53 protein-coding genes and 1 tRNA gene (2 of these 54 cut by a window edge) are annotated in these 57517 nt (G+C 64.6%); 26 read left to right on the forward strand and 28 right to left on the reverse strand.

From position 1 onward, the window contains the following. Positions 1 to 467, reverse strand: the beginning of a protein-coding gene (gene mgrA, locus F6X37_RS16590) for an L-glyceraldehyde 3-phosphate reductase (RefSeq protein WP_090802624.1). The gene continues 577 nt to the left of window position 1, outside the view; only the first 467 of its 1044 coding nucleotides appear in the window; its start codon is at positions 465 to 467; the stop codon falls past the left edge of the window. Between the two features lie 228 nt (positions 468 to 695). On the opposite strand from mgrA, the gene F6X37_RS16595 reads away from it, so the two are divergent. After that, positions 696 to 902: a DUF3185 family protein gene (locus F6X37_RS16595; protein WP_018419114.1), complete on the forward strand. Its 207-nt coding sequence runs from the start codon at positions 696 to 698 to the stop codon at positions 900 to 902. Between the two features lie 31 nt (positions 903 to 933). Here F6X37_RS16595 and F6X37_RS16600 read toward each other — a convergent pair whose 3' ends face one another. Both F6X37_RS16600 and F6X37_RS16605 read right to left on the reverse strand, forming a co-directional pair. Next, entirely contained in the window at positions 934 to 1695 is a 762-nt protein-coding gene (locus F6X37_RS16600; RefSeq protein ID WP_187612085.1) for a phytanoyl-CoA dioxygenase family protein, read from the reverse strand. A gap of 19 nt (positions 1696 to 1714) precedes the next feature. Then, complete coding sequence (locus tag F6X37_RS16605; RefSeq protein WP_187612086.1) at positions 1715 to 2176, reverse strand: hypothetical protein; 462 nt, start codon at positions 2174 to 2176, stop codon at positions 1715 to 1717. Positions 2177 to 2267: 91 nt separating this feature from the next. Here F6X37_RS16605 and F6X37_RS16610 point away from each other — a divergent pair, with 91 nt between their 5' ends. Next, the gene (locus tag F6X37_RS16610) at positions 2268 to 2636 is read left to right on the forward strand and encodes a hypothetical protein (RefSeq protein ID WP_187612087.1); all 369 of its coding nucleotides are present in this window, start codon (positions 2268 to 2270) and stop codon (positions 2634 to 2636) included. Between the two features lie 233 nt (positions 2637 to 2869). Here the strand turns inward: F6X37_RS16610 and metK are convergent, their stop codons facing one another. Next, a complete protein-coding gene (metK, locus tag F6X37_RS16615; RefSeq protein ID WP_187612088.1) occupies positions 2870 to 4060 on the reverse strand; it encodes a methionine adenosyltransferase in 1191 nt (396 codons plus the stop codon). 285 nt (positions 4061 to 4345) lie between these two features. Here metK and F6X37_RS16620 point away from each other — a divergent pair, with 285 nt between their 5' ends. From F6X37_RS16620 to hslU, 9 genes are all read left to right on the forward strand, one after another. After that, positions 4346 to 5230 (forward strand): lipid A biosynthesis lauroyl acyltransferase, encoded by an 885-nt coding sequence (locus F6X37_RS16620; protein WP_187612089.1) that lies wholly within the window; start codon positions 4346 to 4348, stop codon positions 5228 to 5230. Between the two features lie 172 nt (positions 5231 to 5402). Next, positions 5403 to 6338: a diaminopimelate epimerase gene (dapF, locus tag F6X37_RS16625; RefSeq protein ID WP_187612132.1), complete on the forward strand. Its 936-nt coding sequence runs from the start codon at positions 5403 to 5405 to the stop codon at positions 6336 to 6338. 57 nt (positions 6339 to 6395) lie between these two features. After that, complete coding sequence (locus F6X37_RS16630) at positions 6396 to 7154, forward strand: DUF484 family protein (protein WP_187612090.1); 759 nt, start codon at positions 6396 to 6398, stop codon at positions 7152 to 7154. A 28-nt stretch (positions 7155 to 7182) separates the two neighbouring features. Next, the gene (gene xerC / locus F6X37_RS16635; RefSeq protein WP_187612091.1) at positions 7183 to 8106 is read left to right on the forward strand and encodes a tyrosine recombinase XerC; all 924 of its coding nucleotides are present in this window, start codon (positions 7183 to 7185) and stop codon (positions 8104 to 8106) included. 61 nt (positions 8107 to 8167) lie between these two features. Continuing rightward, on the forward strand, positions 8168 to 9370 hold the full coding sequence (locus F6X37_RS16640) for a class I SAM-dependent rRNA methyltransferase (protein ID WP_090802199.1): 1203 nt from the start codon (positions 8168 to 8170) through the stop codon (positions 9368 to 9370). Between the two features lie 230 nt (positions 9371 to 9600). Continuing rightward, positions 9601 to 10701 carry a CobW family GTP-binding protein gene (locus F6X37_RS16645; RefSeq protein WP_187612092.1) on the forward strand — a complete coding sequence of 367 codons (1101 nt, stop codon included), beginning with the start codon at positions 9601 to 9603 and terminating at the stop codon, positions 10699 to 10701. Between the two features lie 682 nt (positions 10702 to 11383). Next, positions 11384 to 11803, forward strand: coding sequence for an RNA polymerase-binding protein DksA (gene dksA / locus F6X37_RS16650; RefSeq protein ID WP_090802202.1), 420 nt, complete (start codon positions 11384 to 11386; stop codon positions 11801 to 11803). Between the two features lie 335 nt (positions 11804 to 12138). Then, entirely contained in the window at positions 12139 to 12675 is a 537-nt protein-coding gene (hslV, locus tag F6X37_RS16655) for an ATP-dependent protease subunit HslV (protein WP_027199403.1), read from the forward strand. 10 nt (positions 12676 to 12685) lie between these two features. After that, positions 12686 to 14032: an ATP-dependent protease ATPase subunit HslU gene (gene hslU / locus F6X37_RS16660; RefSeq protein WP_090802203.1), complete on the forward strand. Its 1347-nt coding sequence runs from the start codon at positions 12686 to 12688 to the stop codon at positions 14030 to 14032. A 133-nt stretch (positions 14033 to 14165) separates the two neighbouring features. Here hslU and F6X37_RS16665 read toward each other — a convergent pair whose 3' ends face one another. The 3 genes from F6X37_RS16665 to F6X37_RS16675 form a co-directional block, all read right to left on the reverse strand. Next, positions 14166 to 14708: a response regulator transcription factor gene (locus F6X37_RS16665; RefSeq protein ID WP_090802205.1), complete on the reverse strand. Its 543-nt coding sequence runs from the start codon at positions 14706 to 14708 to the stop codon at positions 14166 to 14168. Next, on the reverse strand, positions 14705 to 16015 hold the full coding sequence (locus F6X37_RS16670; RefSeq protein ID WP_090802206.1) for an ATP-binding protein: 1311 nt from the start codon (positions 16013 to 16015) through the stop codon (positions 14705 to 14707). Before F6X37_RS16670 ends, F6X37_RS16665 begins: the two co-directional genes overlap by 4 nt. Before the next feature lie 335 nt (positions 16016 to 16350). Beyond that, positions 16351 to 16575, reverse strand: coding sequence for a cysteine-rich CWC family protein (locus tag F6X37_RS16675; protein WP_090802208.1), 225 nt, complete (start codon positions 16573 to 16575; stop codon positions 16351 to 16353). A 265-nt stretch (positions 16576 to 16840) separates the two neighbouring features. Between F6X37_RS16675 and argB the strand changes: the two genes are divergently transcribed. The 7 genes from argB to F6X37_RS36930 all read left to right on the forward strand — a co-directional run bounded on the left by argB (position 16841) and on the right by F6X37_RS36930 (position 24196). Further along, positions 16841 to 17740 (forward strand): acetylglutamate kinase, encoded by a 900-nt coding sequence (argB, locus tag F6X37_RS16680; RefSeq protein ID WP_018419098.1) that lies wholly within the window; start codon positions 16841 to 16843, stop codon positions 17738 to 17740. A 157-nt stretch (positions 17741 to 17897) separates the two neighbouring features. Continuing rightward, positions 17898 to 18665 (forward strand): pyrimidine 5'-nucleotidase, encoded by a 768-nt coding sequence (locus F6X37_RS16685; RefSeq protein WP_187612093.1) that lies wholly within the window; start codon positions 17898 to 17900, stop codon positions 18663 to 18665. Between the two features lie 41 nt (positions 18666 to 18706). After that, a complete protein-coding gene (gene slmA, locus F6X37_RS16690) occupies positions 18707 to 19417 on the forward strand; it encodes a nucleoid occlusion factor SlmA (RefSeq protein ID WP_187612094.1) in 711 nt (236 codons plus the stop codon). A gap of 321 nt (positions 19418 to 19738) precedes the next feature. Then, entirely contained in the window at positions 19739 to 20884 is a 1146-nt protein-coding gene (locus F6X37_RS16695) for a homoserine O-succinyltransferase MetX (RefSeq protein WP_184060895.1), read from the forward strand. Next, positions 20881 to 21489 carry a methionine biosynthesis protein MetW gene (metW, locus tag F6X37_RS16700; protein WP_090802214.1) on the forward strand — a complete coding sequence of 203 codons (609 nt, stop codon included), beginning with the start codon at positions 20881 to 20883 and terminating at the stop codon, positions 21487 to 21489. Before F6X37_RS16695 ends, metW begins: the two co-directional genes overlap by 4 nt. Before the next feature lie 14 nt (positions 21490 to 21503). Further along, positions 21504 to 22898, forward strand: a complete 1395-nt coding sequence (locus F6X37_RS16705; protein ID WP_187612095.1) for an AmpG family muropeptide MFS transporter — start codon at positions 21504 to 21506, stop codon at positions 22896 to 22898. After that, positions 22880 to 24196 (forward strand): M48 family metallopeptidase, encoded by a 1317-nt coding sequence (locus F6X37_RS36930; RefSeq protein ID WP_187612096.1) that lies wholly within the window; start codon positions 22880 to 22882, stop codon positions 24194 to 24196. The genes F6X37_RS16705 and F6X37_RS36930 overlap by 19 nt, the downstream gene beginning before the upstream one ends. A 59-nt stretch (positions 24197 to 24255) precedes the next feature. On the opposite strand, the gene F6X37_RS16715 is transcribed toward F6X37_RS36930, so the two are convergent. From F6X37_RS16715 to gatC, 5 genes are all read right to left on the reverse strand, one after another. Continuing rightward, entirely contained in the window at positions 24256 to 25035 is a 780-nt protein-coding gene (locus F6X37_RS16715) for an exodeoxyribonuclease III (protein ID WP_090802219.1), read from the reverse strand. Positions 25036 to 25087: 52 nt separating this feature from the next. Further along, positions 25088 to 25927: a PPK2 family polyphosphate kinase gene (locus F6X37_RS16720; RefSeq protein WP_090802221.1), complete on the reverse strand. Its 840-nt coding sequence runs from the start codon at positions 25925 to 25927 to the stop codon at positions 25088 to 25090. Between the two features lie 143 nt (positions 25928 to 26070). After that, complete coding sequence (gene gatB, locus F6X37_RS16725) at positions 26071 to 27546, reverse strand: Asp-tRNA(Asn)/Glu-tRNA(Gln) amidotransferase subunit GatB (protein WP_187612097.1); 1476 nt, start codon at positions 27544 to 27546, stop codon at positions 26071 to 26073. A gap of 5 nt (positions 27547 to 27551) precedes the next feature. Then, positions 27552 to 29039, reverse strand: coding sequence for an Asp-tRNA(Asn)/Glu-tRNA(Gln) amidotransferase subunit GatA (gatA, locus tag F6X37_RS16730; protein ID WP_187612098.1), 1488 nt, complete (start codon positions 29037 to 29039; stop codon positions 27552 to 27554). 158 nt (positions 29040 to 29197) lie between these two features. Then, the gene (gatC, locus tag F6X37_RS16735; protein WP_018419087.1) at positions 29198 to 29497 is read right to left on the reverse strand and encodes an Asp-tRNA(Asn)/Glu-tRNA(Gln) amidotransferase subunit GatC; all 300 of its coding nucleotides are present in this window, start codon (positions 29495 to 29497) and stop codon (positions 29198 to 29200) included. Between the two features lie 372 nt (positions 29498 to 29869). On the opposite strand from gatC, the gene F6X37_RS16740 reads away from it, so the two are divergent. From F6X37_RS16740 to rodA, 5 genes are all read left to right on the forward strand, one after another. Then, positions 29870 to 30913 carry a rod shape-determining protein gene (locus F6X37_RS16740; protein WP_004189550.1) on the forward strand — a complete coding sequence of 348 codons (1044 nt, stop codon included), beginning with the start codon at positions 29870 to 29872 and terminating at the stop codon, positions 30911 to 30913. A gap of 154 nt (positions 30914 to 31067) precedes the next feature. After that, positions 31068 to 32204, forward strand: a complete 1137-nt coding sequence (gene mreC / locus F6X37_RS16745) for a rod shape-determining protein MreC (RefSeq protein WP_187612099.1) — start codon at positions 31068 to 31070, stop codon at positions 32202 to 32204. Then, positions 32201 to 32713: a rod shape-determining protein MreD gene (gene mreD, locus F6X37_RS16750; RefSeq protein WP_090802227.1), complete on the forward strand. Its 513-nt coding sequence runs from the start codon at positions 32201 to 32203 to the stop codon at positions 32711 to 32713. The genes mreC and mreD overlap by 4 nt, the downstream gene beginning before the upstream one ends. Before the next feature lie 79 nt (positions 32714 to 32792). Next, positions 32793 to 35144, forward strand: coding sequence for a penicillin-binding protein 2 (gene mrdA, locus F6X37_RS16755; protein ID WP_187612100.1), 2352 nt, complete (start codon positions 32793 to 32795; stop codon positions 35142 to 35144). A 10-nt stretch (positions 35145 to 35154) separates the two neighbouring features. Next, on the forward strand, positions 35155 to 36303 hold the full coding sequence (gene rodA, locus F6X37_RS16760; protein ID WP_187612101.1) for a rod shape-determining protein RodA: 1149 nt from the start codon (positions 35155 to 35157) through the stop codon (positions 36301 to 36303). A gap of 84 nt (positions 36304 to 36387) precedes the next feature. Here the strand turns inward: rodA and F6X37_RS16765 are convergent, their stop codons facing one another. From F6X37_RS16765 to def, 14 genes are all read right to left on the reverse strand, one after another. Continuing rightward, the gene (locus F6X37_RS16765) at positions 36388 to 37122 is read right to left on the reverse strand and encodes a tetratricopeptide repeat protein (protein ID WP_187612102.1); all 735 of its coding nucleotides are present in this window, start codon (positions 37120 to 37122) and stop codon (positions 36388 to 36390) included. Further along, positions 37119 to 37901, reverse strand: a complete 783-nt coding sequence (locus tag F6X37_RS16770) for an HpcH/HpaI aldolase family protein (protein ID WP_187612103.1) — start codon at positions 37899 to 37901, stop codon at positions 37119 to 37121. Before F6X37_RS16770 ends, F6X37_RS16765 begins: the two co-directional genes overlap by 4 nt. A gap of 192 nt (positions 37902 to 38093) precedes the next feature. Further along, entirely contained in the window at positions 38094 to 38549 is a 456-nt protein-coding gene (queD, locus tag F6X37_RS16775; RefSeq protein ID WP_090805502.1) for a 6-carboxytetrahydropterin synthase QueD, read from the reverse strand. Between the two features lie 9 nt (positions 38550 to 38558). Further along, entirely contained in the window at positions 38559 to 39191 is a 633-nt protein-coding gene (queE, locus tag F6X37_RS16780; protein WP_187612104.1) for a 7-carboxy-7-deazaguanine synthase, read from the reverse strand. Positions 39192 to 39255: 64 nt separating this feature from the next. Next, entirely contained in the window at positions 39256 to 39987 is a 732-nt protein-coding gene (gene queC / locus F6X37_RS16785) for a 7-cyano-7-deazaguanine synthase QueC (protein WP_090802235.1), read from the reverse strand. A 395-nt stretch (positions 39988 to 40382) separates the two neighbouring features. After that, positions 40383 to 40458 (reverse strand) — tRNA-Phe (locus F6X37_RS16790). A gap of 93 nt (positions 40459 to 40551) precedes the next feature. Further along, a complete protein-coding gene (gene esaR, locus F6X37_RS16795; RefSeq protein ID WP_184051110.1) occupies positions 40552 to 41241 on the reverse strand; it encodes a response regulator transcription factor EsaR in 690 nt (229 codons plus the stop codon). Then, positions 41242 to 43668: a sensor histidine kinase gene (locus tag F6X37_RS16800; protein ID WP_187612105.1), complete on the reverse strand. Its 2427-nt coding sequence runs from the start codon at positions 43666 to 43668 to the stop codon at positions 41242 to 41244. Further along, the gene (locus F6X37_RS16805; protein ID WP_090802240.1) at positions 43658 to 44257 is read right to left on the reverse strand and encodes a DUF4390 domain-containing protein; all 600 of its coding nucleotides are present in this window, start codon (positions 44255 to 44257) and stop codon (positions 43658 to 43660) included. The genes F6X37_RS16800 and F6X37_RS16805 overlap by 11 nt, the downstream gene beginning before the upstream one ends. Further along, positions 44254 to 45693, reverse strand: a complete 1440-nt coding sequence (gene rsmB / locus F6X37_RS16810) for a 16S rRNA (cytosine(967)-C(5))-methyltransferase RsmB (protein WP_187612106.1) — start codon at positions 45691 to 45693, stop codon at positions 44254 to 44256. Before rsmB ends, F6X37_RS16805 begins: the two co-directional genes overlap by 4 nt. A 199-nt stretch (positions 45694 to 45892) precedes the next feature. After that, positions 45893 to 46750 carry a zinc metalloprotease HtpX gene (gene htpX, locus F6X37_RS16815; RefSeq protein WP_187612107.1) on the reverse strand — a complete coding sequence of 286 codons (858 nt, stop codon included), beginning with the start codon at positions 46748 to 46750 and terminating at the stop codon, positions 45893 to 45895. A 105-nt stretch (positions 46751 to 46855) separates the two neighbouring features. Continuing rightward, complete coding sequence (locus F6X37_RS16820; RefSeq protein ID WP_090802243.1) at positions 46856 to 47497, reverse strand: LysE family translocator; 642 nt, start codon at positions 47495 to 47497, stop codon at positions 46856 to 46858. Between the two features lie 116 nt (positions 47498 to 47613). Then, the gene (gene fmt / locus F6X37_RS16825) at positions 47614 to 48609 is read right to left on the reverse strand and encodes a methionyl-tRNA formyltransferase (RefSeq protein WP_187612108.1); all 996 of its coding nucleotides are present in this window, start codon (positions 48607 to 48609) and stop codon (positions 47614 to 47616) included. A gap of 30 nt (positions 48610 to 48639) precedes the next feature. Next, positions 48640 to 49143: a peptide deformylase gene (gene def, locus F6X37_RS16830; RefSeq protein ID WP_090805503.1), complete on the reverse strand. Its 504-nt coding sequence runs from the start codon at positions 49141 to 49143 to the stop codon at positions 48640 to 48642. A 276-nt stretch (positions 49144 to 49419) separates the two neighbouring features. Between def and dprA the strand changes: the two genes are divergently transcribed. From dprA to F6X37_RS16845, 3 genes are all read left to right on the forward strand, one after another. Further along, positions 49420 to 50649 carry a DNA-processing protein DprA gene (gene dprA / locus F6X37_RS16835; RefSeq protein ID WP_187612109.1) on the forward strand — a complete coding sequence of 410 codons (1230 nt, stop codon included), beginning with the start codon at positions 49420 to 49422 and terminating at the stop codon, positions 50647 to 50649. A 101-nt stretch (positions 50650 to 50750) separates the two neighbouring features. Further along, positions 50751 to 51128, forward strand: coding sequence for a thioredoxin family protein (locus F6X37_RS16840; protein WP_018418960.1), 378 nt, complete (start codon positions 50751 to 50753; stop codon positions 51126 to 51128). Between the two features lie 308 nt (positions 51129 to 51436). Next, positions 51437 to 54103, forward strand: a complete 2667-nt coding sequence (locus tag F6X37_RS16845; RefSeq protein ID WP_187612110.1) for a DNA topoisomerase III — start codon at positions 51437 to 51439, stop codon at positions 54101 to 54103. A gap of 188 nt (positions 54104 to 54291) precedes the next feature. Here the strand turns inward: F6X37_RS16845 and F6X37_RS16850 are convergent, their stop codons facing one another. Further along, the gene (locus tag F6X37_RS16850; protein WP_090802249.1) at positions 54292 to 55398 is read right to left on the reverse strand and encodes a LysR family transcriptional regulator; all 1107 of its coding nucleotides are present in this window, start codon (positions 55396 to 55398) and stop codon (positions 54292 to 54294) included. A 344-nt stretch (positions 55399 to 55742) separates the two neighbouring features. After that, positions 55743 to 57517: the 3' portion of a phosphoenolpyruvate carboxykinase (GTP) gene (locus F6X37_RS16855; protein ID WP_187612111.1), read on the reverse strand. It continues 82 nt past the right edge of the window; the window shows 1775 of its 1857 coding nt (coding positions 83–1857); its start codon lies beyond the right edge, outside the window; the stop codon is at positions 55743 to 55745.

Here is a 57517-nt window from a genome sequence, read left to right on the forward strand (position 1 = left end):
CTCGCGAGCGCGCCCGCGGTTTCCTCGAGCGGCGTGTGCGCGTCGAAGCGATGCGAATAGAAGATGTCGACGTAATCGAGGCCCATGCGCTTCAGGCTCTGATCGAGACTCGCGAGCACATATTTGCGCGAGCCGCCGCCCTGGCCGTACGGACCGGGCCACATATCCCAACCGGCCTTCGACGAAATCAGCAACTCGTCGCGATACGGTTTGAAATCGTCCTTGAACAGACGGCCGAAGTTGGTTTCCGCGCTGCCGTACGGCGGGCCGTAGTTGTTCGCCAGATCGAAGTGCGTGATGCCGAGGTCGAAGGCCGTGCGCAGGATGTCACGCTGCGTCGAGATCGGCGTGGTGTCGCCGAAGTTGTGCCACAGGCCGAGCGACAGCGCCGGCAGTTTGAGACCCGACTTGCCGCAGACGCGGTATTGCATGTCCGAATAGCGTTCTGAAGCTGCTTCGTAAGCCATTGCTAGTGTCCTTGTCGATGAGATCGCCCGAGGATGGCGGGCGTGAGGATTCGCGCGTTGCGGGAGGCGTGCTGCTGGGGAGATTTGTTGTCGTGGTGTCGCCGCGGTGCGGCCAGACCGCTATGTTAGCCAATCGACGCGGCGCTTGCAGCGCAACCAGTATGCGGGATGGACGAGCACGCACGCCTCACCTACACTCTCGCCGGTTCAGGTTGATGGGAGGTGCAGATGACGAAAGCGATTTCGATCGCGCTGATTGTCGGCGGTATCGTGCTGCTGTATTTCGGCGGGCAGGCGTTCAATTCGGTGAGCAGCGACGTGTCGCGCTTCTTTACCGGCTCGCCGAGCAACAAGGCGATCGTGCTGATCGTCGCGGGCGTGGTGGCGACGCTCGCCGGGCTGACGGGAATCGCGATGTCGGGGCGCAAGCGCTGAGCGTCGGCGCGAGGCCCGCGACCACAATAATCTAGAACGCGATTTCGGGCTTCGCGGCCGAGCGCGTGCCGGGCAGGGGCACATTGCTTGCGCCGTGATAGGTGAACACCAGCGAGAACTTCACCTGGTCGCTCAGATTCTTGCCGGCCGAGTGCAGCGTGTTGCAGTGAAAGAACACCACGTCGCCAGTCTTCAGCTCGGGCGACACCGCCGTGCGGATCGCGGCGTCGTTCTCGGCGAGATCCGTGCGGAAAAACTTCGCTTCGTCGAAACGGTCCGATGTGAACGCGGCGCCGTGCGATTGCGGCACGAACCACAGCGCGCCGTTATCGACTGTTTCCGGGCCGACCGCGAGCCACACCGACATCAGGTCGTCGCGCTCGAACGACCAGTAGCGCACGTCGCGATGCCAGCCGGTCAGGCTGCCGTACGCGGGGTGCTTGGTCATCATGCAGTTGTGATGCGCGCGCGACAGACGCGGCTCCTCGCCAAAATACAGCTCCATCCAGCCACGGATTTCGGACGCGGTCGCCCATTGCGCGAACGCGGGGTGACGACCGTACGCGTCGAGCAGGCGCCGCACCGTATGTCCGCCCGGAGCATCCTTCGATGACGGCGCGCCCGGATACTGCAAATCCGCTTCGAATTCGATCGGCGCCGCCGCTTCCTGCAGTTGCCGCTGCGCGATCCGCTTCAGCTCGTCGCAACGCTCGGGCGACACGAGTCCTGGCACGACGACAAAACCCTGCTCCCGCAACGTTTGAATCTGCTCTTTCTTCGAATGGAGTGACATGGCGTTCCGTTACCGTCGACTAACTGATGTTCGATTGTAAAACGGGCGCGATCGGGATGCGTTGGTTCACCGCGAGAGGCTCCTGCGTCCCGCTGATCTTTTGCGCCGGTCGCCTTCGCTTTTCGCGGCGCGCCAATGCACCGGTTTCAGGCGCGCGGCGCGCCCGCACCGCACATTCGCTGGGCAAACGCGCACGCAAATCGCCCGTAAGGGGTGACAGCAAACTGGCATCCGCGACGATTCGATCCACGGAGAAATCTGGTTCGCGCAGGGTATTAACCGACTTTCTAACGTCACGATTCCCATGTAGCCTGCTCGCATGTCGATCGCCGCTTACGCAGTTTTCTGTTGTGCGCAGGCCGTCAGGGCCCGTGCCGTCGGTTTCTCCGCGTTGTACCTTCGCTGCGCTGTGCGCCGTGTTTCGCGTCGCAATCTCCTGCGCCACGACCCGCACCGAATTTCCCGCTTTCAGGCCGTTCATCGCAACCCCGTCATTGGCACATATGGTGCTGTTTGTCCGTGCACATCCGGTGCACGCGCCGACGTGCGGTTCATTGCCTAAATGTGAAGCCATGCATACTCTTTTGAGCACCCGTCTTACCCGCGCCGCGCTGAAAGCGGCGCGTCCCGCGCGCCGCCATATGATGCGGGCGCTGCGCCATCATGCCGCGCGCACCCGCGCGCTCGGCGAGCAGTGGCGCGACGCGAAGGCCGTCGACGGCTTTCGCACCTGGTTCCATACGTTCTTCTCGGCGCTACGCCAGCAGAGCGGCACGCGCCGTCTGTCGCTGCGCACGCTGCTGCGCAAACCGACACCGTTGCGCCTCGCGGTCGCGAAACGCGCACCGGCGGTGCGCACGCCTGCGAGCCGCCGACCGCGTCGCCTGTCGGCGAGCAGCGGCGGGTGGTTCGCGTTTGCGTTTGCGTTTGCGAGCCGGTGAGATTGCTGGGCCGGTGAGTTGCAGTTGCGCGTTGAGTGGCTAGACCGCTGATCTGCCGACCGGCTGGCCGTTCACCGCTGGGCTGACTTCGAGAGCACCGCAAGACTTCGAGCGCGCCGCCTCGACGACGTGCTTCGCGCGGCAGCATCGCTACGCCATCGATAGACAAAAACAAACCCCGCCGGCTCACGCCGGCGGGGTTTGTTTGCTTTCAAGCGGCGATCGGCTCGCCCTTATTCGGCAAGCGCCGCGACCGGCTCAGTGCCTGCCGCTTCGGCGAGTGCGAGCGCCTTGTCGGTGGCTTCCCACGTGAATTCCGGCTCTTCGCGGCCGAAATGACCATACGCCGCGCTCTTCTCGTAGATCGGGCGCAGCAGGTCGAGCATCTGGATGATGCCCTTCGGACGCAGGTCGAAATGCTGACGCACGAGTTCCGTGATCGTCGCATCCGACACGCGGCCGCTGCCGAACGTGTTGACCATCACCGAGGTCGGCTGGGCGACGCCGATCGCGTACGACACCTGGATCAGGCAGCGCGATGCGAGGCCCGCGGCCACGATGTTCTTGGCGACGTAACGGCCGGCGTACGCTGCCGAGCGGTCCACCTTCGACGGATCCTTGCCCGAGAACGCGCCGCCGCCGTGCGGCGCCGCGCCGCCGTACGTATCGACGATGATCTTGCGGCCCGTCAGACCGCAATCGCCCTGCGGACCGCCGATCACGAAACGACCGGTCGGGTTCACGAGGAACTTGATGTCACCCTTGATCAGCTCGGCCGGCAGCGTCGGCTTGATCACTTCCTCGATCACCGCTTCGCGCAGCGTGTCGAGCGCGATGTCCGGCGAATGCTGGGTGGACAGTACGACGGTGTCGATCGAATGCGGCTTGCCGTCGACGTAGCGCACGGTAACCTGCGACTTGGCATCCGGACGCAGCCAGGGCAGACGGCCGTCGCGGCGCAGATTGGCCTGACGCTCGACGAGGCGGTGCGACAGGTGGATCGGCAGCGGCATCAGTTCCGGCGTTTCCTCGCACGCGTAACCGAACATCAGGCCCTGGTCGCCCGCGCCTTGATCGAGGTTGTTGTCGTGCGCGCGGTCCACGCCCTGGGCGATGTCCGGCGACTGCTTGTCGTAGGCGACGAGCACCGCGCAGCCGCGGTAGTCGATGCCGTAGTCGGTGTTGTCGTAGCCGATGCGCTTGATCGTGTTGCGCGCGATCTGGATGTAGTCGACGTTCGCGGTGGTGGTGATTTCACCGGCCAGCACGACGAGACCCGTGTTGCACAGCGTTTCGGCCGCGACACGCGAGTACTTGTCTTGAGCGAGGATGGCGTCGAGGATCGCGTCCGAGATCTGGTCCGCGACTTTGTCGGGATGGCCTTCGGAAACGGATTCGGAAGTGAAGAGATAGTCGTTTGCCACGTTGCAGACTCCTGTTAGTGGTTACGGTTGCGTTCCACGTAGCCGACTTCGGGAGTCTGAAGCGGCGACGCTTTAGCGGATTACCTGACCGATGGACGCATAACCCATGAAAACCCATGGACCGCACCCGCCGGCTTCGCCCCGCAAGTTGTCTATTAACTCGGCGAAGCCTTTATTATAGCGACTTCCTTTGAATGTCACAGAGTCGAAACGAGTGCGGTATCACGTCAATTTTTCCGCTTTCCACAATTTCGCCCCCTGCGGCGCCGCGCGCCTGGAGGCTGCATGCTGAGCCGCTACGGCGCGAAGCTCGCGATCGGGCTGCTCAAACTCCTTGCGCTGTTGCCTTACGGATTGGTCGCTCGTCTCGGTGACGGGCTCGGCTGGCTGCTCTACCAGATCCCGAGCCGTCGCAGGCGCATCGTTCATATCAATCTGAAGCTGTGCTTCCCCGACTGGAGCGACGAGCGCCGCGAGGACGTCGCGCAAAAGCACTTCCGTCATGCGATCCGCAGCTATCTCGAGCGCAGCGTGCAGTGGTTCGGCTCGGCGAAGAAGCTCGACAAGCTGATCCAGCTCGACAGCGCGATCGACCTGACGGATCCGAACCTGCCGCCCACATTGTTTCTCGGCTTTCATTTTGTCGGCATCGAGGCCGGTTCGATCTTTCTGAACTACTCGCTGAAGCGCCAGTGCGGCTCGCTCTATCAGCCGATGTCGAATCAGGAGTTCGAGGAAGCCGCCAAAGCAGCGCGCGCGCGTTTCGGCGCGGACATGGCGAGCCGCGCGGACAGCGCGCGCGTCGTGCTGCGCTGGCTGCGCGAACGCAAACCGGTGATGCTCGGCGCGGACATGGACTACGGCGCGCGCAATTCGACGTTCGTGCCGTTCTTCGGCGTGCCGACCTGCACGCTGACCGCAGTCGGCCGTCTCGCCAAGGTCGGGCACGCGCAGGTCGTACCGTTCATCGGCGAGGTGCTGTCGAACTACAAGGGCTACCGGCTCAAGGTCTTCAAACCTTGGGACGACTATCCGACCGGCGACGATGACGCTGATGCGCGACGCATGAACGAGTTTCTCGAAGAGCAGATTCCGCTGATGCCCGAGCAGTATTACTGGGTGCACAAGCGGTTCAAGACACGCCCGCCGGGGGTGCCGGGGGTGTATTGAAGGTGGGGCTGGGCTCCTTGCATGCCGTACCGTTTCCGATGTGCCAACGTGTATCATCTGCTATTGGCCGAGCACGGCTCCAATGGGTGATTCACGCAACGGCGGTGAGGCCGGGATTTTCGGCTCCGCCAGCACGCGCGAAGCCCTACGCAGCAACGGATACACGGAAAACGTGAAGCTCAAATTCACCAAAATGCACGGCGCGGGCAACGACTTCGTCGTACTCGACGGCTATACCCGACCGGTTGATCTAACCACGGCGCAGGTGCGCGCGTTGGCGAACCGCCATTTCGGCGTCGGCGCCGACCAGTTGCTGCTGGTCGAAAAGCCGACCGTCGAAGGCGTCGATTTCAGATATCGCATCTTCAATTGCGACGGCGGCGAGGTCGAACACTGCGGCAACGGCGCGCGCTGCTTCGTCAAGTTCGTGCGCGAGCGCGGTCTCACCGACCAACGCAGCGTGCGCGTGCAGGTCCAGAAAGGCACGATCACGCTGACGATGCAGGACAACGGCGAAGTGATCGTCGACATGGGCACGCCCGTGTTCGATCCCGAACTCGTGCCGTTCGCGACCAAGGGTCTGCAAGGCCGCCGCGAAGGCGAGGATACGCTCTGGCCGCTCGACGTGAACGGCGCGACGCGCTGGATGTCGGTGGTGTCGATGGGCAATCCGCACGCCGTGCAGGTCGTCGACGATACCGAGGTGTTCCCGGTGCTCGCCGAAGGTCCGGCCATCGAGCGGCACACGCGCTTCCCGCAGCGGGTCAACGCGGGCTTCATGCAGATCGTCAACCGCAACGAGATCAGGCTGCGCGTCTACGAACGCGGCGCGGGCGAAACGCTGGCGTGCGGCACCGGCGCGTGCGCGGCGGTCGCGGCCGGCATCCGGCGCGGGCTGCTGGATTCGCCGGTGCTCGTACATACGCACGGCGGCGATCTGACCATCACTTGGGACAGCGCGCACCCAGGCGCGCCGCTGCTGATGGCCGGCCCCACAGCCACCGTCTTCGAAGGGGAGATCGAGCTGGCCGAAGAGGCGTCGAGCGCCTCGTCGGACTCGACGCAGCACAATCCGTCCAGCCCGGCCGACATGGCGCCCTCCGTCTAACTCATTGACCGACGCGCCGCCGTGAGGCGGCCGTCCCGTAGTCCTCTAGCCGAAACCATGAACGATCGCGAAGTCGCCGAATACCTGCTCGCCAATCCCGAATTCTTCGTCGAACACGCGGAAACGCTCGCGACGATCCGGCTCGCGAACCCGCACGGCAAAGCCGCGGTGTCGCTGCAGGAGCGGCAGATGGAGATGCTGCGCGACAAGAACAAGCATCTGGAGCGGCGTCTTGCCGAACTGCTGCGCTACGGTCACGAGAACGACAGCATCGCGTCGAAATTCAACCGCTGGACCATCCGTGTGATGGCCGAGCGCGATCCCTACGCGCTGCCGCGCACGATCGCCGGCGGTCTGCGCGACATCTTCGACGTGCCGCAAGCGGCTCTGCGCGTGTGGGACGTCGCCGAGCCGTATGCGCAAGCGGACTTCGCGCGCCACGTCAGCGAGGAAGTGCGCATTTTCGCGGGCAGCCTGAGCACGCCGTACTGCGGCGCAAACACCGGCTTCGAGGCCGCGCAATGGCTCGCGCAAGCTGCGGTCGCGTCCCACGGGACGACCAACCCGGCGGCAAGCGCGACAACGAGCGCGACCGACGAGCTCGGCGTCGCGTCGAACGGGACGGCGCAGAGCACCGAATCGATCGCGCTGCTCGCGCTGCGCGACCCCGAAGGTGTCGAAGACGCGCCGACGTTCGGCCTGCTCGTGATGGGCTCATCCGACCCGCGGCGCTTCCACGAAGGCATGGCCACCGATTTCCTCACGCAGATCGGCGCGCTCGCGAGCGCCGCGCTGAGCCGGCTGCTGCCGCGCTGAGCCGCGCCACGCAACGTCACCGCGTACCGTGACCGCCGCCGACCCGATCGCCGCCTACCTGTCGCATCTCGAGCACGAGCGGCGGCTGTCGGCGCACACGCTGCGCGGCTACACGCATGAACTCGCGGAACTGAAGCAGCTCGCCAAAGGCCGAGCGCTCGAAAGCCTCACCGCCGTAGACATCCGCGGCGCCGTCGCGCGCGCGCATGCGGGCGGTCTCACCGCGCGGTCGATCGGCCATCGGCTGTCGGCATGGCGGGCGTTTTATCGCTGGCTCGCGGGCCACGTCGAGTTGCCGGCCAATCCGGTCGCCGCGGTGCGCGCGCCGAAGCAGGCGAAAACGCTGCCGAAGGCGCTTTCCGTCGACGACACCGCGCGCCTGATGGACAGCCCGCCCGCCGACTCGCCCGAAGGCCTGCGCGATCACGCGATGCTCGAGCTGTTCTACTCGTCGGGCCTGCGCCTCGCCGAACTGGTCGGCCTCGACGCGCGTTTCGCCGACGTCGACGGCTATCGCTCGGCCGGCTGGCTGAAACTCGATTCCGGCGAAGTCGAAGTGCTCGGCAAAGGCAACCGGCGGCGCGTCGTGCCGGTGGGCAGCAAGGCGGTCGCGGCGCTGAACGCATGGCTCGCGGTGCGCGAACCGATGGTCCGCCACGATCCGCATCCGCTGTTCCTGTCGGCGCGCGGCAACCGGCTGTCGCCGAACGTCGTGCGCGAGCGCGTGAAGCGCGCGGCGCTCGCCGCCGGCATTCCGGCCAACGTGCATCCGCACGTGCTGCGCCATTCGTTCGCGACGCACGTGCTGCAGTCGAGCGGCGACCTGCGCGCCGTGCAGGAGCTGCTCGGCCACGCGAGCATCACCGCGACGCAGGTTTATACGGGCCTCGATTTCCAGCACCTCGCCCACGTCTACGACATCGCGCATCCTCGCGCAAAGAAACGCAACTGATCACGCGACTGACGCCGCGCGCCACGACGCGCCGCCTTCGCTTGCACTTTACCTACACCTGATGAATACCGTTACGCTCAAACCGTCGAAAGAAAAATCGCTGCTGCGCCGCCATCCGTGGGTTTATGCCAATGCGATCGAGCACGTCGACGGCCGCCCCGCGCCCGGCGCGACCGTGCTCGTGCGCGCGCACGATGGCCGCTTTCTCGCCCGCGCCGCCTACAGCCCGCACTCGCAGATCCGCGCGCGCGTCTGGAGCTTCGACGAAGCCGAGCCGATCGATCACGCGTTCTTCAAGCGCCGCGTGCAGCGCGCGTTCGCGCATCGTCAGGCGATGGTGCGCGACACCGGCGCCGTGCGGCTGATCTTCGGCGAGGCGGACGGTCTGCCGGGCCTGATCGTCGATTACTACGTCGCCGAGGACGCGGATCAGCGCAGCCAGATCGTCTGTCAGTTCATGGCGGCCGGCGTCGAAGCGTGGAAGGACGCGATCGTCGCGGCGCTGGTCGGCGCGACCGGCTGCCCGAACGTCTACGAGCGCTCGGACGTGTCGATCCGTCAGAAGGAAGGGCTCGAGCAGATCACCGGCGTGCTCGCGGGCGAGCCGCCTTCCGAGAAGCTGATCGCGAGCGAAAACGGCGTGCGCTATCACGTCGACGTGCGCAACGGCCACAAGACCGGCTTCTATGTCGACCAGCGCGATAACCGCCTGCTCGTGCAGCAGTTCGCGAAAGATCGCGACGTGCTGAACTGCTTCTGCTACACCGGCGGCTTTTCGCTCGCGGCGCTCAGGGGTGGCGCAAAGCGCGTGGTGTCGGTCGATTCGTCGGGTGAAGCGCTCGCGCTCGCGCAGCAGAACGTCGCGGCCAACGGCTTCGACGCCGACCGCGCGACCTGGCTCGACGCCGACGCGTTCAAGACATTGCGGCGCCTCTACGACGAAGGCGAACGCTTCGACCTGATCGTGCTCGATCCGCCGAAATTCGCGCCATCGCGCGAGCACGTGGACCGCGCCTCGCGCGCGTACAAGGACATCAATCTGACGGGCCTGAAGCTGCTGCGCCCGGGCGGTTTGCTGTTCACGTACTCGTGCTCGGGCGCGATCGATCCCGAGCTGTTCCAGAAGATCGTGTCGGGCGCGGCCGCCGACGCACGCGTCGACGCACGCATCCTGAAGCGCCTTGGCGCGGGCGTCGATCATCCGCTGCTCACTGCGTTCCCCGAAGGCGAGTATCTGAAGGGGCTGCTGTTGCAAATCGCCTGATCGCCCTCATCTTCCCGGTGATTGCGCGTGGTGGCGGCGGCCCGCCTCCGCGCAGGGCGGCCATCAGCCGGCCGCAGCGCGGCCGCCCCTGCACCCGCCAGGCAAATATGTTTCAATGACCGGCTGGACGGGGCTCGCGCCATCTGGCTGCGGCGGCCCGCCTAACGCATCTGGCTAGCCTTGCGCTAGCGTCCGATCACGCACCGTTTCACGACTTACAGGCGACCCACATGATTCCAGTCACCATCCTGACCGGCTTTCTCGGCAGCGGCAAAACCACCCTGCTCAAGCGCATCCTGAACGAAAAGCACGGCATGAAGATCGCCGTCATCGAGAACGAGTTCGGCGAAGAGAACATCGACAACGAGATCCTCGTGCAGGACACGAGCGAGCAGATCATCCAGATGAGCAACGGCTGCATCTGCTGCACGATTCGCGGCGACCTGTCGCGCGTGCTCAACGATCTGGCCGCGAAGAAGCAGGCGGGCGAAGTGGACTTCGACCGCGTCGTGATCGAAACCACCGGCCTCGCGAATCCGGGCCCGGTCGCGCAAACCTTCTTCATGGACGACCAGATCGCGAGCGAATTCCTGCTCGACGCGATCATCACGCTGGTCGACGCGAAGCATGCGAACCATCAGCTCGACGAGCACGAAGTGGTGCAGCGCCAGGTCGGTTTCGCGGACCGGCTGTTCATCACGAAGGCCGATCTCGTCGACGAGCGGCACGTGGGCGATCTGCGCCACCGTCTGCTGCACATGAACCCGAAGGCGGCGATCAAGGTCGTCAATTTCGGCGAGGCGGACATCAAGGAAATTTTCGATCTGCGCGGCTTCAACCTGAACTCGAAGCTCGAAATCGATCCGGACTTCCTGAGCGAAGACGAACACGCGCATAGCCACGCGCACGCGCACGACGAGCACGGCCACACGCAAGGCGACCATGACCACGATCACGCCAATTGCGATCACGACCATGGCCATTGCGATCACGAAGGCCATGGTCACGGACATCACCACCATGCGCATCACGACGACAAGATCAAGTCGTTCGTGTACCGCAGCGATCGTCCGTTCGATCCGAACAAGCTCGAAGACTTCCTCGGCGGCATCCTGCAGATCTATGGCGAGCACCTGCTGCGCTACAAGGGCGTGCTGTACATGAAGGGCGTCGATCGCAAGGTCGTGTTCCAGGGCGTGCATCAAATGATGGGCAGCGACCTCGCCGCGAAATGGCAACCGGCCGAGAAGAAGACCAACAAAATGGTGTTCATCGGCATCGAACTGCCGCGCGATCTGATCACCGACGGTCTCGACGCCTGCCTCGCCTGAGCGGGCGCAGCGCCGTCGCGCAAGCAAGCCTCGGAGCAAGCCCACGACACGCCGCGCGCAGCGCGGCATGCGCCGTGCTACTTCTAGTGCGGTGAGACGCCCGCCGCCGACTGCGCGGGCGTGAATCCTCTGCTGAAACTGCGACGCCGCGGCGCCGAGGCCTTTCGAATCCAGGCCATATGAAAAACGCGTGAAAACCCTGCTGTATTAAAGCGCGCACGACCATCGCTTTTTGGCTTTCTGCGCGTTATATTTTCGGGATATCGCAGCGCCGCAGGCCGGCTTTCAGCAGTTGCGGTGCCGTATTGTGATTCAGTTACAATACGTGCCCACTGGAGAATGACAACGAATTGCCCGGTCGCGCGTATCCCGCGACGGGCCTGAAACGGCGCCGGAAAATCTTGTCCGGAGACACGCCGAAAACGCCGGCGGGCATGGCCTGAAAGGGCACGCGCTCGTCGGCGAGCGATGCCTCAGGAGCATGTGTGAATCGGTTTCCAGAGGAGTTCGGCCCCGCAGCGGCGTAGCTAGCAACGCCCGGTGTGTGGGCGCCAGGCGCTTCGGCGTCACGACAGTCCAACGTTCGTGGCCACCCTGCGCTGCGCGTCCGCGCGACGCGTTTGTGGGCAATACGAAAGTGCGGGCCCTATGAGTTTTGCCTCACATTGAAGAAGTAAGCCAGATGACGACGAAACGACTCTTGACCGAAGCCGAAATCCTGAAGATGAGCGACAAGGATTACATGAATGCGGATCAGCTCGCCTTCTTCAAGAACAGGCTCGAACAGTTGCAGGCGGACATTCTCCGCAACGCCGGCCAGACGACCGAGAACCTGCGCGAAACGGTCATCGTGCCGGACCCGGCCGATCGCGCCACCATCGAGGAAGAGCATGCGCTCGAACTGCGCACGCGCGACCGCGAACGCAAGCTGCTGAAGAAGGTGCAGCAATCGATCGCGCGAATCGAGGCGGGCGACTATGGCTGGTGCGAGGAAACCGGCGAGCCGATCGGCATTCCGCGTCTGCTCGCACGGCCCACGGCTACGCTGTCGCTCGAAGCCCAGGAGCGCCGCGAACTGCGCCAGAAGCTGTTCGGCGACTGATTATCTGCGGCGCGGCTTCGGCTTGGCGCCCTGAAAACGCTGCTTCGTCGAGAGGCGCACGGTGAATCGTGCGCCTTTTCTTTTTGCGCGACATCCGCGCATGCTCCGCCATCCGTCCCGCCCCGCCGTCCCTTCCCGCCTCGTTTCTCAGGCTAAGCGGATTTTCAGTTTTTCGTCCTATGCCTTCCGGCGGATCTTGATATGACCGCGCGCGCCCTAAAATAGATCGGACATGCGCTCACGAGCGCGCCGCCCGGCGCGCCGTCCGCTGACTGGATTCATGCGGTAGCGCACAGCGCTGCCGCGTTCTACCCGTTTTGCAAAGAGGAACGCATATGGAGCAATTTCACGGCACGACGATCGTTTCCGTGCGCCGCGGCAACAAGGTGGCGCTCGGCGGCGACGGCCAGGTCACGCTCGGCAACATCGTCATGAAAGGCGGCGCGAAGAAGGTCCGGCGCATCTACAACGGCAAGGTGCTGGTCGGCTTCGCCGGCGGCACGGCGGATGCCTTCTCGCTGCTCGACCGCTTCGAGGCGAAGCTGGAAAAACATCAGGGCAATCTGACGCGCGCGGCCGTGGAGCTCGCGAAAGACTGGCGCACCGACCGCATGCTGCGTCGTCTCGAGGCGATGCTGATCGCCGCGGACGCGAGCACCACGCTCGTCATCACCGGCAACGGCGACGTGCTCGATCCCGAAGGCGGCATCTGTGCGATCGGCTCGGGCGGTGCGTACGCGCAGGCGGCCGCGAAGGCGCTTGCCGACAACACCGAGCTGTCGCCGCGCGACATCGTGGAGAAGTCGCTGGAAATCGCCGGCGACATGTGCATTTACACGAACCATAACCGCGTCATTGAGACGATCGAGTAAGGACCCATCGATGAGCACCATGACCCCCGCCGAGATCGTCTCCGAACTCGACAAACACATCATCGGCCAAGGCCGCGCGAAGAAGGCCGTGGCGGTCGCGCTGCGCAACCGCTGGCGCCGTCAGCAGGTCGACGAACCGCTGCGCCAGGAAATCACGCCGAAGAACATCCTGATGATCGGACCGACCGGCGTCGGCAAGACCGAAATCGCGCGGCGTCTCGCGAAGCTCGCGGACGCGCCGTTCATCAAGATCGAAGCGACCAAATTCACCGAAGTCGGCTACGTGGGCCGCGACGTCGACAGTATCGTGCGCGACCTGATCGAAATTTCGGTCAAGCAGACCCGCGAAACCGAAATGCGCAAAGTGCGGACCAAGGCCGGCGATCTGGCCGAAGACCGCATCCTCGACATCCTGCTGCCAACCGCACGGCCGGTCGGCTTCGGTTCGAGCTCGAGCTCGACCGACACCGCCGATGAAGGCAGCACGACGCGTCAAACGTTCCGCAAGCGCCTGCGCGAAGGCCAGCTCGACGACAAGGAAATCGAGCTCGACGTCGAGCAGCCGCAGGTCGGCATGGACATCATGGGGCCGCCGGGCATGGAAGACATGACCGAGCAGATCCGCTCGATGTTCGCCAATATCGGCGGCGGCAAGAAGATGCGCCGCAAGATGAAGGTCAAGGAAGCGCTGAAGGTGCTCACCGACGAAGAAGCCGGCAAGATGCTGAACGACGAAGAGGTGAAGAGCAAGGCGGTGCAGAACGTCGAGCAGAACGGCATCGTGTTCCTCGACGAAATCGACAAGATCGCGTCGCGCAACGAAGCGGGCGGCGGTGAAGTGTCCCGTCAGGGCGTGCAGCGCGATCTGCTGCCGCTCGTCGAAGGCACGACGATCAACACCAAGTACGGCATGGTGAAGACCGATCACATCCTGTTCATCGCGAGCGGCGCGTTTCATCTCGCGAAGCCGAGCGATCTGATTCCCGAGCTGCAGGGACGCTTCCCGATTCGCGTCGAGCTCGATTCGCTGTCGGTCAACGACTTCGAATCGATCCTCGTGTCGACGGATGCGAGCCTCGTCAAGCAATACCAGGCCCTGCTCGCGACCGAAGACGTGCACCTCGAATTCGCCGACGACGGCATCCGCCGTCTCGCCGAGATCGCGTACTCGGTCAACGAGAAGACCGAGAACATCGGCGCGCGGCGTCTTTATACGGTGATTGAAAAACTGCTCGAAGAAGTGTCGTTCTCGGCCGGCAATCATTCGGGCCATGCAGTGCAGATCGACGCGGCGTATGTCGATAGCGCGTTGAACGAAATCGCCGAAGACGAGGATCTGTCGCGCTACGTGCTTTGACATGCGCGGTGACAGCGCGAAGCGCTGATGCATGAAAAACGGGCTGCCTTCGCATAGGCAGCCCGTTTTGTTTGGTGCCGCCCTTCCCGCGACGGCGCCTCGAACAGCCAACGCCGCGCCAGAAGATCGCCGCCTACTGCTTCACCGGCCGCTTCGCCAACTTGCGCTGCAACGTGCGCCGATGCATGTTCAACGCGCGCGCGGTCGCCGAGATATTGCCGTTGTGTTCTGCGAGCACACGCTGGATATGCTCCCATTCGAGCCGCGCCACCGACAGCGGCTGCGGATGCTCGATCGCCGCCTCGGCCTGCAACGCGCTCGCCTCGCTTTGCAGCGCCGACAGGATCGTCTCGACGTTGGCGGGCTTTGCGAGATAGTTGTCGGCGCCGTCCTTGACCGCCTGCACCGCGGTGGCGATGCTCGCGTAGCCGGTCAGCACGAGCATGCGCGCATCGGGCTGCAGATCGCGTAACGGCGCGACGAGCGTCAGGCCGGAGTCGTTGCCGAGATGCAGGTCCACGGTGATCTCGCTGAACTTCTGCTGATTCGCGAGCCGGATCGCCTCGTCCGCGTTGTGTGCTTCGGTCACCGTGTAGCCGCGCCGCGTCAAGCCCCGCGCGAGGATGCCGGAGAACACTTCGTCGTCGTCGATCACCAGAAAATTCTTCTCGCTCATGCCTGTTTCTCCGTGTTGGATGGCGCGGCGCCATGTGGGCTCGCTCCGGAAATCTTGCGCGCGGCGAGCGGTAGTCGCAGCACCGCACGCGTGCCGCGCGGCCGTCCGCCGTTGACGTCGGTCAGCTCGATCGATCCCTTCAGACGCGCCGCCGCCGAAAACGCCAGATACAGGCCGACGCCGTGACCGCCCTGCGTGCTCTCCACCGGCATCGCGCCGAGCGAGCCGCGCAGCGCGGCCGGAATGCCCGGACCGTGGTCGCACACTTCGAACACGATCTGGTCGCCGCGTGGCGCGAGCACGCAGCACAGTGTCACGTGATCGCGGCTCGCGCGCGCGGCGTTGTCGAGCAGGATCGTCAGTATCTGGCTGACGGCCGCCGTGTCGTTGAGACTGACATCGGCGGGCGGTGTGCCAAGCCGCTCGAACTTCACGTGAGGATGGCGCAGGCGCCATTGCCCGGCAAATGATTCGAGCCATTCGTCGACCGGCTGGCGGTTCGTCGTGGTCGTTGCGCGGCTGCGCAACCGCGCGAGCGCCGACGTGCACAGCATCATCTGCTGCTCGAGCAGCTCGAGATCGGCGCGGTAGGGGGCGAGTCCCGCGTCGGTCCGCGCCGCGTCGCGCAATTCTTCGGACAACATCGCGATTGTAGACAGAGGGGTGCCGATTTCGTGGGCCACGGTGGCCGCCTGCACGCCGAGCGCGACCGCCCGTTCGTCGTGGAGCAAGCGCTGCTGCGCTTCTCCAAGCGCTGCGTCACGTAGCCGCAGCGCTCGGGACATGCGCGCGACGAACCACGCAATCAGCCCCACGCTGACCATGAAGTTGACCCACATGCCCGCGCGGTAGTAGTCGAACAGGTTGGCGGGATTCTCGAGATTGAGCGGCACGGAATCGAAACTGAGCATCGCGTAGCAGGCGACCGCGAACGCCGCGAGCCAGGCCATCAGATACCACGGCAGCACGGCCGCCGCGATCGCAAGCGATGGCAGGTACAGCGACACGAACGGGTTGGTGGTGCCGCCGGACAGGAACAGCAGCGCCGACAACGCCCCGAGATCGACCCAGATCTGCCCGAACAGCTCGAGGTTGGACTCGGGACGCTGCTGCGACACGCGCCACCACGTGAGCGCGTTGAACAGCACTTCGAGCCCGATCACCAGCAGCATCGCGGGCAACGGCAGATTGGCGCCGATGAAGATCTGCACGAACGCGATCGTCAGCAGCTGACCGATAATCGCGAGGCTGCGCAGCCAGAACAGATGACCGAGATTGACGCGGCCGGTGTTGGTTATACGGTGCATGACCCTAGTCTACCCGTTACGCCGCCGCGGCCCGAGCCAGTGGCGCTGCGGCAGATGAAGCCCGTTGCTTCGCCGCCGCGGCCAAACTGCACCCGCTCGACGACGCCCGCCATTATTGCCCCACTCGACCCGGGAAACGCCGTCGCACAATTCCGCGCCGGCGACACGCTGCGGATGGCCAGCCGGCACGCCGACGCGATCGCCCCGGATCGGCAGCCGCGGTTCGGCGAATGGGAGCCGGCGCCGGAAGCGATTGTGCGCGATCTGCGGGCGCGGGTGGCGCAGCATCGCCGCGCGTCGGCGGTTTCTGATCGGCCCCGGGGCGAATCCGACCATCACGGCCGCTCATGCTCACTCGCCTCGTGTGTCGCCTGTGCAATCTCCGCGGCCAGACACTCCGGGCACAGACACCGGCCGCCTGGCTTTAACCGCTCGACCGGTAGCGGCGGCAGCGCGCGGCACCAGCAGTTGGACGGCTCAGTCTGCATGCCGCAGTCGAAAGCATTGCCGCAGCGCGGACAGCGTGCGCTGCGTTCGGAGCGGGGGGAAGACGATTTCATCGCAGATCGGCGCTCAGGGCCGGGGACATTGATCAAGCCATGATGCCATGACTGACACGCTCAGGTGCAGTCGTCCGTTCGGCCAATGCACAGCCGTCACGCAAGTGCGTTACGCTTGCTGTTCGACACCCCCGCGGCCCGTCATGGTGCGGTACGCCAAGCCTGCACCGCCCGTCGCTCGCGCCGCGGCCGAAAACCCTGTTGCAGCGCGCCAGTCCTGTACAATTCGCGCTGTTTCAACTGTTCCGTGCCCGAGCCTGCCGCCATGTCCGAGCTTCCCGACCTCTCGCAGATTGCGCCCACCCTGAAAGCCGAAATTCTGGCCGAGGCGCTGCCTTACATCCGTCAGTATCACGGTAAGACCGTGGTCATCAAATACGGCGGCAACGCCATGACCGAAGAGCGTCTGAAGCAGGGCTTCGCGCGCGACGTGATTCTGCTGAAGCTGGTCGGCATCAACCCGGTCATCGTGCACGGCGGCGGTCCGCAAATCGACCAGGCGCTTAAGAAAATCGGCAAACAGGGCACGTTCATCCAGGGCATGCGCGTCACCGACGAAGAGACGATGGAAGTCGTCGAATGGGTGCTCGGGGGCGAGGTGCAGCAGGACATCGTGATGCTGATCAACCACTTCGGCGGCCACGCGGTCGGCCTGACCGGCAAGGATGGCGGCCTGATCCACGCGCGCAAGATGCTGATGCCCGATCGCGAAACTCCGGGCCAGTACGTCGACATCGGCCAGGTCGGCGAAGTCGAGTCGATCAACCCGGCGGTCGTGAAGGCGTTGCAGGACGACGCGTTCATTCCGGTCATCTCGCCGATCGGCTTCGGCGAAGACGGCCTGTCGTACAACATCAACGCGGATCTCGTCGCGGGCAAGCTGGCGGTCGTGCTGAACGCCGAAAAGCTCGTCATGATGACCAACATCCCCGGCGTGATGGACAAGGAAGGCAATCTGCTGACCGACCTGTCGGCGCGCGAAATCGACGGTCTGTTCGAAGACGGCACGATCTCCGGCGGCATGCTGCCGAAGATCTCGTCTGCGCTCGATGCGGCGAAGAGCGGCGTGCGCTCGGTGCACATCATCGACGGCCGCATCGAGCACTCGGTGCTGCTCGAAATTCTGACCGAACAGCCGTTCGGCACGATGATCCGCTCGCATTGATCGTTGCGGCATCCCCGGCACAGGGGTTGCGTCCGAGCGGCGCGACGCCTGTGCCCCACCTCGCGGCCGGCAGTCCATGCGCGCCCCCGAGCGTTGATGCGGCAATCTCTGCGCATCCGCAGCATGAAACGCCCGTCAGCGGCTGAAGAAGTTCACCATGCGCAACCCCACTTCGCGGCGCCGCCGTCCTGACCTCGCAGGCGGCAAGCCCGTCTGGCTGTTCGATCTCGACAACACGCTGCACCGCGCGTCACATGCCATTTTCCCCGCGATCAATCGCGGCATGACCCAGTACATCATCGACGCGCTGCAAGTCGACATCGACGAAGCCAACCGTCTGCGCACCGGCTACACGCTGCGCTACGGCGCAGCACTGCTCGGTCTCACGCGCCACCATCCGCTCGACGCGCACGACTTCCTGAAGGTCGTGCACACGTTCCCCGACCTCTGCTCGATGATCCGCCACGAGCGCGGCGTCGCGCGTCTGATCGCGGCGCTGCCGGGCCGCAAGATCGTGCTGACCAACGCGCCCGAAACCTACGCGCGCGCGGTGCTCGCCGAGTTGCGCATCGAGCGGCTATTCGAGCGCGTGATCGCGATCGAGCACATGCGCGATCGCCGCCGATGGCGCGCGAAGCCCGATCACGCGATGCTGCGCCGCGCGATGCGCGACGCGCACGTGTCGCTGAAAGACGCGATCCTCGTCGAGGACACGCGTTCGCACCTGAAAAACTATCGACGGCTCGGCATCCGCACCGTGTGGATCACCGGGCACCTGCCGCGCAAGCCGCACGCGGACGGTGTAGCGACGCGCCTGCCGGGCACCGGCCGGCCGCATTATGTCGACCGCAGCATTCGTTCGCTAAAATCGCTACGACTGGGCACGCGCTCGGTTCGATGGAAGGGACGCAAGCCGGGACAGTAGGGACGAAAGCCGCCAACGATATCAGCCGGGGGACCACAGCCATGCAGCCGATCGACAAGCCTGACGAAACCTCAGCCGCAACCTCCCCCGCGGCGCCGGCCGCCACACGCTCGCCGCGTCCGAAGCCGGGCGAGCGTCGCGTGCACATCCTGCAGACGCTTGCCAGCATGCTCGAGGCGCCGAAGCGCGAGAAGGTCACCACGGCCGCGCTCGCCGCCCGGCTCGGTGTGTCGGAAGCCGCGCTGTATCGCCATTTCGCCAGCAAGGCGCAGATGTTCGAAGGGCTGATCGAGTTCATCGAGCAGACGCTGTTCGGCCTCATCAACCAGATCACCAATCACGAAAACAACGGCGTGCTGCAGGCGCGCGCGATCGCGCTGATGCTGCTCAACTTTCCCGCGAAAAATCCCGGCATGACGCGCGTGCTGACCTGCGAGGCGCTGATCGGCGAGCACGAGCGACTCACCGAGCGCGTGAACCGGATGCTCGAACGGATCGAGGCATCGCTGAAGCAGTGCTTGCGGCTCGCGCAGTCCGAAGCGCTTGCCCGTGCGGATAACGACGTCACAGGCAACGCCGGCCCGCAGACCGCACCGCAATCCACTGCGTTGCCTGCCGACTACGATCCCGCCATTCGCGCGAGCCTGGTGGTGAGCTACGTGATCGGCCGCTGGCATCGCTATGTGCGCAGCGGTTTCGCGCGGCCGCCCGCCGAACACGCGGACGAGCAACTGCTGCTGATTCTTCAGTAGTCCGCGAGGACTCGCCCCCTTCGCGCGGCATCGCCCGTGCCGCTGCCGCGCGGAATTTTCCGCTATACTTTGCGCCTGATGTTGCCGCGGCCTTCCGATGCATAACGGACCGCGCCAAGGCATCCCGATACACGTTGCACCCGGTTTCACACCCTTTCACGCGCCGATTTGCTGACTCGATTGCGGGCGCGCGAACCCTTGGCCCCAGGCCCGCGGTTCACTATAAATGCGGCTAAAGAGGTCGTCAGCTGCGCACACCGTCCTTCTCTTCGTGCTTCGCCGACGCCGTTTAGCCGCCCTGTTGACTCAATGGCGGAATGAATGGAATCCATCGGCATCGTCGCTCCCCAAAAAATGCATTTCACCGAGCCGCTGCCATTGCGCAACGGCAGCTCGCTCGCAGGCTACGACCTGATGGTCGAGACCTACGGCACGCTCAATGCCGCGCGCAGCAATGCGGTGCTCGTGTGCCACGCGCTGAACGCATCGCATCACGTGGCGGGCGTGTACGCCGACGATCCGAAGGACATCGGCTGGTGGGACAACATGGTCGGCCCGGGCAAGCCGCTCGATACCGACAGGTTTTTCGTGATCGGCGTGAACAACCTCGGCTCGTGCTTCGGCTCGACCGGGCCGATGAGCATCGACCCCGCGACCGGCAAGCCGTATGGCGCGACCTTTCCGGTCGTCACCGTCGAAGACTGGGTCAACGCTCAGGCGCGCGTCGCCGACGCCTTGGCCATCACGCGCTTCGCCGCCGTGATGGGCGGCAGTCTCGGCGGCATGCAGGCGCTCGCGTGGAGCATGATGTATCCGGAGCGGGTCGCGCATTGCATCGTGGTCGCATCGACGCCGAAACTGTCCGCGCAGAACATCGCGTTCAACGAGGTCGCACGCTCGGCGATCCTGTCAGACCCCGACTTCCACGGCGGCAACTACTACGCGCACGGCGTGAAACCGAAGCGCGGCCTGCGCGTCGCGCGAATGATCGGCCACATCACGTATCTGTCGGACGACGACATGGCCGAAAAATTCGGCCGCTCGCTGCGTCGCGCGGAAGGCGCGCTCGATGACTACAACTTCAGCTTCGACGTCGAATTCGAAGTGGAATCGTATCTGCGCTATCAGGGCGACAAGTTCGCCGACTACTTCGACGCGAACACCTACCTGCTGATCACGCGCGCGCTCGACTACTTCGATCCGGCCAAGGCCTTCGACGGCGATCTGACCGCCGCGCTAGCGCACACCACCGCGAAGTATCTGATCGCGAGCTTCTCGACCGACTGGCGTTTCGCGCCGGCACGCTCGCGCGAACTGGTGAAGGCGCTGCTCGACCACAAGCGCACGGTCACCTATGCGGAGATCGACGCGCCGCACGGCCACGATGCCTTCCTGCTCGACGATGCGCGCTATCACAACCTGCTGCGCGCCTACTACGAACGCATTGCAAACGAGGTCAACGCATGAACCAGCGAGCACTTGATTACCTGGCATTGCGCCCGGACTTCCGCGCGATCGCCCGCTGGGTCGAACCGCGCGCGACCGTGCTCGATCTCGGCTGCGCGGACGGCTCGTTGCTGTCGCTGCTGAACGAAGAACTGGACGTGCAGGGCTACGGCATCGAGATCAACGACGCCGGCGTGCTCGCCGCGACGCAGAAGGGCGTCAACGTGATCCAGCAGAATCTCGAAGACGGCCTGCGCCTGTTCGAAGACGGCAGCTTCGATTTCGCGGTGCTGTCGCAGACGCTGCAGACGATTCATCAGACCGCGGCGATCCTGCGCGAGACGGTGCGCGTCGGCAAGCAATGCATCGTGTCGTTTCCGAATTTCGGCTATTGGGCGCATCGGCTGTCGGTGTTGCAGGGGCGTATGCCGGTGTCGAAGTCGCTGCCTTATCAATGGCACAACACGCCGAACGTGCGTGTGCTGACGATCAAGGACTTCGAAGCGCTCGCGCCCGAAGTCGGCATCGAGATTCTCGATCGCGTCGTGCTGCATGACGGACAGGTGGTGCGTTGGGGCGTGAACTGGCGTGGTAGTCTTGCGGTCTATCGCGTCAAGAAAAGCTAACGTCACTTATCCACATGTCGAACCCGCCGCACGAGGCGCCCGCACTTACCGCTCACGAAGAACATCCCGGCTGGCGCGCGTTTTTGAATACGCGCATGCTGATTTGCGTCTTTCTCGGCTTCACGTCGGGATTGCCGCTGTTTACGCTCGTCTACCTCGTGCAGGCGTGGCTGCGCTCGGAAGGCGTCAATCTGAAGGAAATCGGCCTCTTCGCGCTGATCCAGTTTCCGTACACCTGGAAATTCGTCTGGGCACCGCTGATGGACCGCTACGTACCGCGCGTGCCCGGTTGGCGGCCCGGCAGACGGCGCGGCTGGATGCTCGTCACGCAATTGCTCGTGGCCGGCGCGATGGCGACGCTCGGTTTCGTGTCGCCACGCGAATCGATCTGGACCGTCGCCGCGCTGACCGCCCTGGTCGCGTTCTTCGGCGCGAGCTCCGACATCGTGATCGACGCGTACCGGCGTGAATTGCTCAGCGACACGCAGCAGGGCCTCGGCAACGCGGTGCACGTGAACGCGTACAAGATCGCGGCGCTCGTGCCCGGTTCGCTCGCGCTGATTTTGTCCGATCATCTGCCGTGGAGCACCGTCTTCATCGTGACGGCCGCGTTCATGCTGCCGGGCGTTCTGATGACGCTGGTGGTGCGCGAGCCCGAGGTGCACGGCGAGCCGCCGAAGAATCTCCGCGAGGCGATCGTCGAGCCGTTCAGGGAATTCATTCAGCGCGACGGCTGGCGCACTGCCCTTTTCGTGCTCGGCTTCATCTTCCTGTACAAGCTCGGCGATACGATGGCGACCACGCTGTCCACGTCGTTCTTCCTCGACATCGGCTTTTCGCGCACGCAGATCGGCGTGATCGCCAAGACCACGGCGTTCGGCGCGAGTCTCGCGGGCGGCATCGTCGGCGGGATCTGGCTGATGAAGATCGGCATCGGCCGCGGCTTGTGGATCTTCGGTTTGCTGCAGATGGTGTCGACGCTCGGCTTCGCGTGGCTCGCGCATCTCGGCCCGGACTCGCCCGGACTTGCCGCGATTTACAACATTGCCGTCGCACTGAGCCAGGGGACGACGAAGCTGCTGTCGTTCGTCGGCATCGACTGGAGCGTGCAGCTCGATCCACGCTCGGTCGCGCTCGCGCTCGTGTACGGCTTCGAGACCTTCGCCACCGGTCTCACGATGGCCGCGTTCACCGCGTATATCGCGAGCACCACCGATCCGCGCTACACCGCGACGCAGTTCGCGCTGTTCACGAGCCTCGCGTCGGTGCCGCGCACGCTCGCGTCGGCGGCGAGCGGCTATGTGGTCGCGCGGATGGGCTGGTTCGACTACTTCATCCTCTGCACCGCGCTCGCGGTGCCCGGCATGCTGCTGCTGGTGCGCATCGCGCCGTGGAGGGACCGGTCGTGAAGGTATCGATTCCGACCCGCGCGCGCCGCACCACACTCAGCGCCGTAAGCGTCCTCGGTTGCGCCAGCGTCGCGCTGGCGATGCCGGCGGGCGCCTATGCGGCCGGCACGCCGGCGATTGGCGCCAGCCCGATGAGCGGCACGCAAGCGCCCGCGCCGGCCGCCGCCGCCGCGACCACCAGCGGTGCGACGCCCAACCCAGCCCCGATGCCTGCGGCCAGGTCCGCGACCAGCGGCACCAGCGCCGCGGAAAACGCGACTTCGGCTGCAGCCGGCAACAGCGGCAACAACAGCGCCGGCGGTGCCAAACCTGGCGCGGATAACAGCACCGGTGCCAACGCCGGTGCCCCGGGCACGCCCAGCGCTAGCGGTAGCGCTCCGGGTGCCGCTACTTCCGGCTCCGCGCCGCAGCCCGCGCACGCCCCCGCCACCGCCAAAGCGCCCGCCGCGGCATCGGCCCCCGCGGCCGTCCCGCCGCCCTACTACGTGAGCCCGCAACTGCGCTACGGTGGCTACATGGTGTTCCGCAACCTGATCCCGTCGTCGATGCTCGAGGCGCAGGCCGCCGAGGAGTTCAACCAGATCGTCTACGGCGCCAGCCACGCGAACCGCCTGTACGGCGAGACGGACGCGCGCGTGACACGCGTGCGCTCGATCATCGACCGGATGATTCCGTACTCGTTGAAATGGAACGAGCGAGCCAAGCTCTGGAAGTGGGAAGTCGCGGTGGTGCGCTCGAACGACATCCGCATGTACTGCCTGCCGGGCGGCAAGATCGTCGTCTATAGCGGGATTCTCGATCGCGTCCGCCTGAACGACGACGAGGTCGGCATGCTGATCGGCCATGAGATCGCGCACGCGTTGCGCGAGCACGCGCGCATGCGGCTCGGTCAGTTGCAGGCGAGCCAGCTCGATTCGTCCGGCACGATTCCGCAACTGTTCGGCCTCGCCGATCTGGGCATGGCGCCGCTCGGCATCGGTTCGCGTCTGCTGGAAATGAAGTACGAGAGCACCGACGAAACCGAAGCCGACGTGATTGGCAGCGATATCGCGTCGCGCGCCGGCTTCGATCCGCGCGCGGCGGTCACGCTGTGGGATAAGCTCGCGAAGGCGACGCGCGGCAGTCGCAAGCAGGGCTTCATCTACGTGCACCCGTACACGCCGGCGCGCCGCGACGACATCATCAAGCGGCTGCCGGACATGCTGCCGCTGTACGCGAAGGCAATCGGCAAGAGCGTCGACGAGTTGCCCGATTATGCAGGCATCGGTCGGCCGACCCGCAAGCCTGCGCGCGATTGATACCCCGGTTCTACGACTGCCGGCGGGCCACGGCGCTGCACGCGTCGCGGCCGGTGGGCTTACTTTTTGACCTTATGGTCGTAGTCGACGGTCAGCGGCGCATGATCGCTGAACTTGATGTCGCGGAACACGTCGGTGCGCTTCGCCTTGCTTGCGATGCCCGGCGTCGCGATCTGGTAATCGATCCGCCACCCGACGTTCTTCGCATACGCCTGACCGCGATTGCTCCACCACGTGTACTGCTCGGGCCGCTGGTCGAGCGTGCGGAACACGTCCACATAACCGACTTCGTCGAACAGTTTGTCGAGCCATGCGCGCTCTTCGGGCAGGCAGCCCGAATTCTTCTGGTTGCTCTTCCAGTTCTTGATGTCGATTTCCTTGTGCACGATGTTCACGTCGCCGCACACGATCACCTCGCGCTCCTTCGCCAGCTCGGCGAGATGCGGCATGAACTCGTCCATGAAACGGAACTTGGCCTGCTGGCGCTCGTCGCCGCTCGACCCCGACGGCACATACACCGAGACCACCGACAGCTTGCCGAAACGCAACTCGACATAGCGCCCTTCCGGGTCGAACTCCTCGCTGCCGAAGCCGATGACCACTTCGTCCGGCTCATGACGCGTATAGACGCCCGCGCCGCTATAGCCTTTTTTCACCGCATGCTGGAAATAGCCGGTGAAATCGTGCGGCGCCATGAACTCCGGCGTCATGTCGTCCTGCGAGCATTTGATTTCCTGCACGCAAAGCACGTCGGCGCCCTGTTCGCCGAACCAGTCGAAAAAGCCCTTCTTCGCCGCCGAGCGGATGCCGTTGAGGTTGGCGGTAATCACACGCAACATGTCTTTCCTCTTTTGTTCGATTCGTTTCTGAAGCCAAGGGGCAAGGCCGCGTTCACTCGACCTTGACGCCCTTCAGCGATTCCTTGGCCGGCGGATATTCGAGCTTCAGCGCGTCGAGCGTGCGCAGCAGCAGTTCGGCGACCATCACGTTGCGATGCGTCTTCGACTCGGCCGGAATCACGTACCACGGCGCATATTCCGTCGACGTCGCGGCCAGTGTGTCGCGATACGCGGACTGATACGCGTCCCACTGCTTGCGCGCTTCGAGATCCGACACGTCGAATTTCCAGTGCTTCAGCGGATCGTCGATGCGCTCCTGCAAACGCACACGCTGCTCGTCCCTTGAAATGTGCAGCATGCACTTGAGAATCGTCGCGCCGCTGTCGGCGAGCATCTCCTCGAACTGACGGATGTGGCGGCACCGCTGCTGGAACGCCGCGGCGTCGAGCGCGCCCAGCACGGTCGGCACGAGCAGGTCTTCGTAGTGACTGCGGTTGAAGATCGTCAGCTCGCCGGCCGCGGGTGCCTGCGAATGCACGCGCCACAGGAAGTCGTGCGCGAGTTCGACGGGCGTCGGCGCCTTGAACGGCACGATGCGCAAGCCGAGCGGGTCGACTTCGTGAAATACCGCGCGGATCGTGCCGTCCTTGCCGCTCGTGTCCATGCCTTGCAGCACTAGCAGAACGCGGCGCTTGCGCTGCGCGTGCAGCCGCTCCTGCAGGTTGTCGAGCAGCAGGCCTACTTCCGACAGACGCGCGCGGTCCGCGTCTTTCGAGCCGCTCGAAAACGGCTTCGCCTTCGGATCGAAATGGTCGAGCGAGAAGTGGTTTTTCTTCTTGCCGTCGTCGAAATACGGCACGCGGAAATCGTCGAGATCGGGTTGCTTTGTCATGCATACACTCCAAGGTCTACGCTTACCTATGCTTAACCGGCTGAAGCGAGTCCGCAAAATAAAACGGGCCGTTGCCCTGCTTCGATCCGGCAACGGCCCGTGGTGACACGGGCGCGATCACGCCCGGCCCGCGGCACTTCAACTCAGGACAACTTCTTCTTGAGCAATTCATTGACCTGAGCAGGGTTGGCCTTACCCTTGGTTGCTTTCATCGCCTGGCCGATCAGCGCGTTGAACGCCTTTTCCTTGCCGGCGCGATATTCGTCGACCGACTTCTGGTTCGCGGCGAGCACTTCGTCGATGATCGCTTCGAGCGCGCCGGTGTCCGAAATCTGCTTCAACCCTTTCGCCTCGATGATGCGATCGGCGGCGGCTTCGTCGGTGGCCTTCTCTTCCCAGATCGCGAGGAAGATTTCCTTCGCGATCTTGTTCGAGATCGTACCGTCGGCAATACGTTGCAGAACCAGCGCCAGCTGCGCGGCCGAGACCGGGCACGCGGCAATGTCGAGGCCTTCGCGGTTGAGTTGCGACGACACTTCACCCATCACCCAGTTCGCCGCGACCTTCGCGTTGGCCGCACCGAACTTGGCGACCACCGCTTCGTAGTAAGCGGCCGTCGCCTTGCTCGATGTCAGCACGTTCGCGTCGTACGGCGTGAGTCCGTACTGCGACACGAAGCGCCGCTGGATCGCTTCCGGCAGTTCCGGCATCTCGCTCTTCACGCGCTCGACCCACGCGGCGTCGATCATGAGCGGCATCAGGTCGGGGTCGGGGAAATAGCGGTAGTCATGCGCGTCTTCCTTGCTGCGCATCGAACGCGTCTCGCGCTTGTCCGGATCGTAAAGACGCGTTTCCTGCACCACCGTGCCGCCGTCTTCGATCAGTTCGATCTGGCGACGCACTTCGTACTGGATCGCTTCTTCGAGGAAGCGGAACGAGTTCAGGTTCTTGGTCTCGGTGCGCGTGCCGAATTCCTTCTGGCCGACCGGACGCACCGACACGTTCGCGTCGCAGCGGAACGAGCCTTCCTGCATGTTGCCGTCGCAGATGCCGAGCCACACGACGAGCGTGTGCAGCGACTTCGCGTAGGCAACGGCCTCGGCCGCGCTGCGCATTTCCGGCTCGGTGACGATTTCGAGCAGCGGCGTGCCGGCGCGATTCAGGTCGATGCCGGTCATGCCCGCGAAGTCTTCGTGCAGCGACTTGCCCGCGTCTTCCTCGAGGTGGGCGCGCGTCAGGTTGACGGTTTTCTCGTACGCTTCCTTGCCCGCCTTTTCATTGGCCGGTACCTGGATCGTCACCTGACCGCCCTGCACGACGGGAATTTCGTACTGGCTGATCTGGTAGCCCTTCGGCAGGTCGGGGTAGAAATAATTCTTGCGCGCGAAGATGCTGCGCGGCGCCACCGTTGCGCCGATCGCGAGGCCGAACTGAATGGCGCGTTCGACCGCGCCGCGGTTCATCACCGGCAGCGTGCCCGGCAGGGCCAGATCGACGGGGCTGGCCTGCGTGTTCGGCGCGGCGCCGAATTGGGTCGCGGTGCCCGAGAAGATTTTCGAATGCGTCGACAACTGCGTGTGGGTCTCCAGACCGATCACGACTTCCCATTGTTTGGTCATGGTGCTCACACTCCTGCCGGTGCCTGACGGTGCCAGTCGGTCGCGCGCTGGAACGCGTCGGCCACCTGCAGCATCCGGGCTTCGTTGAAATAGTTGCCGATGATCTGCAGACCGACCGGACGCTGCGCGTTCGCGCCCGCGCCGAAACCGCACGGCACGCTCATGCCAGGCAGGCCGGCGAGGCTCACCGACAGCGTGTAGATGTCGGCCAGATACATCTGCACCGGATCGTCGCCCTTCGCGCCGATGTCCCACGCCACCGACGGCGCGACCGGTCCCATGATCACGTCGCACTGCTTGAACGCTTGCTGGAAGTCCTGCGCGATGATGCGGCGGATCTTCTGCGCCTGCAGGTAGTACGCGTCGTAGTAGCCGTGCGACAGCACGTAGGTGCCGACCAGAATGCGGCGCTTCACTTCCGGGCCGAAGCCTTCGGCGCGCGACTTCTTGTACATGTCGAGCAGATCGCGGTACTCGGCCGCGCGATGGCCAAAGCGCACGCCATCGAAACGCGACAGGTTCGACGATGCTTCGGCCGGCGCGATCACGTAGTAGACCGGGATCGACAGTTCGGTCTTCGGCAGCGACACCTCGACGAGCGTCGCGCCGAGCGCTTCGTACTGCTTCAAGGCGGCGTCGATCGACGCGCGCACGTCGTCGGCGAGACCGGGGCCGAAATACTCCTTCGGCAGGCCGATGCGCAGACCGGCGAGCGGCTTGTCCGTGCCGCCGTCCTGCCACGACTTGCCGAGATAGCGCGTGTAGTCCTCGCGCTCGTGCGAGAGGCTCGTCGAATCGCGCTCGTCGAAGCCGGCCATCGCGTTGAGCAGCGTCGCGCAGTCCGCGGCGCTTTGCGCCATCGGGCCGCCCTGGTCGAGCGACGACGCGAACGCGATCATGCCGTAGCGCGACACCCGGCCGTACGTCGGCTTGATGCCGGTGATGCCCGAGAACGACGCCGGCTGGCGGATCGAGCCGCCGGTGTCGGTGCCGGTCGCGGCGGGCGCGAGACGCGCGGCCACGGCGGCAGCCGAGCCGCCCGACGAACCGCCCGGCACGGCCTTGCGGTCCCACGGATTCTGCACGGCGCCGAAATACGAATTCTCGTTGGACGAACCCATCGCGAACTCGTCCATGTTGGTCTTGCCCACGCACACCATGCCGGCGTTCTGCAGACGCGCGACCACGGTCGCGTCGAACGGGCTTTCGTAGTTCGCAAGCATCTTCGAGCCGGCCGTGGAGCGCCAGCCCTTCGTGACGAACACGTCCTTGTGCGCAATCGGCAGGCCGACCAGCGGGCCCGCATGGCCGGTGTGCAGCAGCGCGTCGGCGGCTTTCGCCTGCGCGAGCGTCAGTTCCGGATCGACCTGAATGAACGCGTTCAGGCTATTGGCCGCGTCGATCCGCTTCAGGTACAGCTGCGCCAGTTCGACTGCGGAGCATTCCTTGGCCGCGAGCGCAGCGCGCAGTTCGCTCAAACTTTTTTCATGCATTGCGTTTTATCCTGGAAAGCGCGGCAGCGTGGTCACGCCGCCGTGGAGGCCTTCGGTTGCCCGTCGGCAGACCGGTCCGGCAAGGTTCGCGGCGAGGACGCGCGTCTGGACCACGGAGGCTCGCGCAGACGCCAGACCCGGCGTCTGCCGGGCGGGTCTTATTCGATCACCTTCGGCACGAGGTACAGGCCGTCCTGAACGGCCGGCGCGGGGCGCTGGAAAGCCTCGCGCTCGACCGTCTCCGTGACGGCGTCGTCACGCAGACGCAGCGCGACGTCTTCGATCTGCTCGATCGGGTGGGCAAGCGGCGCGATGCCGGTGGTATCGACCGCCTGCATCTGCTCGACGAGGCCGAAAAAATCATTGAGCTGGGCACGCGTGTGCTCGGCGTCGGCATCGGCCAGTTCGAGTCGCGCGAGATGCGCGATGCGTTTTACATCGGTCAGGGTCAGAGCCATGCAGTCACCGGAAAGGGTGGAATGTCACAACAGTTAAAAAGTCGCGTTGTAACAGCGGGTTACGACAAGATAGGACAATCCTGAAAAAGGAGCGGCAATGACAAAATGTGCGCTCCGTTTCCTTCAAAACATCCAAAATTATAAGGTATCATTACGCGTTCGACCCAAACCCGGACCGACTTACCAAGGCCTTGCGGACAATTCCAAGAACGTCCGGCGCTTTCCGCCCTGGCTTTGCAACGGCCTCCGGTAGACTCCCCCGCGGCTTCAAGTTCATGTGGCGTCGCTACCGCCCGGTTGAAGCTGTTATTTTTCCGCTGCCGCCCTACGCATACGGTGCGAGGCCCGGCCCCCAGCGAGACAGGATTTTGAATGTTCGGTTTTTTGCGCAGCTACTTCTCCAACGATCTGGCGATTGACCTCGGCACCGCCAACACCCTTATCTACATGCGCGGCAAGGGCATCGTTCTCGACGAACCGTCGGTCGTGTCGATCCGCCAGGAAGGCGGCCCCAACGGCAAGAAGACCATTCAGGCAGTCGGCAAGGAAGCCAAGCAGATGCTCGGCAAGGTGCCGGGCAACATCGAGGCGATCCGCCCGATGAAAGACGGCGTGATCGCCGACTTCACCGTCACCGAGCAGATGATCAAGCAGTTCATCAAGACTGCTCACGAATCGCGCATGTTCTCGCCGTCGCCTCGGATCATCATCTGCGTGCCGTGCGGTTCGACCCAGGTCGAGCGTCGCGCGATCAAGGAAGCCGCGCACGGCGCGGGCGCCTCGCAGGTGTATCTGATCGAAGAGCCGATGGCTGCCGCGATCGGCGCGGGCCTGCCGGTGTCGGAAGCAACGGGTTCGATGGTCGTCGACATCGGCGGCGGCACGACGGAAGTCGGCGTGATCTCGCTCGGCGGCATCGTGTACAAGGGCTCGGTGCGCGTCGGCGGCGACAAGTTCGACGAAGCGATCGTCAACTACATCCGCCGCAACTACGGCATGCTGATCGGCGAACAGACCGCCGAAGCCATCAAGAAGGAAATCGGCTCCGCGTTCCCGGGCTCCGAAGTCAAGGAAATGGAAGTGAAGGGCCGCAATCTGTCGGAAGGCATTCCGCGCAGCTTCACGATCTCCAGCAACGAAATCCTCGAAGCGCTGACCGATCCGCTGAACCAGATCGTGTCGTCGGTGAAGATCGCACTGGAACAGACGCCGCCGGAACTCGGCGCGGACATCGCCGAGCGCGGCATGATGCTGACCGGCGGTGGCGCGCTGCTGCGCGACCTCGATCGCCTGCTCGCCGAAGAAACCGGCCTGCCGGTGCTCGTCGCCGAAGACCCGCTGACCTGCGTCGTGCGCGGCTCGGGCATGGCGCTCGAACGCATGGACAAGCTCGGCAGCATCTTCTCGTACGAGTAAGCGAGCCTTCCTCCCATGTCAGTAGCGCGGATCTGGCACACGGCCCCTTGCGGGCCGCTTTGTCGTTGGCTGGGCCGACCAGCCTCCGCACGCTGACCGCGCGCGCCTTGCGCGTCGCCGTCTCACCCAACCGCTCACGCCCCCGGCGCCGACCATGGAATACAGTCCGCCGCCCCTGTTCAAGCAAGGCCCCTCCGCTCTGGCCCGACTGGTGTTCTTCGTCGTGCTGGCGCTCGCCCTGCTGATCTCCGATGCCCGCTTCCAGACGCTCGAAATCGTCCGCGGCGTGCTCGGCGCGGGTCTTTATCCTTTGCAGCGCGCAGCGCTCGTGCCGCGCGACATCTTCATGGGCGCCGCCGACCTCGCCGTGACGAGCGCCACGCTGCGCGACGAGAACGCGAAGCTGCGCGCGAAGGATCTGCGGCTGTCGCAGCAGGCCAATCTGGCCGCGTCGCTCGCCGCCGAAAATGGCCATCTGCGCGCGCTGATGCAACTGTCGCAGAGCCTCACCACGCAATCGCTGCCCGCCGAAATCCAGTACGACACGCGCGATCCGTTCACGCAGAAGGTCGTGATCGGACGCGGCGCGCAGCAAGGCATCCAGAACGGCTCGCCGGTCGTCGACGAAGATGGCGTGATCGGCCAGGTCACACGGGTGTTCCCGCTGCAGGCCGAAGTCACGCTGCTGACGGACAAGGACCAGGCGGTGCCGGTCGAAATTCTGCGCACCGGCTTGCGCAGCGTGATCTACGGTACGCCGAAGGGCGACACGCTCGATCTGCGCTTCGTGCCGATCAGCGCCGACGTCCAGACCGGCGACGAGCTCGTCACGAGCGGCCTCGACGGCGTGTATCCGCCGGGGCTGCCGGTCGCGAAGGTCGTGCGCGTCGACAAGCAGGCCGACACCGCGTTTGCGCGCGTAGTCAGTCTGCCGGTCGCCGCGGTGCGCGGTGCGCGTCAGGTGCTCGTGCTGCACGTCCAGAACAACGCGCCGCCGCGCCCGGCGGACGAACCCGACGCGGCAACCGTCGCGAAGGAAGCGAAAGCGAAGAAGGGCGCCAAAGCAGCGGACGGCAAGGGCGCGGCGGACAAATCCGCCGCCAGGCCAGCCGACAGGAACGCTGCCGACAAAGCGGCGACCGAAAAGCCCGCAGCCAAATCCGTGGAAAAGGCGCCGGGCAAAGCTGCGGCCGACAAGAAGTCCGACAAGCCCGCAGCCGACAGGAAAGCCGAAAAGCCGGCCGCCGCGAAGAACGTGAAGCCGCAAGCCGAGCCGGGGGCTCAGCCATGAATCGCCCGCAATACATCCTGCAGCCTGTCAACCCGTACTTCATCGCGTTCAGCCTCGCTTCCGCGTTCCTGCTGAACCTGATGCCGTGGGGGCGTCTCGCCGGCGTGCCCGATTTCGTCGCACTCGTGCTGCTGTTCTGGAATGTCCATCAGCCGCGCAAGGTGGGCATGGGCATCGCGTTTCTGCTCGGTCTGCTGATGGACGTGCACAACGCGAGCCTGCTCGGCGAGCACGCGCTCGCCTACACGCTGCTCTCGTACGGCGCGATCACGATTCACCGCCGCGTGCTGTGGATGTCGCTCGGCGTGCAAATGTTCGCGGTGATGCCGCTGCTCGTCGTCGCGCAACTGGTGCCGTTCGTGATCCGGTTGTTGACCGGCGCGGCGTTTCCGGGCTGGAGTTATCTGATCGACGGTTTCGTCGAAGCGGCGCTATGGCCGGTCGCCAGCATCTTGCTGCTGATGCCGCAGCGCCGCCCCGCCGACCCGGACGATACGCGCCCCATTTGATCCCGCATCGGGCCCACCGGCCGCGGCCAGTTTGGGCGCACACTCTTGATGGCCGCATGCCGGCCTTTTGCAGAATCGCATGACCGAATTCAAGGACACTCAACAGCAGCTCACGAAATTCCGCCTGCGCGTCGCGGCGGCGGGCCTGTTCGTGTTTGTCTGCTTCGGGCTGATCGGCTTCCGCTTCCTGTTCCTGCAGGTCTGGCACTACAGCAAGTACTCGCTGCAAGCCGATGAAAACCGCATCTCCGTCGCGCCGATCGTGCCGAACCGCGGCATCATCACCGACCGGAACGGCGTCGTGCTCGCGAAGAACTACTCGGCCTATACGCTTGAAATCACCCCGTCGAAGCTGAACGACACGCTCGATAACGTGATCGACAACCTCGCCACCGTCGTGTCGATCGATGCGCGCGACCGTCGCCGCTTCAAGAAGCTGCAGGAAGACTCGAAGAACTTCGAAAGTCTGCCGATCCGCACGCGCCTGACCGACGACGAAGTCGCGCGCTTCACCGCGCAGCGCTTCCGCTTCCCTGGCGTCGAAGTGCGCGCGCGGCTGTTCCGCCAGTACCCGCTCGGGCCGACCGCCGCGCACGTGATCGGCTACATCGGACGGATTTCGCAACGCGACCAGGACCGCATCGACGACGCCAGCGATCAGAACGACAGCGATCCGGATCACTACGATCCGCGTCTTGACGCGAACAACTACAAGGGCACCGATTACATCGGCAAGATCGGCGTCGAGCAGAGCTACGAGACCGAGCTGCACGGCCAGACCGGTTTCGAGGAAGTCGAGGTGACGGCGGGCGGCCGCCCGGTGCGTACGCTGTCGCGCACCCAGGCGACCCCGGGCAACAACCTCGTGCTGTCGCTCGACATCGGCCTTCAGCAGGTCGCCGAGCAGGCGTTCGCCGGACACCGCGGCGCGCTCGTCGCGATCGAGCCGTCCACCGGCGACGTGCTCGCTTTCGTGTCGGCGCCGAGCTTCGATCCGAATTCCTTCGTCGACGGCATCGACCAGCAGACCTGGGACGAGCTGAACAACTCGCCCGACCATCCGCTCCTGAACCGGCCGCTGCACGGCACCTATCCGCCGGGCTCGACCTACAAGCCGTTCATGGCGCTCGCCGCGCTGACGCTGCATAAGCGCACGCCGAGCTGGGGCTTCCAGGACCCCGGTTACTACACGTTCGGCGGCCACACGTTCCGCAACGACGTGCGCTCGGGCCAAGGCTGGATCGACATGAACCGCGCGATCGTCGTGTCGAACGACACGTACTTCTACATGCTCGCGCACGATCTCGGCGTCAACAACATCGCGAATTTCATGAAGCCGTGGGGCTTCGGGCAGATCACCGGCATCGACATCGCCGGCGAAGCGAAGGGCATCCTGCCGTCGACCGACTGGAAGCGCCACGCGTACCGCCGCCCCGAGCAGCAGAAGTGGTACGAAGGCGAAACGGTCAGCCTCGGCATCGGCCAGGGCTACAACTCGTTCACGATCCTGCAGCTCGCCCATGCCACCGCAACGCTCGCGAACAACGGCGTCGTGATGAAGCCGCACCTCGTGCGCGACATCGAGAATCCGATCACGAAGGACACGCGGCCGGTGGTGCGCGATCCGAGCGACAAGATCGCGGTCAAGCAGCAGGACATCGACTTCATCAAGCGCGCGATGGAAGGCGTGGTCACGAACGGCACGGCGGCCAAAGTATTCGCGGGCGCGCCATATCAGGCGGCCGGCAAGACCGGTACCGCGCAGGTGTACTCGCTGCAAGGCGCGAACTACAAAGGTCACGCGGTTGCGGAGAATTTGCGCGATCACGCGCTGTTCATCGCCTTCGCGCCGGCCGATCAACCGAAGATCGCACTCGCGCTGGTCGTCGAAAACGGCGGCTGGGGCGCGGAGGCGGCCGGTCCGATTGCGCGCAGGGTGCTCGACTATTACCTGGTCGGCAAGAACAAGCCCGGCGCGGAAGAAGCGGCGGTCGCGGTAGCGGCATCGACCACGCTCGAAGCATCCGCGCCGCAGGTCGGTGATACGCCGGCCTCGCATGATGGCGCTCAGCCGCTCAAGATTGCGGCGGGCTTCAAGGCACTGCCGATGCCAGGGGCGGCGGCTGCCGCGGTGGCCTCCGGTGCGTCGGCGGCCGTTGCGGCTTCGGGCGCGAATGGCGCGTCTGCGCCGGTGGCGGCGTCGGCTGGCGCGCCGGCAGCGGCTTCGGCCACCGCGGCGCGCGCGGCCTCGGCGGCGAAGCCGGCGTCGGCTTCGTCCGCGGCAAAGAAATCCGCGTCGCGTACGTCCGGCGCCCCGCACCAACCCCGTCCGGCAAGCGAGCCGGCGCCGAGCGTCGCGGCACCATCGCGCGAGGACAGCTTCCAGGGCGCGTCGCCGCGCCAGCCGGCCGCCGGCGGCATCGACGAATAAGGAGAAAGGCATGCAATTCGACAAGCGCGCCTGGCTCGAGCGCATCAAGCGGATGTTCGTAGGCTTCGACCGTCCGCTCGCACTGATCGTGTTTCTGCTGCTGTGCGTCGGCATCGTCACGCTGTACAGCGCGACGCTCGATATGCCGGGCCGCGTCGAAGACCAGTTGCGCAACATCCTGCTCACCTTCGTGCTGATGTGGGGGCTCGCCAATGTGCCGCCCAATACGCTGATGCGCTTCGCGGTCCCGCTCTACGCGTTCGGGATCGCGCTACTGGTCGCGGTCGCGATGTTCGGCCTTACGCGCAAGGGCGCGAAGCGCTGGATCAACGTCGGCGTGGTGATCCAGCCATCGGAAATCATGAAGATCGCCACACCGCTGATGCTCGCCTGGTACTACCAGCGCCGCGAAGGCGTGATGCGCTGGTACGACTACCTGGTCGGCTTCGTGATCCTGATCGTGCCGGTCGGCCTGATCGCGAAGCAGCCCGACCTCGGCACGGCCGTGCTCGTGTTCGCGGCCGGCCTGTTCGTGATTTACTTCGCGGGGCTGAGCTTCAAGCTGATCATGCCGGTGCTGATCGCGGCCGTGATTGCGGTTGCGTCGATCGCGGCGTTCCAGGACAAGATCTGTCAGCCCGAAGTGCAGTGGCCACTGATGCACGACTACCAGAAGCACCGCATCTGCACGCTGCTCGATCCGACCTCGGACCCGCTCGGCAAAGGCTTCCACACGATTCAAGCGGTGATCGCGATCGGCTCGGGCGGCCCGCTCGGCAAGGGTTGGCTGAAGGGTACGCAGGCGCATCTGGAGTTCATCCCCGAGAAGCACACCGACTTCATCTTCGCGGTGTTTTCGGAAGAGTTCGGTTTGGCAGGCGGAATCGTGCTGCTCACGCTGTACATGCTATTGATCGCGCGCGGGCTCTACATCGCGGCCAACGGCGCGACATTGTTCGGGCGATTATTGGCCGGCTCGTTGACGATGGCATTCTTCACGTACGCGTTCGTCAATATCGGCATGGTGAGCGGGATTCTGCCGGTGGTCGGCGTGCCGTTGCCGTTCATGAGTTACGGTGGCACCGCGCTGACTACATTGGGCGTCGCGATCGGGCTGATCATGAGCGTCGCGCGACAGAAGCGGTTGATGCAGAGCTAACCCGTAGCTAGCGGCACGCTAGCAAACGACAATGCAAAAAAGGGCGCTCGCTGCGAGCGCCCTTTTTGCTTTTTTGCTGCTTCATTACTGCGGCTTCACTTCCTTCTGATCGCGCAGCTGCGCGCTCAACTGCTGATACTTCAGGCGCGCGGCCGGATCGCCCTGCGCCGCCGCGGCCGCGTAATATGCGCGCGCCACATTCAGATTCCGGTCGACGCCATCGCCGCCACGCTCGTAGAACGAGCCGGTCACGTACTGCGCGGTCATGTCGCCGCCCTGCGCCGCTTTCTTGTACCAGACGAACGCCTGCTTGTTGTCACGCTCGGTACCGCGTCCGTCGAGGAACTGATTCGCGAGTGCGAGCTCCGCCTGCACATGGCCCTGCGCGGCCGCCTTCATGAACCAGCGATGCGCCTCCACCGGATCGCGCCCGACGAACTCGCCATCGTCGTACATCTTGCCGTACACGTATTGTGCGTGCGACATGTTCGCGTCGGCGGCCTTGCGCAGCCACTTCTTGCCTTCGTCGACGTTGACCGGCGTGCCTTCGCCGTTGAGCAGCATCATCGCGTAGTTGAACTGCGCAAGCCGGCTGCCGCGCTCGGCGGCCTGGCGGAATTCGCTCAGCGCCGCGCCAAGGTTACCGGCGTTGTAGTCGGCCACCGCGGATTGCGTCTGCGGATCGTTCGCCTTGGCGACGTGATCCTGTGCATACGCGGCGTTCCACGCCCCAGTCGCGAGCAGCGCCACCGCCATGCTCACTTGCGCGGTCACTCGCGTGATCATCCGCCCGGCGCCCCTCTGCACTCTGCCGTTCATGACCTCACCTCCTGTAATGCCTGGCGCGTCGCGCGCAACATCCAGATCACGTCGGCGGCTAGCGCGACGAAGCGAAAACCGGCGTCGCGATGCTGCCGCGCGCTCGCCACGTCCATCGCGAAGATGCCGGCGGCAATGCCGGCCTTGTCCGCCGCGCTGACGATACGCGCCATCGCCGCCTGCACGTCCGCGTGTTTCGCGTCGCCGAGATGACCAAGGCTCGCGGCCAGATCGGCCGGCCCGACGAACAGGCAATCGACGCCCGGCGTCGCCGCGATCTGCTCGACCTCCTGCAAGCCGCGCGCCGATTCGATCTGCACAATCGTCGCGATCTGTGCGTTGGCCGTCTGCACGTAATCACGCCGCATGCCGTAACCGGCCGCGCGCACGACGCCCGCGACGCCGCGCAGGCCGTCGAGCGCCTCGGCGGTCGGATATTGGGTGAGCCGCACGGCGCGTGCCGCGTCTTCAGCGGATTCGATGTTCGGGAACATCAGCGTGCGCGCGCCGGCGTCGAGCACGCGCTTGACGAGCCACGGCTCGCTCGCGGGCACCCGCACCACCGGCTCGCTCGGCAGATGGGCGGCGGCAATCGCGCGCAATTGCGACTCGACGCCGCCGCTATCGTTGGGCGCGTGCTCCATGTCGATCAGCAGCCAGTCGAAGCCGGCGTGCGCGAGTGCTTCGGCGGCGGCCTCGCTGCCGAGCGACAACCACAGCCCGATCAGCGGCGCGTTGTCCTTCAGACGTTGTTTGAGGGAGTTGGTGAAGGTGCTCATCGGCTGGCCTCGCGCAGGTTTGCAATGCGAAGCGGGGCCAGATAGTGGATCAGGCAGGCACCGGGGCGCTGACGGCCTCGTTGCCTGCTGCGACGCGATGCGGTGACCGGCATGTCTCGCTCCGTGTGTTGGTCGGAACGATCATACCGTGACAATAACGCGAGAAGTTCGTTCGCCCGGCGGGGCGTGGATTCAGGTGGGAAGCGAGTCGCGGACCACCTCGGCCCAGCAATTCGGCGTCTCGTACAGACGCACTTTGTGCAGGCGCAGGTTCACGCCGTAGTGCGCGTCGTAGACGTTCGCGAGAATGTCGAACGCAACCGCGGCGAGGTTTTCGACGGTCGGAATGCGATCGATCACGACCGTCTTGTGATCCGCCATGCTGTCGAGGAAGCCACGCACCTGCGTGTCGCCTTCGTAGACGAGAAACGCGTGGTCCCACTTGTCGACCAAGTGCTCGTTGGCGAGCGACTTCACGTCGGCGAAGTCCATCACCATGCCGCGATCGGGCGCGCCTTCGGTGTCGACCAGATCGCCTAACAGCGTGATTTCGAGCACGTAGCGATGGCCGTGCAGATTACGGCACTGGCTGCGGTGATCGGGAATGCGGTGGCCCGCGTCGAATTCGAGTTTTCGGGTAATCGTCAGCACGGCAAATCAGGGAATGTTCAGATACTTGTGAGTCTGCATCGACAGGCGCCACTGCGGATGACGTTTGCACCAGTCGATCGCGAGCTTCGTGTTGATGTCGCGCGACGGGCCGTCCATCGGCTGGACGAGGAAATACTCGAAGTCGAGCTTGGCGTAGTCGTCGAGGCGCTGCTTGTCCTGCGGGATCACGACTTTCAGTTCGTTGCCCTTCGTCACGACGAGCGGCGCGTCGGCCTTCGGGCTCACGCAGATCCAGTCGATCGTGTCGAGCACCGGCAGCGAGCCGTTGGTCTCGATCGCGATCTCGAAGCCGGCCGCGTGCAGCGCGTCGACGAGCGGCTGATCGAGCTGCAGCATCGGCTCGCCGCCGGTGCACACGACGAAGCGTTCGCCCTCGCCTTGCGGCCATTGCGACGCGATCATCGCGACCAGTTCGTCAGGTGTGCGGTACTTGCCGCCGTTCTCGCCGTCGGTGCCGACGAAGTCGGTGTCGCAGAAACGGCAGACGGCGTCCGCGCGATCCTCTTCGCGGCCCGACCACAGATTGCAGCCCGCGAAACGGCAGAACACGGCCGGCCGCCCGGCATTCGCGCCCTCGCCCTGCAACGTGTAGAAAATTTCCTTGACCGCGTACGTCATGCTGCTTTCTGTCCTGTGTTCCTGAATCAATGATGCTCAATGATGGGCGCTCTCGCGCGAGCCGTCAGACTGGCTCGGTGACTTTTTCGCCGGCGAGGTAGGCCTCATAGCCACGTTTGCGCAACCGGCATGCCGGGCATTCGCCGCAGCCGAAGCCCCATGAGTGCAACTCGGCCCGTTCGCCGACGTAGCAGGTATGCGTCTCGACGCGCACCAGTTCCACCAATGCGTCGCCGCCGAGCGCGCGCGCGAGGCGCCACGTGTCGGCCTTGTCGAGCCACATCAGCGGCGTCTCCAGCGCGAAACGCGCGTCCATGCCGAGATTCAGCGCGACCTGCAGCGCCTTCATCGTGTCGTCGCGGCAATCGGGGTAGCCCGAGAAGTCCGTCTCGCACATCCCGCCGACCAGCACCTGCAAACCGCGCCGATACGCGATGGCCGCGGCGATCGTCATGAACATCAGATTGCGGCCCGGCACGAACGTGTTCGGCAACCCATTGGCCGTGGCTTCGATTTCGATCTCGCGCGTCATCGCGGTGTCGCTGATCGCGCCGAGCAGCGACAGGTCGATCGTGTGATCGTCGCCGAGACGATCGGCCCAGGCCGGAAACGCACGCACGACGGCCTGGCGGAATCCTTCGCGGCATTCGAGTTCGACACGATGACGCTGACCATAATCGAAGCCGACCGTTTCGACCGTGTCGTAACGGTCGAGCGCCCACGCGAGACACGTGGCGGAATCCTGGCCGCCGGAAAACAGCACGAGCGCGCTACGCTTAGCGTCTTTGCGGATCACCGTGATACTCCGTGAATGAGAGTGCCACGTCGCGCTGCGCGAGGCGCGCCATGCAAGCAACGCGGCGCGACGTGTGCCGGCACTGTGCCGGCCCAAAGCAGTATAGGTCGCGCGTTGCGCGGGAACGTGACTGGGCGCTTATACCGCCGATCGTCGGGCGAAGGATTGGGTGCTTCGGTGCGACATGCTCGGCACTGCATTCGCGCGGTGCACGACCGCGTCCGACGCCTGCATGCAAGTCCTTGAACTGGCGCGATTTTATCACGCGACACCGAATGTCGCCGACGCCAGCTGTCCCACGCGCGCGGCTTCAACTGCATGGCAAGCCGAAGTGACGACTTGTCCGCCAAACGGAAAAGCCCCAGGGAATCTTGCGATTTCCTGGGGCTGAATCCTGGTGGCCTGGGGCGGAATCGAACCACCGACACGCGGATTTTCAATCCGCTGCTCTACCAACTGAGCTACCGGGCCAACGAAGAACGAAACTATATCAAGCGATCCGCAGTTCAGCAAGCCCTTTCATAAATAATCTGCCGGGCCGCGTTCGCATGCAACACGTGGCGCTCACTCCCCTTTGTTCTTGCCGAGATCGACGCCGAGTTGCTTCAGCTTGCGATAAAGATGCGTGCGCTCGAGACCGGTCTTCTCCGCGACACGCGTCATGCTGCCGTTCTCGCGCGCGAGGTGATATTCGAAGTACGCGCGCTCGAACGCATCGCGCGCATCGCGCAGCGGAATGTCGAACGAGATCGACGCGGTTTGCGCGACGAGCGTGCCGCCGCCGACGCCATCGGACGACAGTATCGGCAACGCGGCCGCCGACGCGACTGACGATGCGCTGACCGGCAACGCCGGCTTCGCAGCCACGCCGCCAGGCACGGCCGCCGCGTTACCACGCGCGAGTCCCTGCTCTACCGCCTTTAGTAGCTTCTGCAACGCGATCGGCTTTTCGAGGAAGTTGAGCGCGCCGATCTTGGTGGCCTCGACCGCGGTGTCGATCGTCGCGTGACCGGACATCATGATCACGGGCATCGTCAATTGACCTTGCGCGGCCCATTCCTTGAGCAGCGTCACGCCGTCGGTGTCCGGCATCCAGATGTCGAGCAGCACGAGGTCCGGCGCCTGACGCAGACGGAACTCGCGCGCCTCCTGCGCGTTTTCAGCGGCCTCCACGACGTGTCCCTCGTCGCTGAGGATCTCCGAGAGCAGTTCCCGGATGCCCATTTCATCATCTACCACCAGGATGGTTGCCATTTACGCTGCCCTTGTCTGCACTGTTGCTTTTGTCGTTCCCTGCGACGCGCCGCCGTGCGCCGGATGGGCACCCGAACCAGGTGCACCCGGCTGCGCGGAGTCGTCCGCCAGTTGAAGGAAGAGAATCGAAATCTGCGCGCCTTCGATCACGTCGCCGGCCTTCATGCGATTGCGAATGTCGATGCGCGCGCCATGTTCGTCGACGATCTTCTTGACCATCGCAAGTCCCAGACCCGTACCCTTGGCCTTGGTCGTCACGTACGGCTCGAACGCGCGCGTGAGGATACGCGCGGGGAAGCCTGGTCCGTTGTCCGACACTGTCAGACGGACCGCGACGCGCGCCTTGCCTTGCGCGTCGGGGTCTCCGTATTCTACTGTCCTCGTCTCGAGCAAAACACGCGGATGCGCGACTTCGGCGACCGCGTCCTGCGCGTTCTGCAGCAGGTTGTGGATCACCTGACGCAACTGCGTCGCGTCGCCGCGTATCGCGGGCAAGGCCGCCAGCTCGACCTGGATCGCGCCCTTGCCTTCTTCGATACCGTACAGCGTGAGCACCTCGCTGACCAGACCATTCAATTGCAGATGCGCGAGTACCGCGGGCGGTGTGCGCGCGTAGTCGCGGAAATCGTCGACCATCTGCTTCATCGCGGCGACCTGATTGACGATCGTCGTCGCGCCGCGCTTCAGCACGTCCGCATCCGACGGCGCGAGCTTGTCGGCGAGCTTCATCTGCAATCGTTCGGCCGACAGTTGAATCGGCGTGAGCGGATTCTTGATCTCGTGCGCGAGGCGCCGCGCGACTTCGCCCCATGCGATCGAACGCTGCGCGGAGATCACGTCGGAGATGTCGTCGAACACGATCACGTAGCCCGCGGTCTGCATGCCTTCAGCGTCGCGCTCGTTCGCCGCGAGGAGGCGCGCGCCGCGCACGAGCAGCGTGAGCGGCTCGGTTTCGCCGGGCACCGGCACCGAGAACTGCTGCTGCCAATGGCCGTTGTCGTCATGGCCGTCTTCACTCGCCGCTTCGCGATCGGCGAATGCCTTGCGCACAATCGCGCCGAATTCGCCGAGCACGCCGATCTGATCGAGCGACGAGCCGAGCGCCGTCTGGAACGGCTGACGGAAAATCCGCTCGGCGCCTCGATTCGCGGTGGTCAGCCGGAATTGCCGGTCGAACACGAACACACCCGCGGTCAGGTTCGCGAGGATGCTCTCGAGATACGCCTTCGAATGCTCGAGCGCGATACGATTTTTCTCGACCGCCCCGCGCGCTTCCGACAACTGCCGCGTCATCGCATTGAACGACTGCGTGAGGAAACCGAGTTCGTCGCGCGACTTGATCTCGCGCTTTGGCGTGTAGTCGCCCTCGGTAATTTCCTTCGTGCCCTGCGCGAGCAGGAATAGCGGCCGCGCGAGCTGATTGCCGAGCGCCAGCGCGAGCATCATCGCGATGAAGGTCGCGAGAAACAGCGACAGGGTCAGCGTGCCGATGTACATCTTGCGCAGGCCGGTGCGGCCGAGCGCCTTCTCCTGATACTCGCGATACGCGCGCTGCACCGAGTCGGCATTGCGCGCGAGTGTCGTCGAGACCGGCTGCGTCAGTTGCAGGAAGCGCTCGGCGGGCTGCAATAGCGACGCGTTGGCATCGGGAATACGCTGCACCACGCGCAGACGCAGCGCTCCCTTGCCGCCGTGCGCATTCGGATCGCCGTCCACTTCGCCTTCGATCGCCGCATAGCCGTGGCCACGCGCCTGCTCGATCATCAGCGGTGTCGGCAGATCGTTCGGCAGCAGCATCGCGTAGTTGCCGGACGCCTGCGCGACCACGTGCATGTCCGGCGTCGCGCCAGACATGCTGCGGGTCGGCTCGACGATCGTCGCGTCCTGCACACCGAACTGGTCGCGCAAACGCAGCAGCGTCAACGTGGTGCCGGCCGCATCCGCGCTCGCGAGCTGCTCGGACATCAGACGCGCCTTCGTCTGCAGATCGGACAGCGACGCGTCGAGCATGCCGCGCCCGAGGTTGAGGCCGGACGCGAGCGCGGTTTCGACGTTCACGTCGAACCACGACTCGATGCTGCGCGACACGAACTGATACGACACGATGTAGATGATGCCGCCCGGCACCACACCGACCAGCGCCATGAAGAACGCGAGCTTCGCGAGCAGCCGTGTGCCGAATTTGCCCGTGCGTAGTCGCACGATGATGATGACGACGAGCGTCGCCACCACCAGCAGAAAGATCAACGCGACCGCGACGTTGGCCGCATACAGCCACTGGTAATAGCGGTCGAAGAATTCGGTGTTCGCGCTGGCCGCGGCCAGCAACACGAGCAGCAACACGGCCGTCACCGCGACCGTCGACACGAGCACGCGCACGACGATGCTGCTGACACTGGTGGAAGATGAGCGCACTTTATTTAGCACGATCGGCGGCCGTGAAAGTGAAGCGCTTCCAATCGGAGGCGAGGTTCCAGTCGCGGTTGTTCACCGCGTCGATCTGGAACGGCTTGGGCATCAGCCCGATGTCGAGTTGCATGCGCACGGACGCGTTATAGGTTTCACCGACCCGCACCTGATTGCGGTCGATCACGTGCCACGACGTCACGTGTTTGATCACCGCGAGCGCATCGTTGAGCGTGGAAAAGCCGAGCTGCAAGCCGCCCGACTGCACGCTCGACACGCGATATTCGCGCGTGAGTGGCTGGAACGACAGCCGCAAACTTTGCGACACGCTGACCGGCTGCTCGTCGAACCAGTACCAGCGCGGCCGGCTCAGTTCGAAATCGGTCGTGAAATAAAGCGGAATGCCTTTGTTGACCGCGTCTTCGAGATTGCTGTTCAGCTCGAATTCGAAATGCGCGTCGAGACTCCAGCCGCCGTTGTCGGCCTGCAGCGACGCCCGCTGCACCGCGATCGAGTCAGCGTGCGCCGCGCCCGGCGCTGCAAGCCAGACGGCCAGCGCGATCCAGAGCACGGCAGCGAGCCGAAGCGGGAAGAAGCGTTTTATGGTCACCGTTTCTGAAAGCGCGCGTAGAAAAATCCGTCGTGGTCTGAGTTCGTGCCGGCGCTGAATTCAGCGGGTCGTCCAGCATGAGAACCGGCCGATGGGTCGGCGGGCGCGCGGGCAACTGAGGGTAAAAGCTGCCCCGGCGCGTCCAATCGTACCGCATCCTGGTGCTGGTTTCCAAACCACTGTGCCTGCAACTCGCCCTCTTCGGGGAAGATCGAACAGGTGACGTAAAGCAACTCGCCGCCCGGTTTCACGAGCGGCCACAGCGCGTCGAGAATGCGGCGCTGTTCGGCGACGAGCGCGGCGATATCGGACTGACGACGCAGCCAGCGAATATCCGGATGACGCCGCACGATGCCCGACGCCGAGCACGGCACGTCGGCGAGGATGCGGTCGAACGGCTGGTCGAGGTCGTCGTGCCATTGCGCGGGCTTGCCCGCGTCGCCGATGCGCACTTCCGCTTCGAGCTTCAGACGCCGCAGGTTTTCGCCGATGCGGCGCGCGCGAGACGCATCGCTTTCGAGCGCGACCACTTGAATGTTGGCGAGTTCGAGCAGATGCCCGGTCTTGCCGCCAGGGGCCGCGCATGCGTCGAGCACGCGCATGCCGTCGCGCACGCCGAGCAATTGCGCGGCGAGTTGCGCCCCTGCGTCCTGCACGGACACGACACCTTCGCTGAAGCCCGGAATGCGCTCGACCGGCATTGGCGTCGCGAGCGTGACCGCGTACTCGCCAGCCTTGCTTGCGGCGATCTGCTGGCGTTGCAGCACTTGCAGATAGGCGTCGACCGTCGAATGGCGCGCGTTCACGCGCAACGTCAGCGGACCTTGCGTGTTGCCGGCGGCCAGCACCGATTGCCACGCCTCGGGCCATGCGCGCTTCACCGCGTCGATCCACCAGGCCGGATAGTTCCAGCGCGCTACTTCATCGGCTTGCACCGAGGCGAGCAACGTGTCGCGCTCGCGCAAGAAGTTGCGCAGCACCGCGTTGACGAGCCCCTTCGCGAACGCGAACTCGCGACGCGCGCCAATCACCCTGACCGCCTGGTCGACGACCGTGAACGGCGTGTAGGCGGCGCTCGCTTCGTCGTCGACGAGCAGCGCGAGCGCGCACGCGAGCACATGCGCGACGTGCGGCGTAGGCGCCTTCTTCACCAGCTTCGCGATCAGCCACTCGGCGGTTGCGAGACGGCGCAGCGTGCGATAGGCGATATCCTGCACCGCGCCGCGCGCCGCTGCGGCGTTGTCCTCGGGCACCGCCACGAAAACGCTTTGCAGCGCCGCGGGCAAGGCCGCGCCGAGACGCACGGCGCCGACGGCCTGGGCCGCGCAATCGAGTGCGAACCCGAGCGATTCGGGCGACAGTTGCAGCGTCGACAAACGGGATTCGCGCGAACGCGCCGACGAGCAAGCAGAACGCGAAGAAGGCTTTGGAGTCATGAAGGGAGCAAGGGCAAGCCGCACGGTGCGCGCGGCGCAATCAGCGCACATTGTAGCGTGGCGCCGGTGGGGCGCTGCCATGCGTGGGTGGTGGCCGCAGACGCTGTCGTGCAGTGGCGACGAACGGTGTGAAAAAAAGCGGGCCTCGCGGGCCCGCTCTTCAGTACTTCAGGCTCGACGCGCCGAGCGACGCGGCGCCTCAGTCGAAGCGCCCGGTGCGCGCCATTTCCATCAAACGCGCGATGCGTTCCTCGGTCGCCGGGTGCGTCGAGAACAGACTCGCGATACCGCCGCCCGACAGCGGATTCATGATCATCATCTGCGCGGTGGCCGGATGCGCCTCGGCCATCGGGAACGGAATGCCGCTCGCATAGCGATGGATCTTGTCGAGCGCCGACGCCAGTGCCTGCGGGTCGCCCGAAATCTGCGCGCCGCCCCGGTCGGCTTCGAATTCGCGCGCACGCGAAATCGCCATCTGGATCAACGCCCCCGCAATCGGCGCGAGCAGCGCAACCGCGATGCTCGCGATCGGGTTGGCGGGACGGCCGTTTTCGTCGCGGCCGCCGAAGAACATCGCGAAGTTCGCCAACGCGGAAATCGCGCCGGCCATGGTCGCCGAAATCGTCGAGATCAGAATGTCGCGATGCTTCACGTGCGCGAGTTCGTGCGCCATTACGCCGCGCATTTCGCGCTCGGACAGTACGCGCAGAATGCCGGTGGTCGCCGCGACTGCCGCGTGCTCCGGGTTGCGGCCGGTGGCGAACGCGTTCGGCGCGTCTTCGTTGATCAGGTAGACGCGCGGCATCGGCAGGTTCGCGCGCGTGGCGAGATCGCGCACCATCCGATAGAACTGCGGCGCGCTGTTTTCGTCGACTTCCTGCGCGTTGTACATGCGCAGGACCATCTTGTCGGAGAACCAGTACGAGAAGAAATTCATCCCAAGGGCGATCACGAGCGCGACCATCATGCCGCGCGACCCGCCGATCATCCCGCCGATCACGATGAAAAGGGCCGTAATCGCGGCCATCAACATCGCGGTTTTCACCCAGTTAAACATGTCTGCAACTCCTTGCCCCGAGCGTGGCCTTCATCTCCGTGCCGCGCGATTGCGGCGCCAGATTGTAAGCAAAATGTTAGATATGGGCGGTGCGGGAAAATTCAATCATCGCGAGGCGCTCGCGAGTTTGATGCCCAGGCCGACGAACGCGCTGCCGACACCGCGATCGAGCCAGCGCTTGACCGCCGGTTTGCCCGAGAAACGCTGCGTGACGCTTCCCGCGATCCACGCGACGAAGCTGTTCCAGACCATGCTCATCAGCACGAAGACCGCGCCGAGCGTGAGAAACGCGAAGGTCTTGTGTTCGCTGCCCGTCGTGACGAATTGCGGGAAGAACGACACGAAGAACAGCACGACTTTCGGGTTCAGAACGTTGGTCCAGAAGCCTTGCAGGAACAACTGCCGCAGCGACTTCGGCGTGGACGACGCGCGCGCATCGCCGGCGGGCGCATCCGCGGCCGGCTTCGCGAAAATCAGGCGCACCCCCAGATAGATCAGATAAATCGCGCCGACGAATTTGACGATGGTGAACGCCGTAGCCGACGCGGCCAGCAGCGCGGTCAGTCCAAACGTGCAGGCAAGCGAGTGAATGCAGCAGCCCGCCGAAATGCCGAGCGCCGACATCAGCCCCGCGCCGCGGCCCTGGGCGACGCTGCGCCCGACGATATAAGCGGTATCCGGCCCCGGCGTGATGTTCAGGAGAAAAACCGCGACGATGAAAAACTCGAAATGGACGATGCCGAACATGTGATGCACCCTCGAAAACCTGGTCTGCTGCATGGAGGATTCTAACGCGCGTCGCGCTCGCGGCGGGCGCGGAGAACACCGGCCGAATGGACGATGCTCCGGCGTGCGAGACGCGCTTATTGCGCCTCGGGAAGCTGGAAGCGCTGGCCTGCGGCGAGCGGCGAGCCAGCAAGGAATTCGCGCACCGGCAGGCGCTTGCCGCCGGGCTTCTGCAATTGCGTCAGACGCAGTGCACCTTCGCCGCAAGCGACCAGCACGCCGTCGGGCGCAACCTCGACGATGGTGCCTGGCGCCTTGTTGCTGCCCGACGCCGGCGAGGCCACGGCGGTGGCGGCCCAGATCTTGACGGTGCTGCCGTCGTCGAGCGTACCGGCGCCGCCGGGGAACGGGTCGAACGCGCGCACCTGACGCGCAAGCGCCTCGGCCGGCCGGCGCCAGTCGAGCGCCGCTTCGTGCTTGGCGATTTTCTCGGCGTAGGTCACGCCGTCGGCCGGTTGCGGGATCGACGTCAGCTTGCCGCTGCGCTCGAGCTCGATCAGTGCGTCGACGATCAGTTGCGCGCCGTCCCCGGCGAGGCGGTCGTGCAGCGTGGCGGTGGTGTCGTCGGCGGAGATGGGGGTGCGTACTTCGGAAATCATCGCGCCGGTGTCGAGACCAGCGTCCATCTGCATCAGCGTGATGCCGGTTTGCGCGTCGCCTGCCTCGATCGCGCGATGAATCGGCGCCGCGCCGCGCCAGCGTGGCAGCAGCGACGCGTGGATGTTGATGCAGCCGAAGCGCGGAATGTCGAGCACTTCCTGCGGCAGGATCAGTCCGTAGGCGGCGACAACCATCACGTCGTGCGGCGTCGCGCGCAGTTGCTCGATGCCGGCGGCGGCTTCCTGTGGATATTTGCCAGCGCGGCGCAGCGACGCGGGCTGCGCAACCGCGAGGCCGTGCTCCTGCGCGTAGCGCTTGACCGGACTCGCCTGCAGCTTCATGCCGCGACCCGCCGGCCGGTCCGGCTGCGTCAAGACGAGCGGCACGGCAAACCCGGCGCCATGAATCGCGGCCAGCGCGGCCGCGGCGAATTCCGGTGTGCCGGCAAAGATGACGCGCAACGAATGACTCATGAATCGGGCGGTAGGCAAGTTGAAAGCGCGTTACATCGCGTGGGCGAGCTTCTTCATCTTGCTCTTGATGCGCGTTTGCTTCAGCGGCGACAGATACTCGACGAACACGTGGCCCATCAGGTGATCCATTTCGTGCTGAATGCACACGGCGAGCAGCCCCTCGCAATCGAGCTCGAACGTTTCGCCCTTCTCGTTGAGCGCACGCACGCGCACTTTCTCGGCACGCTCGACGTTGTCGTAGATCCCGGGCACCGACAGGCAGCCCTCTTCCGACAACTTCCTCTCATCGCTCGACCAGACGATTTCCGGATTGATGAACGCGAGCAGTTCGTCGTGCGTTTCCGACACGTCGATCACGATCACGCGTTCGTGCACGTCCACCTGGGTGGCCGCGAGGCCGACGCCGGGCGCCGCGTACATCGTTTCGGCCATGTCCGCGACGAGACGGCGGATACGGTCGTTGACCTCCGGGACTGGCTTCGCCACCTTGTGCAGCCGTTTGTCCGGGTAATTGAGGATGCTCAGTAAAGCCATGATTTCGAGTGTGATTTGAGACGCCGCCAACCGTTGGAGGCTCGCGTTGGCCATTTGGCCAGGTTGTGAGCCCGTCGTAATACGCAGAGGATAGATGATGTCGAACCGGTTCGATTCAACGCGCCTCGTGCGCCCGACGACGAACCCGCGCCGGTAAGCGCGGTGCCGCGATTGTTCGCGGCTCATTGCCGTTTATTTCCGCGTTTTTATTTCGGATGATGAAAATTTTAGCATGGCGCCCGCCTGCCCGCAGGCCCCGCCAGAGGAGCGACCCGCATGCAGAGCTTGCCCGCGACCCGTATCGAACTTGCCGCCTGGCTGCGGTTGTCACTTGCGCCGGGCCTAAAACCCGCGGCGTTGCGGCTGTTGCTGGGCGCATTCGGGCTGCCGCAGGCGCTGTTGGCGCAGTCGCCGGAGACGCTCGCGGAGGTCGCCGGTGACGCCGCGGCGCGCGCGGTGCTGGCGCCGCCGGGTCCAGCGTTCGACGGCCAGCTCGATGCGGTGCTCGCATGGCGCGAGCAGCCGGGCAACCAGATCGTCACGCTCGACGATCCCGCCTATCCGCCCGCGCTGCTGACGATCTCCGATCCGCCACCGCTCCTATATATAAAGGGCCGGCTTGATTTGCTGCATACGCGCGCGGTCGCGCTGGTAGGCAGCCGCAGCGCAACGCCGCAGGGCATCGAGGATGCGCGGCGGTTCGCGCGAGAACTGTCGGCGGCGGGCGTGACGGTCGTATCGGGGCTCGCACTCGGCATCGACGGCGCCGCGCATCGGGGCGGGTTGGAAGGTGTCGGCGGAACGGTCGCGGTGGTCGGCACCGGCGCGGACCTCGTCTATCCCGCCGCGCATCAAGCACTCGCGCGGCAGATCGAGGCGCAGGGTGCGATTCTCTCGGAGTGGCCGCTCGGCACGCCGGCACGCGCCGCCAACTTCCCACAGCGCAACCGGCTGATCGCTGGGCTGGTCAGCGGAGTCGTGATCGTCGAGGCGGCTATGCGTTCCGGTTCGCTGATTACCGCGCGGCTTGCCAACGAGATGGGGCGCGACGTGTTCGCGTTGCCCGGATCGATTTACGCGCCGTTGTCGCGCGGCTGTCATCGGATGATCAAGCAGGGAGCGCGGCTCGTGGAAACGCCTGACGAGGTGCTGGAGGAGCTCGGTTTTGCCCGCCGGCCGGCGGGCGATGCGAGACGCTCGGCGAAGCGGGCCGTGCCGCTGGAGCATGCGGGTTTGCACGTTTCGTCGGGTGGAACCGCTTTGCCCGCTACGACCGCAGCCTTCGCCGACTCACCGGCGTCCGGGCCGGCCCCGCAGCCGGCGCTCGCCCCTGACGCACAGCGTCTGCTCGCCGCGCTCGGCCATTCGCCGACCACGCTTGAAATTCTCGCCGCCCGTACCGAGATGGAGAACGCCGCCCTGCACGCCGCCTTGCTCCGGCTCGAACTCGCCGGCGAGGTCACGCTGCTGCCCGGCGGCCGCTTCATGCGAGCCCATCATGACTGAGCCGAGACTGACCGGCGTCAATGCAGATTGGCAACTTTTCGCGACCGGCCATGCTACATTCGCGCCAAAGCACCCGACAAAACACACAAGGAAATCACTTCATGCCCGCGCTGAACCTCGACACCGACCAGGACCGGATCGCCGAGCGCGTCAACGAACCCGACACGCTGTTCGTTGCATGCCTGTGCGCGGAGTGGTGCGGAACGTGCCGCGAGTACCGGGACTCCTTCAACCAACTGGCCGAGCGGCACCCCGAAGTCTGTTTCGCATGGATCGACATCGAAACTCATGCGGATCGGTTCGACGATCTGGACGTCGAGAATTTCCCGACCGTCCTGATCGAAGACTCGGTGACGACACGGTTTTTCGGTACGGTTTTGCCACAGGTGTCGATCGTCGAGCGGATGCTGTCGGATCTGACCGCGCTGCCCGGCGTAACCGGTGCGCCGAAGCTGCGACCGGCTCTGGCGGTCGCCTGAAGGCGGCCTCGCGCGCCGCCCGGTCAAACGGAAAGTCTCGCGACGCGCGGCTTGCGGCACAGGCCCCCGCCGATCATTTGGGACAGCATCGCGGCTGGCATCGCTGTCCGCACGCGGCGTTTGCCGCAGTTGATCAACCGCCGGACGCGCAATTATGATGACGCGCTTTTATGGCACTTGACCCGTTGGGTTCGCACCTTGTGCTATAAAGCGGTCGTTATTGGGTCGAAAGAGGTCTCAAGCGAGCGTCGCGCGCCATGTTGGCCCTCAAGGCCACCAACCCGGATCTACCAACCTCACATCGAGTCATGTCCAAAGCACTGATCATCGCCGAAAAGCCTTCTGTCGCGAACGACATCGCGCGCGCTTTGGGCGGCTTTACCAAGCATGACGAGTACTACGAAAGCGACGACTACGTCCTTTCGTCGGCAGTGGGCCACCTGCTGGAAATCGCCGCGCCCGACGACTACGAAGTCAAGCGCGGCAAGTGGAGCTTTGCCAATCTGCCCGTCATTCCTCCGCATTTCGATCTGAATCCGATCGCGAAGAGCGAGTCGCGCCTGAAGGTGCTGACCAGGCTGATGAAGCGTAAGGACATCGACCGTCTGATCAACGCATGCGACGCGGGGCGCGAGGGCGAACTGATTTTCCGCCTGATCGCGCAGCACGCGAAAGCCAAACAGCCGGTGCAACGGCTGTGGCTGCAGTCGATGACGGCCGGCTCGATCCGCGACGGTTTCGCGCGTCTGCGCAGCGACGAAGAGATGCAGCCGCTCGCCGACGCGGCGCGCTGCCGCTCGGAGGCGGACTGGCTCGTCGGCATCAACGGCACGCGCGCGATGACCGCGTTCAACAGCAAGGGCGGCGGCTTTTTCCTGACCACGGTCGGGCGCGTGCAGACGCCGACGCTATCGATCGTCGTCGAGCGCGAAGAGAAGATTCGACGCTTCGTGCCGCGCGACTACTGGGAAGTGAAGGCGGAGTTCGTCTGCGCGGGCGGCTTCTACGAAGGCCGCTGGTTCGATCCGAAATTCAAGCGCGACGAGTTCGATCCGGAGAAGCGCGATTCGCGCCTCTGGGCGTTGCCAGCGGCAGAGACGATTGTCGCGGCTTGCCGCGGCCAGCTCGGCACGGTGACCGAGGAGTCGAAACCGTCGACGCAGCTGTCGCCCGCGCTCTTCGACCTGACCAGTCTGCAGCGAGAAGCCAACGGCCGCTTCGGCTTTTCGGCGAAGAACACGCTGGGTCTCGCTCAGGCGCTGTACGAAAAGCACAAGGTTCTGACCTATCCGCGTACCGACGCGCGCGCGCTGCCGGAAGACTATCTGGACACGGTCAAGCAGACGCTCGGCATGCTCAAGGAGAGCAACAACTACCTGCCGTTCGCGAAGCAGGTGCTCGACAAGGGCTGGGTGAAACCGAACAAGCGCATCTTCGACAACTCGAAGATCAGCGACCACTTCGCAATCATCCCGACGCTGCAGGCGCCGAAGAATCTGTCCGAGCCGGAGCAGAAGCTCTACGACCTCGTCGTGAAGCGCTTCCTCGCCGTGTTCTTCCCTGCCGCCGAATCCCGAGTGACGACGCGTATCACCGAGGTGGTCGGCCACCACTTCAAGACCGAGGGCAAGGTGCTCGTCGAGCCGGGTTGGCTGCAGATCTACGGCCGTGAAACCAGCGGCGATGACGCGAACCTCGTGCCGGTGCAGAAGGACGAAAAGGTCAAGACCGACAAGATCGCCGCGCAGCAACTGATCACGAAGCCGCCCGCACGCTACAACGAAGCGACGCTGCTGTCGGCGATGGAAGGTGCGGGAAAACTGGTCGAAGACGACGAATTGCGCGAAGCGATGGCGGCCAAGGGGCTCGGCACGCCGGCAACGCGCGCGGCGATCATCGAAGGTCTGCTCACCGAAAAGTACCTGATCCGCGAAGGCCGTGATCTGATTCCGACCGCCAAGGCCTTCCAGCTGATGACGCTGCTGCGCGGCCTCGGCGTGAAGGAGCTGACTGCGCCGGAGCTAACCGGCGAATGGGAATACAAGCTGTCGCAGATGGAGCGCGGCAACCTGCCACGCGACGCGTTCATGCAGGAAATCGCGCGCATGACGCAGACTATCGTCAAGCGCGCGAAGGAATACGATTCCGACACGATCCCGGGCGATTACGCGACATTGCAGACACCTTGCCCGAATTGCGGTGGCCAGGTGAAGGAAAACTACCGGCGTTTCGCGTGCTCGAAGTGCGAGTTCTCGATCTCGAAGATTCCGGGCGGCCGTCAGTTCGAGATCGCCGAAGTCGAAGAACTGCTGCAGAACAAGACGATCGGGCCGCTGTCGGGCTTCCGCAGCAAGATGGGGCGGCCGTTCTCGGCGATCCTGAAACTGTCGCTCGACGACGAGATCAAGAATTACAAGCTCGAGTTCGACTTCGGCCAGGACGCGGCCGGCGAAGACGGCGAGCCGCCCGACTTCTCCGATCAGCAGCCGGTCGGCGCGTGTCCGAAGTGCCAAGGCCGCGTTTTCGAGCATGGCATGAGCTACGTCTGCGAAAACTCGGTGGCGAATCCGAAGTCGTGCGACTTCCGTTCCGGCAAGGTGATCCTGCAGCAGGAAATCGCCCGCGAGCAGATGGCCAAACTGCTCGAGGAGGGTCGCACCGATCTGCTGACGAACTTCAAGTCGTCGCGTACCGGCCGTAACTTCAAAGCTTTCCTCGTCAAGCAGAACGACGGCAAGATCGGCTTCGAATTCGAGAAGAAGGAGCCGGCGGCGGCGAAGACCGCAGCGGCGAAGACTTCGGGTGCTCGTTCCGCGGCCAAGGCGATGCCGGAAGCGGACGAAGGTGATACCGCGGTCGCCGTGAAGGCCGAGCCGGCGGAAAAGAAGGTGGCGGCGAAGAAGGCGCCCGCCGCCAAGACCGCGGCGGCCAAGAAGGCACCGGCGAAAAAGACCGCGGCGCGAAAAACCGGCTAGTAGGGCGAGATTCGGATCGGCAGCTCGCGGTGGTAGCAGGAATAGCTACATTAGCCGCCGCGGTCGGCGATCCGTGCACAGCCCGCGGTGTAGTCCGCATCTGTCCATGAAAAAAGGCGCAGTCACTTGAGGTGACTGCGCCTTTTTAATGCCGGTCCGCATCGCTGCGGGCTTCGACATTCAGAGATTTACAGCGGCGATAACGCCGTCGGGCGTGGACTGCGATTGGACGACTTCGTCATCGGCTTCGGCACGGCCGGCGACAGCTCGCTATCGAGAAGCCGCGACAGCGGCTCGGCGCCATCGAACGCTTCCGGTGCGCGCGACTCGGCAGTCTCGAACGCGGCCGACGTCGCCGGACGCTCCAGACCGTCCTTGATCCACTGCTCGCCGAGCACGCTGTTCGGCGTCTGGTTGAAGTGCTCGACCAGATGGTCGATGAACGTGCGCACCTTGGCCGGCAGGTGACGGCGGCTTGGGTACGCAATATTGATCTCGACCTGCGGCAAACGGTAATCGCCGAGCAAACGCACGAGCCGGCCGCGCGTCATGTCGCGACCGATCAGATAGCTCGGCAGAATCGCGGTGCCCATGCCGAGCAGCGCAAACTGTCTCAGCATCTCCGTGTTGTTCGCGACGATCACGTTCGACGGCCGCACGCGCACTTCGCCTTCCGGCCCCGTAAACACGCGTTCATCGCCCCAGTATTCGGATGGCAGGCTCAGGCACGGGTGCTCGAGCAGATGTTCGGGACGCGTCGGCATGCCATGCTTTTCCAGATAAGCCGGCGTCGCGCAGACGGTCATGCAGCCCGTGGTCAGACGCCGCGTAACGATACTCGCGCTGCGCATTTGCCGCGCGATCACGACGCCGACGTCGAAGCCCTCCTCGACGAGGTCCACCTGACGATCGACCAGCGTGACGTCGGGAATGACTTTTGGATAGCGCTCCGCGTACGTTTGCAGCACGGGCGCGAGGTTATGCAGCCCGAACACGACGGGCGCGACGATGCGTAGCGTGCCGACGGGTTCGTGATTGCGAGCGACCACCATCTGTTCGACGTCTTCCAGTTCGTCGAGAATCTGACGGGCGCGCTCGAGGTAGACCTGACCGGATTCGGTCAGCGACAAGCTGCGGGTCGTGCGATTGAGCAGCCGCGTACCAAGACGGCCCTCGAGGTCGGCAACGTGACGGGTGGCGACCGCGTTGGAAATATCCATGGCGCTCGCGGCGCGGGCAAAACTGCCGAGATCCGCCACCTTGACGAAAACTCGCATCGACTGCAAATGATCCATAGGACAACTCCCTGCCTTGTTACTGCTTCCTGACAATTGGTGAAAACCAGTGAAGCGAACTTGGAATTCTCCTACGACTCGCAAAATCGTGCAGAAGTTGCCCGCAAAATAGGAAATATTGTCAATTTTGGTATGACTGTGTCGATAAAACCGGGGTCCGACCAGCGATTATTCCCAAATCAAAAACAATCTGCTGCGCTGCATCCTTGCTCTGTCTTTTTTGTTCGAACAGACGCAACGGTCGTTCGGCCGTTGCGGAACTCGAAAAAACGGAAATAAACCGGGCGCCCAAACGAAAAAACCGCCCGAGGGCGGTTTTTTATGCTGAGTGAGCACTCACATAATCAAGCTGTGAGTTTTTCCTCGAGCGCGCGCTTCGCCTCAGTCAGTGCCGGCGGCAGACCGTGTTGCAGCGTGTCAAACAGCTTCGTGTGCAACACAAGCTCGTCGCGCCATGCAGCGTCATCGACGGAAATCACCTGCTCGAACTGCTCGCGGCTGAAGTTCAGCCCGCTCCAGTCGATGTCCTCATAGTGCGGCGAAATGCCGAACGCATGCTCTTCGCCCTGCGCGGTGCCTTCGATGCGGCCGACCATCCAGCTCAGCACGCGCATGTTCTCGCCGAAGCCAGGCCACACGAACTTGCCGTCCGCGCCCTTGCGGAACCAGTTCACGCAGAAGATTTTCGGCAGCTTCGCGCTCAACTGCTGCAGACGCTCGCCGGTCTTCAGCCAATGAGTGAAATAGTCGCTCATGTTGTAGCCGCAGAACGGCAGCATCGCGAACGGATCGCGGCGCACCACGCCCTGCTGTCCAGCCGCCGCGGCGGTGGTTTCAGAGCCCATCGTCGCCGCCATGTAGACGCCCTCGACCCAGTTGCGCGCTTCAGTGACGAGCGGCACGGTGGTCGAGCGGCGGCCACCGAAGATGAATGCGTCGATTGCGACACCGGCCGGGTTTTCCCAGTCCGCGTCGATCGACGGGCACTGCGAAGCCGGCGCCGTGAAGCGCGCGTTCGGATGCGCCGCCTTGCGGCCGGTTTCCTTTGCCTCGTCCGGCGTCCAGTCCTTGCCCTGCCAGTCGATCAGATGCGCCGGCGGCTCGTCGGTCATGCCTTCCCACCAGACGTCGCCGTCGTCGGTCAGCGCGACGTTCGTGAAGATCACGTTTTCCTTCAACGTGGCGAGCGCGTTGTAGTTGGTCTTTTCGCTCGTGCCCGGCGCAACGCCGAAGTAGCCGGCTTCCGGATTGATCGCGTACAGGCGGCCGTCCTTGCCCGGTTTGATCCACGCGATGTCGTCGCCGATCGTCGAGATTTTCCAGCCGTTCAGGCCCGCAGGCGGGATCAGCATCGCAAAGTTGGTCTTGCCGCACGCCGACGGAAACGCCGCCGCCACGTGATGCTTGCGCCCGTCCGGCGAGGTGACGCCGAGAATCAGCATGTGTTCGGCGAGCCAGCCCTCGTCGCGGCCCATCGTCGATGCGATGCGCAGCGCGAAGCACTTCTTGCCGAGCAGCGCATTGCCGCCATAGCCCGAGCCAAAGCTCCAGATTTCGCGCGATTCGGGGAAATGCACGATGTACTTGGTCTTGTTGCAAGGCCACGACACGTCCTGCTCGCCCGCCGCGAGCGGCGCGCCGACCGAATGCACGCATGGCACGAACTCGCCGTCCTCGCCGAGCACGTCATACACCTTGCGGCCCATGCGCGTCATGATGCGCATATTGGTCGCGACGTACGGGCTGTCGCTCAACTCGACGCCGATATGCGCGATCGGCGAGCCGAGCGGGCCCATCGAGAACGGCACCACGTACATCGTGCGGCCGCGCATCGCGCCATCGAACAGGCCGTCGAGCGTCGAGCGCATTTCGGCCGGGGCGATCCAGTTGTTGGTGGGGCCAGCGTCCTCGGCGCGCTGCGAGCAGATGAAGGTGCGATCCTCGACGCGCGCGACGTCGGACGGATCGGACCAGGCGAGATAGGAATTGGGACGCTTGGCGGGGTTGAGTTTCTTCAGCGTTCCGGCTTCGACCATCTGCGCGCACAGGCGGTCATATTCTTCCTGCGAGCCGTCGCACCAGACCACTTTTTCAGGCTTGGTCAGCGCGGCGATGCGCT

The organism is Paraburkholderia sp. 31.1 (assembly GCF_014397645.1).
Taxonomy (GTDB): Bacteria; Pseudomonadota; Gammaproteobacteria; order Burkholderiales; family Burkholderiaceae; genus Paraburkholderia; species Paraburkholderia tuberum.

Coding starts and splice junctions, on each gene's coding strand:
- F6X37_RS16595 (WP_018419114.1), top strand. CDS start 696: ATGACGAAAGCGATTTCGATCGCGCTGATTGTCGGCGGTATCGTGCTG.
- F6X37_RS16600 (WP_187612085.1), bottom strand. CDS start 1,695: ATGTCACTCCATTCGAAGAAAGAGCAGATTCAAACGTTGCGGGAGCAG.
- F6X37_RS16605 (WP_187612086.1), bottom strand. CDS start 2,176: ATGAACGGCCTGAAAGCGGGAAATTCGGTGCGGGTCGTGGCGCAGGAG.
- F6X37_RS16610 (WP_187612087.1), top strand. CDS start 2,268: ATGCATACTCTTTTGAGCACCCGTCTTACCCGCGCCGCGCTGAAAGCG.
- F6X37_RS16620 (WP_187612089.1), top strand. CDS start 4,346: ATGCTGAGCCGCTACGGCGCGAAGCTCGCGATCGGGCTGCTCAAACTC.
- F6X37_RS16630 (WP_187612090.1), top strand. CDS start 6,396: ATGAACGATCGCGAAGTCGCCGAATACCTGCTCGCCAATCCCGAATTC.
- F6X37_RS16640 (WP_090802199.1), top strand. CDS start 8,168: ATGAATACCGTTACGCTCAAACCGTCGAAAGAAAAATCGCTGCTGCGC.
- F6X37_RS16645 (WP_187612092.1), top strand. CDS start 9,601: ATGATTCCAGTCACCATCCTGACCGGCTTTCTCGGCAGCGGCAAAACC.
- dksA (WP_090802202.1), top strand. CDS start 11,384: ATGACGACGAAACGACTCTTGACCGAAGCCGAAATCCTGAAGATGAGC.
- hslV (WP_027199403.1), top strand. CDS start 12,139: ATGGAGCAATTTCACGGCACGACGATCGTTTCCGTGCGCCGCGGCAAC.
- hslU (WP_090802203.1), top strand. CDS start 12,686: ATGAGCACCATGACCCCCGCCGAGATCGTCTCCGAACTCGACAAACAC.
- F6X37_RS16665 (WP_090802205.1), bottom strand. CDS start 14,708: ATGAGCGAGAAGAATTTTCTGGTGATCGACGACGACGAAGTGTTCTCC.
- F6X37_RS16670 (WP_090802206.1), bottom strand. CDS start 16,015: ATGCACCGTATAACCAACACCGGCCGCGTCAATCTCGGTCATCTGTTC.
- F6X37_RS16675 (WP_090802208.1), bottom strand. CDS start 16,575: ATGAAATCGTCTTCCCCCCGCTCCGAACGCAGCGCACGCTGTCCGCGC.
- argB (WP_018419098.1), top strand. CDS start 16,841: ATGTCCGAGCTTCCCGACCTCTCGCAGATTGCGCCCACCCTGAAAGCC.
- F6X37_RS16685 (WP_187612093.1), top strand. CDS start 17,898: ATGCGCAACCCCACTTCGCGGCGCCGCCGTCCTGACCTCGCAGGCGGC.
- slmA (WP_187612094.1), top strand. CDS start 18,707: ATGCAGCCGATCGACAAGCCTGACGAAACCTCAGCCGCAACCTCCCCC.
- F6X37_RS16695 (WP_184060895.1), top strand. CDS start 19,739: ATGGAATCCATCGGCATCGTCGCTCCCCAAAAAATGCATTTCACCGAG.
- metW (WP_090802214.1), top strand. CDS start 20,881: ATGAACCAGCGAGCACTTGATTACCTGGCATTGCGCCCGGACTTCCGC.
- F6X37_RS16705 (WP_187612095.1), top strand. CDS start 21,504: ATGTCGAACCCGCCGCACGAGGCGCCCGCACTTACCGCTCACGAAGAA.
- F6X37_RS16715 (WP_090802219.1), bottom strand. CDS start 25,035: ATGTTGCGTGTGATTACCGCCAACCTCAACGGCATCCGCTCGGCGGCG.
- F6X37_RS16720 (WP_090802221.1), bottom strand. CDS start 25,927: ATGACAAAGCAACCCGATCTCGACGATTTCCGCGTGCCGTATTTCGAC.
- gatB (WP_187612097.1), bottom strand. CDS start 27,546: ATGACCAAACAATGGGAAGTCGTGATCGGTCTGGAGACCCACACGCAG.
- gatA (WP_187612098.1), bottom strand. CDS start 29,039: ATGCATGAAAAAAGTTTGAGCGAACTGCGCGCTGCGCTCGCGGCCAAG.
- gatC (WP_018419087.1), bottom strand. CDS start 29,497: ATGGCTCTGACCCTGACCGATGTAAAACGCATCGCGCATCTCGCGCGA.
- F6X37_RS16740 (WP_004189550.1), top strand. CDS start 29,870: ATGTTCGGTTTTTTGCGCAGCTACTTCTCCAACGATCTGGCGATTGAC.
- mreC (WP_187612099.1), top strand. CDS start 31,068: ATGGAATACAGTCCGCCGCCCCTGTTCAAGCAAGGCCCCTCCGCTCTG.
- mreD (WP_090802227.1), top strand. CDS start 32,201: ATGAATCGCCCGCAATACATCCTGCAGCCTGTCAACCCGTACTTCATC.
- mrdA (WP_187612100.1), top strand. CDS start 32,793: ATGACCGAATTCAAGGACACTCAACAGCAGCTCACGAAATTCCGCCTG.
- rodA (WP_187612101.1), top strand. CDS start 35,155: ATGCAATTCGACAAGCGCGCCTGGCTCGAGCGCATCAAGCGGATGTTC.
- F6X37_RS16765 (WP_187612102.1), bottom strand. CDS start 37,122: ATGAACGGCAGAGTGCAGAGGGGCGCCGGGCGGATGATCACGCGAGTG.
- F6X37_RS16770 (WP_187612103.1), bottom strand. CDS start 37,901: ATGAGCACCTTCACCAACTCCCTCAAACAACGTCTGAAGGACAACGCG.
- queE (WP_187612104.1), bottom strand. CDS start 39,191: ATGACGTACGCGGTCAAGGAAATTTTCTACACGTTGCAGGGCGAGGGC.
- esaR (WP_184051110.1), bottom strand. CDS start 41,241: ATGGCAACCATCCTGGTGGTAGATGATGAAATGGGCATCCGGGAACTG.
- rsmB (WP_187612106.1), bottom strand. CDS start 45,693: ATGACTCCAAAGCCTTCTTCGCGTTCTGCTTGCTCGTCGGCGCGTTCG.
- htpX (WP_187612107.1), bottom strand. CDS start 46,750: ATGTTTAACTGGGTGAAAACCGCGATGTTGATGGCCGCGATTACGGCC.
- F6X37_RS16820 (WP_090802243.1), bottom strand. CDS start 47,497: ATGTTCGGCATCGTCCATTTCGAGTTTTTCATCGTCGCGGTTTTTCTC.
- fmt (WP_187612108.1), bottom strand. CDS start 48,609: ATGAGTCATTCGTTGCGCGTCATCTTTGCCGGCACACCGGAATTCGCC.
- def (WP_090805503.1), bottom strand. CDS start 49,143: ATGGCTTTACTGAGCATCCTCAATTACCCGGACAAACGGCTGCACAAG.
- dprA (WP_187612109.1), top strand. CDS start 49,420: ATGCAGAGCTTGCCCGCGACCCGTATCGAACTTGCCGCCTGGCTGCGG.
- F6X37_RS16840 (WP_018418960.1), top strand. CDS start 50,751: ATGCCCGCGCTGAACCTCGACACCGACCAGGACCGGATCGCCGAGCGC.
- F6X37_RS16845 (WP_187612110.1), top strand. CDS start 51,437: ATGTCCAAAGCACTGATCATCGCCGAAAAGCCTTCTGTCGCGAACGAC.
- F6X37_RS16850 (WP_090802249.1), bottom strand. CDS start 55,398: ATGGATCATTTGCAGTCGATGCGAGTTTTCGTCAAGGTGGCGGATCTC.